General features: G+C 60.7%; 53 protein-coding genes and 2 tRNA genes (1 of these 55 running past the window's edge). 38 read left to right on the forward strand and 17 right to left on the reverse strand.

From position 1 onward, the window contains the following. Positions 1-8: 8 nt before the first annotated feature. Positions 9-2,492 (reverse strand): ABC transporter permease, encoded by a 2,484-nt coding sequence (locus tag ISN74_RS03955; RefSeq protein WP_188797594.1) that lies wholly within the window; start codon positions 2,490-2,492, stop codon positions 9-11. A gap of 106 nt (positions 2,493-2,598) precedes the next feature. Further along, complete coding sequence (locus ISN74_RS03960; protein ID WP_188797596.1) at positions 2,599-3,285, reverse strand: ABC transporter ATP-binding protein; 687 nt, start codon at positions 3,283-3,285, stop codon at positions 2,599-2,601. Between ISN74_RS03960 and ISN74_RS03965 the strand changes: the two genes are divergently transcribed. The 3 genes from ISN74_RS03965 (at position 3,284) to ISN74_RS03975 (ending at position 5,746) form a co-directional block, all read left to right on the forward strand. Next, positions 3,284-3,895, forward strand: a complete 612-nt coding sequence (locus ISN74_RS03965; protein WP_188797598.1) for an arylesterase — start codon at positions 3,284-3,286, stop codon at positions 3,893-3,895. The two genes, ISN74_RS03960 and ISN74_RS03965, sit on opposite strands and share 2 nt — an antisense overlap. Positions 3,896-3,998: 103 nt before the next feature. After that, on the forward strand, positions 3,999-4,730 hold the full coding sequence (locus ISN74_RS03970) for a response regulator transcription factor (RefSeq protein ID WP_188797600.1): 732 nt from the start codon (positions 3,999-4,001) through the stop codon (positions 4,728-4,730). 29 nt (positions 4,731-4,759) lie between these two features. Next, the gene (locus ISN74_RS03975; protein WP_188797602.1) at positions 4,760-5,746 is read left to right on the forward strand and encodes a sensor histidine kinase; all 987 of its coding nucleotides are present in this window, start codon (positions 4,760-4,762) and stop codon (positions 5,744-5,746) included. Positions 5,747-5,792: 46 nt separating this feature from the next. On the opposite strand, the gene ISN74_RS21215 is transcribed toward ISN74_RS03975, so the two are convergent. Next, a complete protein-coding gene (locus ISN74_RS21215; RefSeq protein WP_188797604.1) occupies positions 5,793-7,148 on the reverse strand; it encodes a 3-oxoacid CoA-transferase in 1,356 nt (451 codons plus the stop codon). A gap of 191 nt (positions 7,149-7,339) precedes the next feature. Here ISN74_RS21215 and ISN74_RS03985 point away from each other — a divergent pair, with 191 nt between their 5' ends. Then, positions 7,340-8,383, forward strand: a complete 1,044-nt coding sequence (locus ISN74_RS03985; RefSeq protein WP_425488829.1) for an isoaspartyl peptidase/L-asparaginase family protein — start codon at positions 7,340-7,342, stop codon at positions 8,381-8,383. Positions 8,384-8,441: 58 nt separating this feature from the next. On the opposite strand, the gene ISN74_RS03990 is transcribed toward ISN74_RS03985, so the two are convergent. The 3 genes from ISN74_RS03990 to ISN74_RS04000 form a co-directional block, all read right to left on the reverse strand. After that, positions 8,442-9,029, reverse strand: a complete 588-nt coding sequence (locus ISN74_RS03990) for a response regulator transcription factor (protein WP_188797606.1) — start codon at positions 9,027-9,029, stop codon at positions 8,442-8,444. Positions 9,030-9,309: 280 nt separating this feature from the next. Continuing rightward, entirely contained in the window at positions 9,310-10,587 is a 1,278-nt protein-coding gene (locus tag ISN74_RS03995; protein ID WP_188797608.1) for an ATP-binding protein, read from the reverse strand. Between the two features lie 314 nt (positions 10,588-10,901). Continuing rightward, entirely contained in the window at positions 10,902-12,449 is a 1,548-nt protein-coding gene (locus tag ISN74_RS04000; protein WP_188797610.1) for a peptide MFS transporter, read from the reverse strand. A gap of 250 nt (positions 12,450-12,699) precedes the next feature. On the opposite strand from ISN74_RS04000, the gene ISN74_RS04005 reads away from it, so the two are divergent. The 4 genes from ISN74_RS04005 to ISN74_RS04020 all read left to right on the forward strand — a co-directional run bounded on the left by ISN74_RS04005 (position 12,700) and on the right by ISN74_RS04020 (position 15,346). Continuing rightward, on the forward strand, positions 12,700-13,074 hold the full coding sequence (locus ISN74_RS04005) for a diacylglycerol kinase (RefSeq protein ID WP_188797612.1): 375 nt from the start codon (positions 12,700-12,702) through the stop codon (positions 13,072-13,074). Between the two features lie 215 nt (positions 13,075-13,289). Then, positions 13,290-13,910 (forward strand): LemA family protein, encoded by a 621-nt coding sequence (locus ISN74_RS04010; RefSeq protein WP_188797613.1) that lies wholly within the window; start codon positions 13,290-13,292, stop codon positions 13,908-13,910. Between the two features lie 13 nt (positions 13,911-13,923). Next, the gene (locus ISN74_RS04015; protein WP_188797615.1) at positions 13,924-14,841 is read left to right on the forward strand and encodes a TPM domain-containing protein; all 918 of its coding nucleotides are present in this window, start codon (positions 13,924-13,926) and stop codon (positions 14,839-14,841) included. Between the two features lies 1 nt (position 14,842). Continuing rightward, complete coding sequence (locus ISN74_RS04020; RefSeq protein ID WP_188797617.1) at positions 14,843-15,346, forward strand: TPM domain-containing protein; 504 nt, start codon at positions 14,843-14,845, stop codon at positions 15,344-15,346. A 138-nt stretch (positions 15,347-15,484) separates the two neighbouring features. On the opposite strand, the gene ISN74_RS04025 is transcribed toward ISN74_RS04020, so the two are convergent. Next, on the reverse strand, positions 15,485-16,111 hold the full coding sequence (locus ISN74_RS04025) for a GspH/FimT family protein (protein ID WP_308420744.1): 627 nt from the start codon (positions 16,109-16,111) through the stop codon (positions 15,485-15,487). A 120-nt stretch (positions 16,112-16,231) separates the two neighbouring features. Between ISN74_RS04025 and uvrB the strand changes: the two genes are divergently transcribed. The 3 genes from uvrB to ISN74_RS04040 all read left to right on the forward strand — a co-directional run bounded on the left by uvrB (position 16,232) and on the right by ISN74_RS04040 (position 19,509). Next, complete coding sequence (gene uvrB / locus ISN74_RS04030; RefSeq protein ID WP_188797621.1) at positions 16,232-18,268, forward strand: excinuclease ABC subunit UvrB; 2,037 nt, start codon at positions 16,232-16,234, stop codon at positions 18,266-18,268. Between the two features lie 125 nt (positions 18,269-18,393). After that, positions 18,394-18,468: transfer RNA gene (locus ISN74_RS04035), tRNA-Val, on the forward strand. Between the two features lie 594 nt (positions 18,469-19,062). After that, entirely contained in the window at positions 19,063-19,509 is a 447-nt protein-coding gene (locus ISN74_RS04040; RefSeq protein WP_188797623.1) for a CopD family protein, read from the forward strand. A gap of 79 nt (positions 19,510-19,588) precedes the next feature. Here the strand turns inward: ISN74_RS04040 and ISN74_RS04045 are convergent, their stop codons facing one another. After that, positions 19,589-20,599 carry an NAD-dependent epimerase gene (locus ISN74_RS04045; protein ID WP_188797625.1) on the reverse strand — a complete coding sequence of 337 codons (1,011 nt, stop codon included), beginning with the start codon at positions 20,597-20,599 and terminating at the stop codon, positions 19,589-19,591. Positions 20,600-20,947: 348 nt separating this feature from the next. Here ISN74_RS04045 and thrS point away from each other — a divergent pair, with 348 nt between their 5' ends. From thrS to ISN74_RS04095, 10 genes are all read left to right on the forward strand, one after another. Next, positions 20,948-22,849, forward strand: a complete 1,902-nt coding sequence (gene thrS, locus ISN74_RS04050; protein WP_188797627.1) for a threonine--tRNA ligase — start codon at positions 20,948-20,950, stop codon at positions 22,847-22,849. A 42-nt stretch (positions 22,850-22,891) separates the two neighbouring features. After that, positions 22,892-23,416: a translation initiation factor IF-3 gene (gene infC / locus ISN74_RS04055; RefSeq protein ID WP_308420763.1), complete on the forward strand. Its 525-nt coding sequence runs from the start codon at positions 22,892-22,894 to the stop codon at positions 23,414-23,416. Positions 23,417-23,653: 237 nt separating this feature from the next. Then, positions 23,654-23,851 (forward strand): 50S ribosomal protein L35, encoded by a 198-nt coding sequence (gene rpmI / locus ISN74_RS04060; protein WP_019467379.1) that lies wholly within the window; start codon positions 23,654-23,656, stop codon positions 23,849-23,851. Between the two features lie 16 nt (positions 23,852-23,867). Further along, the gene (gene rplT / locus ISN74_RS04065; RefSeq protein WP_128898432.1) at positions 23,868-24,227 is read left to right on the forward strand and encodes a 50S ribosomal protein L20; all 360 of its coding nucleotides are present in this window, start codon (positions 23,868-23,870) and stop codon (positions 24,225-24,227) included. 280 nt (positions 24,228-24,507) lie between these two features. Further along, entirely contained in the window at positions 24,508-25,503 is a 996-nt protein-coding gene (pheS, locus tag ISN74_RS04070; RefSeq protein WP_203546753.1) for a phenylalanine--tRNA ligase subunit alpha, read from the forward strand. A 21-nt stretch (positions 25,504-25,524) separates the two neighbouring features. Beyond that, positions 25,525-27,903: a phenylalanine--tRNA ligase subunit beta gene (pheT, locus tag ISN74_RS04075; RefSeq protein ID WP_188797629.1), complete on the forward strand. Its 2,379-nt coding sequence runs from the start codon at positions 25,525-25,527 to the stop codon at positions 27,901-27,903. Position 27,904: 1 nt separating this feature from the next. After that, the gene (gene ihfA / locus ISN74_RS04080) at positions 27,905-28,207 is read left to right on the forward strand and encodes an integration host factor subunit alpha (protein ID WP_115477488.1); all 303 of its coding nucleotides are present in this window, start codon (positions 27,905-27,907) and stop codon (positions 28,205-28,207) included. Next, positions 28,188-28,544, forward strand: coding sequence for a MerR family transcriptional regulator (locus ISN74_RS04085; RefSeq protein ID WP_115477489.1), 357 nt, complete (start codon positions 28,188-28,190; stop codon positions 28,542-28,544). The genes ihfA and ISN74_RS04085 overlap by 20 nt, the downstream gene beginning before the upstream one ends. Before the next feature lie 61 nt (positions 28,545-28,605). Beyond that, a tRNA-Pro gene (locus ISN74_RS04090) sits at positions 28,606-28,682 on the forward strand. Between the two features lie 127 nt (positions 28,683-28,809). Beyond that, the gene (locus tag ISN74_RS04095; RefSeq protein ID WP_188797630.1) at positions 28,810-29,547 is read left to right on the forward strand and encodes a hypothetical protein; all 738 of its coding nucleotides are present in this window, start codon (positions 28,810-28,812) and stop codon (positions 29,545-29,547) included. Positions 29,548-29,607: 60 nt separating this feature from the next. On the opposite strand, the gene ISN74_RS04100 is transcribed toward ISN74_RS04095, so the two are convergent. Both ISN74_RS04100 and serA read right to left on the reverse strand, forming a co-directional pair. Continuing rightward, positions 29,608-31,275: a methyl-accepting chemotaxis protein gene (locus ISN74_RS04100; RefSeq protein ID WP_188797633.1), complete on the reverse strand. Its 1,668-nt coding sequence runs from the start codon at positions 31,273-31,275 to the stop codon at positions 29,608-29,610. Positions 31,276-31,443: 168 nt separating this feature from the next. After that, on the reverse strand, positions 31,444-32,676 hold the full coding sequence (gene serA / locus ISN74_RS04105; protein WP_188797634.1) for a phosphoglycerate dehydrogenase: 1,233 nt from the start codon (positions 32,674-32,676) through the stop codon (positions 31,444-31,446). Positions 32,677-32,824: 148 nt separating this feature from the next. Between serA and ISN74_RS04110 the strand changes: the two genes are divergently transcribed. Both ISN74_RS04110 and pip read left to right on the forward strand, forming a co-directional pair. Then, a complete protein-coding gene (locus tag ISN74_RS04110; protein ID WP_188797637.1) occupies positions 32,825-34,210 on the forward strand; it encodes an FAD-binding oxidoreductase in 1,386 nt (461 codons plus the stop codon). A 92-nt stretch (positions 34,211-34,302) separates the two neighbouring features. After that, positions 34,303-35,259 carry a prolyl aminopeptidase gene (pip, locus tag ISN74_RS04115; RefSeq protein ID WP_188797639.1) on the forward strand — a complete coding sequence of 319 codons (957 nt, stop codon included), beginning with the start codon at positions 34,303-34,305 and terminating at the stop codon, positions 35,257-35,259. Positions 35,260-35,434: 175 nt separating this feature from the next. On the opposite strand, the gene upp is transcribed toward pip, so the two are convergent. From upp to ISN74_RS04130, 3 genes are all read right to left on the reverse strand, one after another. After that, entirely contained in the window at positions 35,435-36,079 is a 645-nt protein-coding gene (gene upp / locus ISN74_RS04120) for a uracil phosphoribosyltransferase (RefSeq protein ID WP_188797641.1), read from the reverse strand. Positions 36,080-36,188: 109 nt separating this feature from the next. Beyond that, on the reverse strand, positions 36,189-36,518 hold the full coding sequence (locus ISN74_RS04125) for a PsiF family protein (protein ID WP_188797643.1): 330 nt from the start codon (positions 36,516-36,518) through the stop codon (positions 36,189-36,191). Between the two features lie 148 nt (positions 36,519-36,666). Then, positions 36,667-38,163 (reverse strand): aminotransferase class III-fold pyridoxal phosphate-dependent enzyme, encoded by a 1,497-nt coding sequence (locus tag ISN74_RS04130; RefSeq protein WP_188797645.1) that lies wholly within the window; start codon positions 38,161-38,163, stop codon positions 36,667-36,669. 275 nt (positions 38,164-38,438) lie between these two features. Between ISN74_RS04130 and ISN74_RS04135 the strand changes: the two genes are divergently transcribed. From ISN74_RS04135 to motB, 11 genes are all read left to right on the forward strand, one after another. Then, positions 38,439-39,356, forward strand: a complete 918-nt coding sequence (locus ISN74_RS04135) for an ABC transporter ATP-binding protein (protein ID WP_188797647.1) — start codon at positions 38,439-38,441, stop codon at positions 39,354-39,356. Then, positions 39,356-40,153, forward strand: coding sequence for an ABC transporter permease (locus ISN74_RS04140; RefSeq protein ID WP_229678989.1), 798 nt, complete (start codon positions 39,356-39,358; stop codon positions 40,151-40,153). Before ISN74_RS04135 ends, ISN74_RS04140 begins: the two co-directional genes overlap by 1 nt. 38 nt (positions 40,154-40,191) lie before the next feature. Further along, positions 40,192-41,400, forward strand: a complete 1,209-nt coding sequence (locus ISN74_RS04145; protein ID WP_188797649.1) for a sensor histidine kinase — start codon at positions 40,192-40,194, stop codon at positions 41,398-41,400. Continuing rightward, a complete protein-coding gene (locus ISN74_RS04150; RefSeq protein WP_188797651.1) occupies positions 41,397-41,999 on the forward strand; it encodes a response regulator transcription factor in 603 nt (200 codons plus the stop codon). Before ISN74_RS04145 ends, ISN74_RS04150 begins: the two co-directional genes overlap by 4 nt. A 122-nt stretch (positions 42,000-42,121) precedes the next feature. Then, a complete protein-coding gene (queA, locus tag ISN74_RS04155; protein WP_188799505.1) occupies positions 42,122-43,153 on the forward strand; it encodes a tRNA preQ1(34) S-adenosylmethionine ribosyltransferase-isomerase QueA in 1,032 nt (343 codons plus the stop codon). A 186-nt stretch (positions 43,154-43,339) separates the two neighbouring features. Next, positions 43,340-44,464 (forward strand): tRNA guanosine(34) transglycosylase Tgt, encoded by a 1,125-nt coding sequence (tgt, locus tag ISN74_RS04160; RefSeq protein WP_188797653.1) that lies wholly within the window; start codon positions 43,340-43,342, stop codon positions 44,462-44,464. A 162-nt stretch (positions 44,465-44,626) separates the two neighbouring features. Further along, the gene (gene yajC / locus ISN74_RS04165; RefSeq protein ID WP_188797654.1) at positions 44,627-44,956 is read left to right on the forward strand and encodes a preprotein translocase subunit YajC; all 330 of its coding nucleotides are present in this window, start codon (positions 44,627-44,629) and stop codon (positions 44,954-44,956) included. Positions 44,957-45,040: 84 nt separating this feature from the next. Beyond that, positions 45,041-46,933, forward strand: a complete 1,893-nt coding sequence (secD, locus tag ISN74_RS04170; RefSeq protein WP_188797656.1) for a protein translocase subunit SecD — start codon at positions 45,041-45,043, stop codon at positions 46,931-46,933. 12 nt (positions 46,934-46,945) lie between these two features. Further along, positions 46,946-47,911, forward strand: a complete 966-nt coding sequence (gene secF / locus ISN74_RS04175; protein ID WP_188797658.1) for a protein translocase subunit SecF — start codon at positions 46,946-46,948, stop codon at positions 47,909-47,911. 199 nt (positions 47,912-48,110) lie between these two features. Next, positions 48,111-48,980: a flagellar motor stator protein MotA gene (gene motA, locus ISN74_RS04180; RefSeq protein WP_188797660.1), complete on the forward strand. Its 870-nt coding sequence runs from the start codon at positions 48,111-48,113 to the stop codon at positions 48,978-48,980. Next, positions 48,977-49,936, forward strand: coding sequence for a flagellar motor protein MotB (motB, locus tag ISN74_RS04185; RefSeq protein ID WP_188797662.1), 960 nt, complete (start codon positions 48,977-48,979; stop codon positions 49,934-49,936). The genes motA and motB overlap by 4 nt, the downstream gene beginning before the upstream one ends. Before the next feature lie 13 nt (positions 49,937-49,949). Here motB and murU read toward each other — a convergent pair whose 3' ends face one another. From murU to ISN74_RS04205, 4 genes are all read right to left on the reverse strand, one after another. After that, entirely contained in the window at positions 49,950-50,654 is a 705-nt protein-coding gene (gene murU, locus ISN74_RS04190; RefSeq protein ID WP_188797664.1) for an N-acetylmuramate alpha-1-phosphate uridylyltransferase MurU, read from the reverse strand. Continuing rightward, positions 50,651-51,664 (reverse strand): aminoglycoside phosphotransferase family protein, encoded by a 1,014-nt coding sequence (locus tag ISN74_RS04195; protein WP_188797666.1) that lies wholly within the window; start codon positions 51,662-51,664, stop codon positions 50,651-50,653. The genes murU and ISN74_RS04195 overlap by 4 nt, the downstream gene beginning before the upstream one ends. Before the next feature lie 120 nt (positions 51,665-51,784). Continuing rightward, positions 51,785-53,095, reverse strand: a complete 1,311-nt coding sequence (locus ISN74_RS04200) for an ammonium transporter (RefSeq protein ID WP_188797668.1) — start codon at positions 53,093-53,095, stop codon at positions 51,785-51,787. A 148-nt stretch (positions 53,096-53,243) separates the two neighbouring features. Further along, positions 53,244-53,582: a P-II family nitrogen regulator gene (locus ISN74_RS04205; protein ID WP_188797670.1), complete on the reverse strand. Its 339-nt coding sequence runs from the start codon at positions 53,580-53,582 to the stop codon at positions 53,244-53,246. A gap of 253 nt (positions 53,583-53,835) precedes the next feature. Between ISN74_RS04205 and ISN74_RS04210 the strand changes: the two genes are divergently transcribed. The 4 genes in view from ISN74_RS04210 to sufC are tightly spaced (at most 52 nt apart) and all read left to right on the forward strand, a layout consistent with a single transcriptional unit that may run on beyond the window. Next, positions 53,836-54,297 (forward strand): SUF system Fe-S cluster assembly regulator, encoded by a 462-nt coding sequence (locus ISN74_RS04210; RefSeq protein ID WP_188797671.1) that lies wholly within the window; start codon positions 53,836-53,838, stop codon positions 54,295-54,297. Further along, positions 54,294-55,775 carry a Fe-S cluster assembly protein SufB gene (sufB, locus tag ISN74_RS04215; RefSeq protein WP_203546699.1) on the forward strand — a complete coding sequence of 494 codons (1,482 nt, stop codon included), beginning with the start codon at positions 54,294-54,296 and terminating at the stop codon, positions 55,773-55,775. The genes ISN74_RS04210 and sufB overlap by 4 nt, the downstream gene beginning before the upstream one ends. Next, complete coding sequence (locus ISN74_RS04220) at positions 55,772-56,248, forward strand: lysozyme inhibitor LprI family protein (RefSeq protein ID WP_203546700.1); 477 nt, start codon at positions 55,772-55,774, stop codon at positions 56,246-56,248. The genes sufB and ISN74_RS04220 overlap by 4 nt, the downstream gene beginning before the upstream one ends. Before the next feature lie 52 nt (positions 56,249-56,300). Further along, positions 56,301-56,605: the 5' portion of a Fe-S cluster assembly ATPase SufC gene (gene sufC, locus ISN74_RS04225; RefSeq protein WP_188797673.1), read on the forward strand. Its footprint extends 445 nt past the window's final position; 305 of the gene's 750 nt are visible here — the first part of the coding sequence; the start codon lies at positions 56,301-56,303; the stop codon falls past the right edge of the window.

Genomic DNA, 56,605 nt, shown 5'->3' on the forward strand with positions numbered 1-56,605 from the left:
CGCCTCCCTTATTCCGCCCGCAGTAGCCGCATGGGCGGTGTATGCGTCACCTTGCGCGTACCGGCCAGCCCCAGCAGCATCACCACGATCGCGGCCAGCAGTGCGGCAACCGTCAGCGGCCAGGGATGCGGTATGAAGCCCTTGACGTGAAACACGCTGCGCCCCAACCACCATCCGCCCACCATCGCACCCAGTGCCGCGGTGATGCCTGCGATTAATCCCAGCAACGCAAATTCACAAGCGGCTGCAACACGCAGCAAACCGCGGCGTGCACCCAGCGTGCGCAGCAAAGCGGCTTCATGACGGCGTTCCTGTCCACTGGTCGCAAGCGCTGCCGCCAGCACCAATGCACCGGCCAGCAGACTGAAGCCGAGCACCCAACGCACTGCGCCGGTTACGCGCTGCACGATCTCACGCACGCGATCGAGCAAGGCATCGACATCAACCATGCTCAGGTTCGGATACGTGCGCGAAAGTTTTGCCAGGGCTTCGGTATTGCCGCGCGGCAGATAGAAACTGGCAATCCACGTATGCGGGAGTACGTTCGCGTGCGGCGGATCCATCAGCAGGAAGAAGTTGACCTTGAACGAGGTCCAGTCCACGTGCCGGAAGCTGGTCACCTTGGCATCAAGCTGGCCTTCGCCGACATCGAAACGCATTGTGTCACCAAGCTTCAGCGCGTACATGTCGCGCCACATCGTATCCACCGACACTTCGGCTTCCGGCGGATTGGGCCCAAACCATTGGCCGGCGATCACGGTATTGGCGGGTGGAAGCTGGTCGGACCAGGACAGGCGCAGTTGGCGATCGTTCCAGTCTTTGGTGCGTTCGTCCTTGAAGTGGATGGTGTCGATCGGCTGGCCGTTGATCGCGGTGAGTTTGCCGACCGCCAACGGCATCATGTTGAGTTGATTGCCGCCGATGTCCGCGAGGGCCTTGCTGAAATCGCCACGCTGATCGTCCTGCAGGTTGAGTACAAACCAGTTGGGCGTGTCCGAAGGCAGCTCCTGCCGCCAACCATCGAGTAAGGCGGGCGCCACGATGGCGAGCAGCAGCAAGGCGGTAAGCCCCAGGCTGAGTGCGGTCGCCTGCACAATGCTCAAGCCGCGTCGGCGAGCCAGCGCAGCCATGCCCAGGCGCAGAGCAGGGTGACCACCCGGCGTGATCCGTCGCGCGATCCACAACAGCAAGGCAGCCAGCAGCGCGGCGACCACCGCGACACCCAGCAGACTCGCGGCGAGAATGCCGGCCAGGTTGGCCGAGCCGCTGAGCTGCCAGATCAACGCCAGCGCCACCACGGCGGGAAGCAGGTACAGCGCATCGAAACGCCGCACCCGGCGCGCCAGGCTCGCGCGGAACACCGCAACAGGCGGCACATCGGCCAGCCGCACCAGCGGCGGCAGCGCGAAACCTGCCAATACCGCGATACCCATACCGGCTGCGGCCAGCGACGGCAGGATGGGCAAAACTGTGGGCACGCCCGCAAATAACTGGCTGGCGAACATCCACGCGCCCTGTGACAGCGCCAGCGCCAGCAGCACGCCGATCAGCGCCGCTGGCAGTGCAAGACCGCCAAGCGTTCCCAGCAACAAGCCGAACACCCGCCTGCGCGACGTACCCAGTGCGCGCAATAGGGATACCTCACTGGTCTTGCGCCGTGCATAGCGTTGTGCAGCAAGCGCAATCGCCACGCCGGAGAGCAGTGCAGAAAGCAGTGCAGTGAGGCGCAGGAACGCACCCGCCCGATCGAACGCACTGCGCATCCGTTCCTGCGTCTGCTCGGGCGTGATCAGCTCGCCGCCTTGTGGCAACGCCGTGCCCTGCGCCCACTGCCGCCATCTCTGCACGGCAGCGGGTTCGCCGGCCAATAACAAACTATGCCGTGCACGGCTGCCGACACCCAGCAATCCTGCTTGCTGCGCGTCATCCAGATTCATCAGCGCACGCGGTGCCATCGCGACCAGTTCGCCGCCATCGGGCTGTTGGATCAGCTCACCTGCAATACGCAGATCGCGACCGCCCAGTTGCACGGTGTCGCCGACTTGCCGATGCAACGCGACCAATGCGCGATGGTCGAGCAACACGCTGCCGCTCGCCGGACCGTGACTGACGTGTTGCGTCCCGCTGGCGTCGCCGATCAGCAGCGTGCCGCGCAAGGGATAGGCATCATCCGTCGCCAAAACTTCCAGTAACTGGCTTTGCTGTTGCGCGAAGGCAACGCTTGGGAAACTTGCTGTACGGGTAATGGCCAAGCCGCGTTCGCTGCCGGCGGCAGCAAATTTTTCGGGAATATCCTGCGGCACAGAGACACCCACGTCACCGCCGATCAATTCAGCAGCACTGGCGAGCACACCTCGCTCCATGCGTGCAGTGAGTGTGGCGACCACGCCTAGCGCGACCACTGCGAGCACCAGCGAAGCGGCGAGGGTGCGCATTTCCGGCAAGTGCCATTCGCGGCGCAGGCTGCGTAATGCGAGCAGCAGGATTTTCATGCGTGCCTCGCGTTGTCGTGCCGCTTCATCCGTCGTCCCGGCCTACGCCGGGACGACGGATGAAGTATTTCGCGAGCATTGAGAGGCCGGACGGTGGTGCGCATGTTCATACCAACGGCTCCAACTTCCCTTCCTGCAACTCCACCCGTCGCACGCAACGTTCCGCCAGTTGCAGATCATGCGTTACCAAGATCAGCGTGGTGCCATGATCCCGATTCAATGCAAACAACAAATCACACACATGCCGCCCAGTGCGGCGATCCAGATTGCCCGTAGGCTCGTCGGCAAACAGCACGCGCGGACCGTGCACGAATGCACGCGCAATCGCCACGCGCTGTTGTTCACCACCGGAAAGCTGTGCCGGGTAGTGCTTGCGTCGCGCACTGAGTTCCACGGCTTCCAGCGCTTCGCGCGCGCGCTCGCGTGCAGCGGGGTTGCCTTCCAGCTCCAGTGGCAGCATCACGTTCTGTTCGGCGGTCAGGGCAGGCAGCAAGTGGAATGACTGGAATACGAAACCCACCAGCCTTCGGCGCAGATCTGCACGCGCTTCTTCATCGAGCTGCTCCAGCGCATGGCCATCCAGCGAAATGCTGCCTTGCGTGGGCGTGTCCAGCCCGGCCAGCAGGCCGAGCAGGGTGGTCTTGCCAGAGCCGGAAGCGCCGACGATGGCGAAGCTCTCGCCGTCGTGCACTTGCATCGCGACGTTGCTGAGGATATCCAGCCGTCCCTCGGGTCCGTTGACCGACTTGCTAACATCCCGGACATCCAGCACCGGACGAGAACCACCACTCATGCGTCGTTTCCTTTGTTTGCTTGTTCTGCTTTGCGGTATCGGTGTGTTGCAGGCTGCACCGGCGAAAAACGTGCTGGTGCTGGGCGATTCCTTGTCCGCCGCGCACAACATTCCTGTGGAATCCGGTTGGGCGCATCTGCTGGAAGTACGTTTGAACGACATGGAGCCGGGCTGGGCCGTCATCAATGCCAGCATCAGCGGTGAAACTTCGCTGAGCGGCCGCAATCGCCTGCCGGGTCTGCTGGCGCAGTATCACCCGCGCATTGTGGTGATCGAACTGGGGGCGAACGATGGCTTGCAAGGCCTGCCGCTGCCCAACCTGCGCGACAACCTTGCCACCATGATCGACGCCGCACAGCACACAGGCGCCAAGGTGCTGCTGCTGGGTATCGAGCTGCCGGTGAACTACGGTCCGCAATACCGCGACGGCCTGCGTGCGATCTACGCCGGCCTGGCGCATGACAAGCACGTCGCCCTGGTGCCCTTTTTGCTGGACGGGGTGGCTCTGAACCCGGCGCTGATGCAGGAAGATGGCCTGCACCCGGTGGCTGCCGGTGAGCCGATTGTGCTCAACACCGTGTGGCAACAGCTCAAGTCCTTGCTGGATTGAGCTTTTCACCACAGTTTCATGGCCAAAAATTCACGTTCCGCTTACACGGCAGACCGTTAGCCTTCACAAATGTGAAGATTACGCGGTGTCCAACGAGGCGAACATGAGTTCACGTGACGAGCATGCCGGTCTGATCCTGTTGGTGGAAGACAACCGCCAGATCGCGGAAATGGTAGGGGAGTTTCTGGAGCGTCGCGGCTATTCCGTTGATTTTGCTCAGGATGGAGTGAGTGGCCTACACCTCGCGGTATCGAACAGTTACGACGTGGTCGTGCTGGACCTGATGCTGCCAGGCATCGATGGCCTGGATGTCTGCCGCAAGCTGCGTTCGGAAGCCAAGAAGTCCACGCCGGTGCTGATGCTGACGGCGCGGGATACTCTGGAGGACAAGCTGGTCGGCCTGGAAGCCGGTGCCGACGACTATCTCGTGAAACCCTTCGAGGTGCGCGAACTGGAGGCTCGCCTGCGAGCCCTGATCCGTCGCGACCGGCGACAGGTTTCCAGCGAAGTGCTCAACGTGGGGGATATGACCCTGGACACGGCCACTTTGCGACTGACCCGTGGCGGGCACGAACTTACCGTGTCACCGATCGGTCTCAAATTGCTGGCCATACTGATGCGCGAATCGCCGCGTGTGGTAAGCCGGCGCGATATCGAACGAGAGATCTGGGGGGATACCTTGCCCGATTCGGATACTTTGCGCTCGCATCTGTATAACCTGCGCCGGATTATCGACAAGCCGTTCCAGCGCCCGCTGCTGCACACGATTCATTCTGCTGGTTACCGCTTGGCCGACCTGGATTCCGAAACAACCGCAACAAGCCATTTCGCCTGACCGCTCAATACGCCTAACCGCCCAATCACATGACACAACAGGGTGCGCCAACCCAACGCGCTGCGCACGCACGCGGTGGTCTTCATCGCCAGTTGCTGCTGATCTTCGGCTTGCAACTGGTAGCGATCGTTTTGGCCTGTTTAATGGGTTATTACGACGTGGCACCGGTGGGCGCGGTATTGGCGTTGATCGTGATTGTTGGCGCGCTCGCCTGGCTGGCTGCACAGCGCGCCCTTCGTCCATTCAGTACGCTGGCGCGGATGGTGGGCAATTGGCATGAAGGGCAGACCGAGCTGCAATCGCTGCAACCGGATCACCTGTTGCATCGTGTCGATGCGGATGTGGCTACGCTGGCACGCAGCTTCCAAAGCTTCGCCAGTCGCATCGCCGGTTACAACGAGCGCGAGCGCAATTTCACGCGCGATGCCAGCCACGAGCTGCGTAGCCCGTTGACGGTGATCAAGATGTCCACCGATATGCTGGCGGATGAGTCAGGTCTCAGTGATTTCGGCAAGCGTTCACTGGAACGTATTCGCCGCGCCACGCGTGAAATGGAGGCGCTGGTGGAAGCGATGCTGATCCTGGCGCGCGAAACCGATAACGGGCAGGGCGAGCAGGATTTCGTGGTGAACGATGTCCTGCGTGATGAGCTGGTCGACGCACGCGAGATGCTGCACGGCCATCCGATCGAATTGCAGTTCGAAGAACCCGCCACGTTTGCATTGCATGGTTCACCGCGTGTGTTTGCGGTGTTGTGCTGGCAACTGATTCGTCATGCCAGCCAATACACCGGACAGGGCACGGTGTTGGTCACCGTGCTGCCTGGCGCGGTAAGCGTATGCGCCACCGCTGGCACCGATCACGATCCGCATCTACCGGGCCAGCAGGGATTCGAATACGCCATCGCGCGGCGCATCAGCGAGCGTTTTGCGTGGCCGCTGGATCTGCGTGTGCAGGGCGGCAACAGTTATGTGGCGGAAATTCGCTTTCCGCAGCCGTTGCCGGTGCCTGGCTGATACGTCAACTCCTTCTCCCCAAAGGGGAGAAGGAGTTGCACGGCATTTACCGCAACGACGGATGCACCTCAAACGGGCACCCCGTCTTTGCCTTCACTTCATCGACCGTCACGCCTTCCTGCAGCTCGATCAGCGTCAGGCCCTTGCCCTTGGCCACTTCGAATACGCACAGGTCGGTGATGATCAGATCCACCACCTGCTGACCGGTGAGCGGCAGGTCGCACTGTTCTTTGATCTTTGGCGAACCATCCTTCGCGGTGTGCTCCATCAGCACCACCACGCGCTGCACGCCGCTGACCAGATCCATCGCGCCACCCGGGCCCTTCACCATCTTGCCCGGCACCATCCAGTTGGCGAGATCGCCGGTGCAGGACACTTCCAGGCCACCAAGGATCGACAGGTTGATGTGGCCGCCACGAATCATCGCGAACGATTCGGCGCTGGAGAAATAACTCGAGCCGGGCAGTGCAGTGATCGTCTGCTTGCCCGCGTTGATCAGGTCGGGATCGACGTGTGCGTCATCCGGGAACGGCCCGATGCCAAGCAAGCCGTTCTCTGACTGCAAGGTCACGTCCATGCCTTCGGGAATGAAGTTCGCTACCAGCGTGGGAATGCCGATGCCGAGATTGACATAGAAACCGTCGCGCAGTTCTTTCGCGGCGCGATGCGCCATCGCCATGCGGATCGGGCTTTCCTTGCCGGTGTTGGCGCCGGCAATGGTGCGGAATTCGATGCGCTTTTCGTACTTCTCACCCTGGATGATGCGGTCGACGTAGATGCCGGGCACATGAATCTGGTTCGGATCCAGCTCGCCCACTTCGACCAGCTCTTCCACCTCGGCCACGCAAATCTTGCCGCAGGTGGCGATCATCGGATTGAAGTTGCGCGCCGTCTTGCGGAAGACGAGGTTGCCGAACTTGTCGCCCTTCCACGCTTTGACGATGGAAAGGTCGGCATGAATGGCTTCTTCCAGCACGTATTCTTTCTCGCCAAACTTCTTCGTTTCCTTGCCTTCGGCCAGCTTGGTGCCGTACGCCGTGCGCGTATAGAAGCCGGGAATGCCCGCGCCGCCGGCGCGCAGCTTCTCCGCCAGCGTACCCTGCGGCACCAGATGCAGTTCCAGTTCGCCGGACAGCACCTGGCGTTCAAACTCCTTGTTCTCGCCCACGTACGAGGCGTACACGCGCTTGACCTGGTGTGTCTTCAGCAGCGGCCCCATGCCGAAATCGTCCACGCCAGCGTTGTTGCCGACGATGGTCAGGCTCTTGGTACCGGCGGCCAGCAGCGCGCCAATCAGGTTTTCCGGGATGCCGCACAGGCCAAAACCGCCTGCCGCAATGGTCATGTCATCAAACAGCAGGCCATCCAGAGCCTTTGCCGCGTTTGCATAAACCTTATCCATGTGGGTGCCTTCTAGCCGGGGAGATATAGCTCCCTAGGATACGACGGATTGATGTCCGTGCATGCTGTACGAAGGTCGCAGCGGCGGGTTATCCGGCTGTCTAAGCCATTGACACGGCACTGTTATGCCGTACGGCTGAGCATGTCAAACAGGGTGGCTATACTCGGGTGGAAAGTCTGGAGACGTACCACGTGAAGCTGTCCCACCTATTCGTTGCACTGGCCGCCCTGGGAGTTGCCGCGATGACTCACGCCACTACCCCGGTCCTGGTCATTCACGGTGGTTCCGGCGTGATCAAGCGCGATATGACGCCCGCCAAGGAAAAGGCGGTACGTGCCGCCATGACCAAGGCGCTGGTGGACGGCTACGCCCAGCTCAAGGCCGGCAAGCCGGCTCTGGATGCTGTCACCACAGCGATCACGGTGCTGGAGGATGACTCCAACTTCAACGCCGGCAAGGGCTCGGTGTTCAACCACGATGGCAAGAACGAAATGGATGCTGCCGTCATGGACGGCGACACCTTGCGTGCCGGCTCTATCGCCGGCGTGCATCGCGTAAAGAATCCGATCCTGCTGGCGCGCGCGGTGATGGAGCACTCATCGCACGTGATGTTGATCGGCGATGGGGCCGAAGCGTTTGCGAAGGAGCAGGGCATTACCCTGGTCGATCCTTCCTATTTCCATACCGATGAACGCTGGCAGCAATTGCAGAAGGCGCTCAAGGAAGATGCAGCCAAACAGCCGCATGTCGATGTCGAAACGGCCAAACATTTCGGCACGGTGGGCGCCGTCGCGCTCGATGGCGAGGGCCATCTTGCTGCCGGCACCTCCACCGGAGGTATGGCCGACAAACGCTGGGGACGCGTTGGCGATTCACCCATCATCGGTGCCGGCACCTATGCCAATGCGCAGTGCGCCGTATCAGGCACGGGTTGGGGCGAGTTCTACATCCGCACTGTCGCTGCACACGAAATCTGCATGAAGGTGTCGATGTTGAACGAGCCGATCCAGCGTGCGGCTGCCGAGGTGATCAATCAGGAAATTCCGTCGATGGGCGGTAGCGGCGGGGCGATCGCGCTGGACAGCGACGGCAATATCGCCATGCCGTTCAATACCGACGGCATGTATCGCGGATGGATCGGTGCGGACGGTGTGCCGCATGTGGCGATCTATGACGACGAGCCGGATCCGTCGAATCGGACACCTGCGCCTGCTGCTTCCGCATCGACGGATTGAAAGCGCTATCGCACTTTGCGCAATGGCTACGTAGCGCAGCAGCAAACGGCCGCTGAAATCAGTGGGCTTGTTCCGGCCGTTCCCGCACCGGATGCTTGCTCAATTTGCGCTGCAAGGTGCGGCGATGCATGCCGAGACGACGCGCGGTTTCGGAGATATTCCCGTCGCATTCGGTGAGCACGCGCTGGATGTGTTCCCATTCCAGACGGCGCAGTGCCAGTGGCGCTTCGGGCGCGTCGATAACTTCATCGTCGGCCTGCGGTGCGCTATCACCTTCGAGCAGAGCGCGAACTACGGCGTCGGCGTCGACAGGCTTGGACAGGTAATCATGTGCGCCGCGCTTGATTGCTTCGACAGCGGTGGCGATCGATGCGTAGCCGGTCAGCAGCAGGATGCGCATGTCCGGCACCAGTTCGTGCAGCTCGGGAATCAGTCGCAGCCCGTTTTCTTCGCCGAGCTTGAGATCGAGCACGCAGTGGCGGGGTTGATGGCGGCGCGAGAGTGCGCGGGCTTCGTCGGCGCGACTGGCGGTGATGACTTCGAAACCGCGTGAGGTCAGGGCCCGGCTAAGTACACGTACAAAGGTGGCGTCGTCGTCCACGATCAACAGTGGGCGGGTGCTGCTTGCCTGATTCAGGTGGATCATTTGCTGCTACCAGTCGTATTCGCCCGCCTATTTTGCCGCATTCACCGATTCCATGCTCGTTTGGCGTCGAAGCTTGGGTTGGCGTGACGTGGCCAAGCCAACAAACCGGCAACTCTGGGCACGTAGAGACTGTTGTTCGAATTACGCCCCAAGATACAACCATGCCTCACCGTCATTCCGGCGAAGGCCGGAATGACGGTGAGGCGTTATAAGACGTCTCGAAAAGATATCAAGCCGTATAGGACAAACGACGAGCTGAACGCTACTTGGGCCCTGTGTATCAGCGCTCGGTGATGGCTGATAACGGCAGGCGCAGGCGCATTTCCGCGCCGTTATCGGTATTGGTGGCAATCAACTCACCGTTCAGACGCTCCGCGGTGGCTTCTGCCAGCGCCAGGCCAATGCCGAGACCGCTTTGCTTGCCACTTTCCCCAATCGACGCTGTGGCACTAGCGGGATGAAACCCGGGGCCACGATCGCGCACAGCCCATTCGAGCCCATCGCCATCGCGATGAACTTCCAATGTCACCTGATTGGAATCACGCATGGCCGAGGCATCGGCCGCATTGTTGAGCAGGTTGATCAGGGCGTGACGCAAGCCCGGCGGCGTGCGCAGTACCAGCGGTTCAAGATTCGCGGGCACCAGCAGTTCAAGTTCCGCTTCTGGACGCAGCAGCTTGAAACGTTCGACAAAACCATGGATGAAAGCCTGCAATGTCGTGCGCTCAGGTTCCTGCGACAACTGCGTTTTGCCGAAAGCCACCATTTCGCGCAGGATGACGCGACAGCGGTCGACTTGCCCTTCCAGCAGCTCAAGATCCTCATCCAGCACCGTATCGTCGGCATGTTCACGCCGCAGTTCCGGGAGCAGTGTACGCATCGTCGATAGCGGCGTATTCAGCTCGTGCGCCGCGCCGGCTGCCTGGGTGGCGATGGCCAGAATGCCTTCGTCGCGCAGCGCGCGTTCGCGCACGCGTTGCACTTCCAATTGTTGCAGGCGTACTGCCATAGCGAGCCGGTTGATGAAGAAGCCGAGCAACAACGCGCTGATGGCGAAGTTGACGCCCATGCCGGCGACATGCAGCGAAAATCCCTGATCCGTGCCCATCAGTTCGTTCATCGGCAGCGGCACATACCAGCGCAGCAGCACGAGATAGGCAGCGCCGGCGATGGCCGCTACCGAAAGCACCGCGGGCACCGACAACGCGGCTGCACTCAACGCAATCGGCACCAGCAGCAGCGTCACGAAGGGATTGCTGGCCCCGCCGGTGAAGTGCAACAGATAACCCAGCACCAGCGTATCTGCGGCAACATGACACACCGTCTCCCACTCCCGCACCGGCCAGGGTTGGCTGATGCGCCAGGCTGCAAATACCGCGAACACAGCCAGCAGATCGATGCCGAGCAGCAAGGGCAGGGTGGGAATATCGATCCGCATCCACCAGGAACAAATCATCACGGCCATGCTTTGGCCGGCGATGGCGCATAGGCGCAGCCAGACGAGGGTGCGCGTCAGCGCAAAGGGGCCGATGGGTTGCTTGAGTTGATGCGGAGGCATAAGCGAGGGTGGATTATCTCTTTCCCCGCCATGCGGGATGAAAGAGAGGGTGTTGCATGCGCGGGCTTCGGCGCAAGAGTGAATAACCCCCAAGGCTCCTAAGGCATCCCTCGTTTTTTGCTCATCATTGAGGCGTAATGCTTCAATTTAAGCAAATTTCCACTCTGCCTCACCGTCATCCCAGCCTTCGCTGGGATGACGGCGAGGGGCCATGGGGTTTACTTAGATTCGGAACATGGCGGCACGCCAGGCAAAAACGCGGAAATCCCTCAGCTCCAGCCCTCCCCTGCCAGCAGGGGAGGGAGTTTGAAACATCAAGGCGCGTTGAACTCTTCGCTGCGCACGGCGGGCAGTGGTTCGTTATTCGCGGTATCGGCGTGGTTGGTCGAAAGACGCTTCATCATCGGCAACACGGCCATAGCGACCAGCGTGCAGGCCACGCCGACGAAACCCAGCTTGTTGAACAGGCTGGTGTAGATGGTCAGCGACTGCACCGGATCGGTGAGACCTTCGGGAATATGCGCGTAGTTGGCGACCACGCTGCCCAGGTATTGCGAGATACCGGATGCCACGAAGTACGTGCCCATCATCAGACCGCCCATGCGCTCAGGCACGTAGCGGGCAATCATCGCCAGTCCCAGTCCGCTCACCAGCAGCTCACCCAGCGAATACAGGCCGTAGCCCCAAACCATGATCCAGGAGGACACCCGGCCGTCCACTGCAAACTTGGCGCCAACGCCATAGATAAAGAAGCCGGCAGCGACGGCAGCGAAGCCCCAGGCAAACTTCGCAGCAACGGAAGGATCCTTGCCCAGACGTCCCAGCGAGTTGTAGATCCAAACCAGCACCGGACTGAGCAGCACGATCCAGATTGAGTTGAGGTTCTGATATTGCTCGGGAATCCAGGTGAACAGGTGGACGCCGAACAATCCGAAGTTGAGATCCACATTGCGTTGCGCGAACAAGTTCAGCGACGTGGACATCTGTTGGTAGAAGATAAAGAAGAAAATCGTCTGCACCACCAGCACCAACGCGGCGATCAAACCGGAGCGCTCGCTGCGGTGGCTCACTGCAATCATGTAGATGAACACGATGAACATCGCGATGCCCGCCACCACCACGCCCCACTTGGCGACGGTTTCGCTTTGCAGAATCAGGATCGAGGCAAACACGGTGGCGACGGCCGCGACCATCACGGCCAACAGGCGCTTCTTGTTGACCGGTTCGTTGTCCGCAGGCGAGCCAACGTGGGCGAGCGTGCGGCTCATGATCGAATAGTTGATCAAGCCGATGATCAGGCCGATCGCGCAGACGCCAAAGGCGGTATGCCAGCCCATCGAATCGCCGTACTTGGCGGCGACTACATCGCGGATCCATGGTGTCAGCGTCATCGAGATCATCGAGCCGATGTTCACCGCCATGTAGTAGATGGTGAAGGCGCTGTCGATCTTCGAATCCTCGCCGTCATAGATCTTGCGCACGAGGTTGCCGGAGTTGGCTTTGAACAAGCCGTTGCCGACGATGATCACGCCCAGTGCCGCGTAAGTGAAATTGGCGTGGTCGGAAGGAATCCAGAGCAGCGCGTAGCCCAGCGACAGGATGATGGCGCCGATCAACATGGTGCGGCGGGTGCCGAGGAGCTTGTCGCCGATCCAGCCGCCGATCGCCGGTGTGGCGTAGATCAAGGCGGTGGCGGCACCCCAGACCAGGTTGGCCTTAGTGTCGACGAAGCCGAGCCTCTTCATCATGAAGGTGACCATCAGCACCTGCATGCCGTAGAAGCCGAAGCGCTCCCACATTTCGATCAGGAAGACCGTGCTGAATGAGCGGGTTTGTGAAACGGGGCGAGTCTGGATTGCCATGAAGTATTCCGTGTACGTGTACTGCGAGGCCGAAATCGGCCTGTAATTAAGTGCTCTGGGAAAGGCACAATCGCCGAAGGGTAACCCATTCGTCATTTGCTTGAAGTTGCAATGCGGCATGCAAAATCCTGCGGGCCGGGAGCGGGCGACCTTGCTTGTGGCATCATGGCGCGCTTGTTACCGCCCCCGGGGAGTCCGCTCGCCATGCCGAAAAACGCCGTAACTTCCTCTGTGGCTTACCGTTCCTGCCATGCCCGGTAGTGGATTCCGGGGCGACCCGCGTCAGCTCTGGCGCGCTTTCCGGTGGTCGATGAATGGGCTCCGCGCCGGCTGGCGCCATGAGGCCTCGTTCCGGCTGGAAGCCATGCTTACCGTCGTCCTGTTGCCCATCGGGCTGTGGGTGGGGCATGGCGCGCTGGAGAAGATTGCGCTGGTCTCGCCGGTGATCCTGGTGCTGTCGGTGGAGCTGCTCAACTCCGCCATCGAGGCGGTGGTCGACAAGGTCAGCCCGGAATTCCACGAACTGGCCGGCCGGGCCAAGGACATGGGCTCGGCAGCGGTATTCCTGCTGCTGGTGCTGGTGGTGCTGTGCTGGGGGCTGATCCTGGGGCCACGCTGGTTCTAGCCGTTCGAAAGGTGGCCCGACAGGCGGCAAGCAAGCGAAGCGAGCCCCGGTGCGGCCCACCCCAAGTTGGGCGCCGGGACCCGCTTCGCTCACCGTTAGCTTATGGGCTTGGATGTAGTCTGGGTTGTAGGTAGGTGCTTGTTTGTCGTGCGCAAAAGATTGCATCCATGTAATCCAGATGCTGCAATGCCATCTCACTGGAAGGGAGCACTCCGATGAAAACCGTCCGCATACTTCTTCTGATGCTGTTGGTCGTGATGCTTTCCGGTTGCGGTTACAACGCCATCCAGCAGCAGGACGAAGCCGTGAAGGCGCAATGGTCCGAAGTACTGAACCAGTACCAGCGGCGTGCCGATCTGGTGCCTAACCTGGTCAATACGGTCAAGGGCTACGCCGCGCATGAAGAGAAGGTCTTCACTGAAGTGACCGACGCCCGTTCGCGGGTCGGCAACATCCAGATCAACGCTGACGATCCCGATTCGCTGGCGAAATTCCAGGCCGCACAAGGCCAGTTGACCGGCGCGCTGTCGCGCTTGATGGCGGTCAGCGAGAACTACCCGAATCTGAAGGCAGACGGTCTGTTCCAGAACCTGCAGGCGCAGCTGGAAGGCACCGAGAACCGCATCACCGTGGCACGCAACCGCTATATCCAGGCGGTGCAGCAGTACAACACGCTGATCCGCACCTTCCCCAACAACCTCACCGCGAAGATGTTTGGCTATCAACCTAAGCCCAGCTTCACGGTAGAAAACGAGAAAGCCATTTCCACGGCGCCGACCGTCGATTTCGGCAATAGCGCGCCGGCCAATCCGGCACCGGCCGCATCGGCGCACTGAGAGGCATGTCATCATGATGCGGCGCTGGCTGCGCCTGTGGACCGTACTGGCGATAGCGCTGCTATCGCCGTCGCTTCCGCTGCACGCCGATGATTTGCCAGCGGTGCCGACGCTCACGCGGCACGTGACCGATCTGACCGGCACGCTGACGTCGCAGCAGATCGACCAGCTCGATGCGCAGCTCACCCATCTGGAGAAACAGAAGGGCGCGCAGCTGGTGGTGCTGATGGTCGGCACCACGCAACCGGATGACTTCGATGACTACTCTTTGCGCGTGGCTGAGCAGAACAAGCTCGGGCGCAAGGGTGTGGATGATGGTGTGTTATTGCTGATTGCCAAGAATGATCGGCAGGTACGCATCGAGGTGGGTTACGGACTGGAAGGCGCGATCCCTGACGCCGCCAGTGCACGCATCATCCGCGAATACATCGCGCCAAAGTTTCGGGTCAACGATTACGCAGGCGGTATCAACGATGCCGTTGGCGCCCTGACCCAACTGATCAACGGCGAACCGTTGCCACCGCCTGTGCGCGGCAATGAGACCGTGCGGCATGGTGGAGATTTCCAGGGTATTTTCTTCCTCGCCATCTTCGCCGTGCTTTTCCTGCGTGGCATTTTCGGCCGTGCGCCGGCCTTGGTGCGCGCACCGATCGGTGGTTTTGTGGTGGGCGGTTTGCTGTGGATGCTGGCGTCGGCCGGCATCGGCATTTTTGGCGGCATCATCGGCGGCGCGCTGATGCTGTTGCCAGCCGGCGCGGGTCGTTCCATCGGCGGAGGCGGATGGGGTGGCGGCGGCTTCGGAGGCTGGGGCGGCGGCGGTTTCGGTGGAGGCGGCGGGTTTGGCGGCGGTGGCGGTGGCGGATTCAGCGGTGGCGGATTCAGCGGTGGCGGCGGCAGCTTCGGCGGCGGCGGTGCATCGGGGAGCTGGTGACATGACGCTCGCGCAACGGTTGTTCGCCAATCTCTTCCAGGGCTGGTTCCAGATTCATCGGCGCTTTCCCTCCGACTTGCTCGACGACATGACCGCCGCGATTGCAGACGGCGAACATACACACCTGGGCGAAGTGCGTTTTGCCATCGAATCCCGACTTTCCTTGCACGCCGTGCTTACGGGGCTGGATGCGCAGACGCGCGCCCGCCAAGTCTTCGGTCAGCTAGGCGTGTGGGATACCGAGCACAACTGCGGCGTACTGCTGTATCTGCTGCTGGCCGAACATCGCATTGAGATCGTCGCCGATCGCGGTATCGCAAAGCGGGTGAAGCCGGAAGAGTGGGCGGCCATCTGCGCGGGGATGCAGCAGGGTTTCGCAGCAGGGCAATGGCGTGCCGGCGCGCTGCATGGCATTACCGAAGTGCATGCCTTGCTGGCGAGACATTTTCCCAGTCATGGCAAGGCGCGTCCGGATGAATTGCCGGATCGGCCTGTGTTGCTCTGAGCAGCAATCCCCTTGCCTCAAATTGCATCCTGTCGCCCCGGCGTAGGCCGGGGCCCAGTGACTTAATCGCGATCAAAGGCGCTAGGTCCCGGCCTGCGCCGGGACGACGGGATGAGGGTTTACGCTTGATCGGTGCCCTCAATCCGTCCCAGCACATCTTGCCGCATCCGCAGCTTTCGCCACCTCACCACGCACACGTCCGCGCCGCGCAATCACCACACTCAATGCACGCGACGCGTCATTGCGTAGACAGATCGTCAGTGTCTGATTGCTATTGCCTACGGTGCCATCTGGCTGAAAGCGCACACTTCGCCTGCTGCCACTGCCAACAATATTGAGCCGTCTGGAATATTTGCCGCCCACATACAACGGCACGCCATCCGGCTGTCCTTTGTTGCTCGGATCGCGTCCGATCAACCAGCCGTCGCTCCACGCGTTGTTGCTATTGCACGTCAGTCCATCGCTGCTGGGACAGAACACGATGCGTACTTGATCGTTCACGGCCAGATAACGGGCATGCAGAACGGCGGTGATGTAATCGTTCTGGGCAGCGTTCAGTTCCTGCCGATCCAGCATGTTCGCGAACGATGGCACGGCAGCGGCGGCAAGCACGGCCAGGATGATGAGTGCCACGATCTGCTCGATCAGCCCGAAACCGTCGATCTTGCGCGGATAACCCCCTCTCTTGCTCGTCCCACGGGGACTACCTTCGGGTCGTAGGGAGGGGTGGGATGTATTTACACAGCCTTGCCTCATATCTCCCATGCTAGACCGCGCTTTGGGCGGTCTCAGCAGCCCCAACGCCTTTCGCCGGTCAGGTGCTGCTGACAGGCCCTGTCAGCATCCAGCATTTAAAATGCGCCTCCGAGCCCGCAGACTAAGCCCATGACCGACCGCGACCGCTTCGAACTCGTATCCCACTACAAACCGGCCGGCGATCAGCCCGAGGCGATTCGTCGCCTGGTGGAAGGCTTCGAAGCCGGCCTAGCGGCGCAGACCCTGCTCGGCGTGACGGGCTCGGGCAAGACCTTCACCATCGCCAACATGATCGAGCAGGTTCAGCGCCCGACCATTGTGCTGGCGCCGAACAAGACGCTTGCGGCGCAGCTGTACGGCGAGTTCAAGGAGTTTTTCCCGCACAACGCGGTGGAGTACTTCGTCAGCTATTACGACTACTACCAGCCGGAAGCCTACGTCGTCGCGTCGGATACCTTCATCGAGAAAGACGCGTCGATCAACGAGCATATCGAGCAGATGCGATTGGCCGCGACCAAGGCGCTGCTTTCGCGCAAAGACGCGATCATTGTCGCGACCGTCTCGGCGATCTACGGCCTGGGCGATCCGGAAGACTATCTTTCGCTGCGATTGATCCTCGCCCGCGGCGAGCGTATCGACCAGCGCGCCTTGATTCGCCAACTTACCGAACTGCAATACACCCGCAACGAAATGGAACTGCGTCGTGGCACCTATCGCGTGCGCGGCGAGATCATCGATGTATTTCCGGCCGAATCGGAAACCGAGGCGCTGCGTATCGAGCTATTCGACGGCGAAGTGGAAAATCTGTCGTTGTTCGATCCACTCACCGGTGAAGCGATCCGCAAGGTTCCACGCTATACCGTCTACCCACGCACGCATTACGCCAGTACGCGCGAAAGTGTGTTGAACGCGATCGAAACCATCAAGGAGGAGTTGAAGGACCGACTCGAATATCTCTACAAGGAAAATCGTCTGGTGGAGGCGCAGCGACTCGATCAACGCACCCGCTTCGACATCGAGATGATGACCGAGGTGGGCTATTGTCAGGGCATCGAGAACTACTCGCGGCATCTGACCCGCCGCGCGCCCGGTGAACCGCCGCCGACGCTGTTCGACTATCTGCCACCCGATGCATTGCTGGTCGTAGACGAATCGCACGTAACGATTCCGCAGCTGGGTGCCATGTATAAAGGCGACCGTTCGCGCAAGGAAACCCTGGTGGAATTCGGGTTCCGGCTACCGTCGGCAATGGATAACCGTCCGTTGCGTTTCGAGGAGTTTGAACGTCGTGCGCCGCGTTCGATCTATGTCTCTGCAACGCCGCGTGCTTATGAGCTGGAAAAGTCTGGTGATGCGGTAGTGGAGCTGGTCGTGCGCCCCACCGGCTTGATTGATCCGGAAGTGGAAGTGCGCCCGGTGCGCACTCAGGTGGACGATCTGTTGGGCGAGGCAAAGAAGCGCATTGCCATGGGCGACCGCGTACTGGTCACCACGCTCACCAAGCGCATGGCGGAAAACCTCACCGAATACCTCAGCGAACACGATGTGAAAGTGCGTTATCTGCACTCGGACATCGAAACCGTGGAGCGCGTGGAAATCATCCGCGACTTGCGCCTGGGCGAATTCGATGTGCTGGTCGGCATCAACCTGTTACGCGAAGGTCTGGATATGCCCGAGGTCTCGCTGGTGGCGATCCTCGATGCAGACAAGGAAGGCTTCCTGCGTTCCACCGGCTCGCTGATCCAGACCATCGGCCGTGCGGCGCGCAACGAGCGTGGCAAAGCCATCCTGTACGGCGACGAGATCACCCGCTCGATGCGAGCAGCGATGGATGAAACCAGCCGTCGCCGTGAAAAGCAGGTGGCCTGGAATACTGCACATGGCATCACCCCGAAGTCGGTGGTGCGCCGGATCGCCGACATCATGGAAGGTGCCCGCAGCGAGGTGCCAGGCCGGAGCCGCAGCAAGTCCACCCGCGGCCGGGGCGCTGCCGCCCTGGTTGCCGAGGAGGCCGCCGATTACGCCGGTCTCAGCGCCGACCAGGCTTCCGCCATGATCAAGCGGCTGGAGGCGGATATGCGCAAACATGCAGAAAATCTGGAGTTCGAGGAAGCTGCCCGTCTGCGCGACCGGATCCATCAGCTTCGCGAACAGGCTGCGCGCTAAGCGCTGTTTTGCGTGTTAGGGACGGGGCGGATGGGATCGATGGAAACTTCATCGTCTCCAACGGCTTCAATTCCACCGACAAGCCTTTTCAGCCCTATCTCATTCCCGTATACTGCGCGGCTCTCGGGCGGTTAGCTCAGCGGTAGAGCACTTCCTTGACATGGAAGGGGTCACAAGTTCGATCCTTGTACCGCCCACCAATTAAATCAGTGACTTAGCCGATTCTGGTCTGTCTCGGAAAAGCTAAGTACGGAAATACAAAAAAGCCGCTCTCCAAAGAGCGGCTTTTTTATTGGCTCATCGTATGGGCGCTATAGAGCCCATCTGGAGTCGCAATAGAAGGTTGTCTGTAGTCCTAATCTGACACCTCGTCGGGTCGCCGCCTGATTTTGCGAAATGGCGCACAGATGCATGCTGTGGTTGCCGGCCGACGCATCCTCTGTGCGACCGGTGTTAGCGACCCTTGGCTTCATCGACCCCCTAGGATGAAGCTTCTGGCCCCCGAAAGGGGGCCCTTCTATTTCTGGCGAATGGACTTCATGAGTGATGCGCTCGCATGAGGCAGCTTGCCCCCGGTGCGTACCGCCAAAGGGTCGAGCTTCAGCTACGTCAGTTTGTCATTGCTGATCGCACTCGCTACGGATCGCGGCCTTCGCCGGAGTGACATCGAGGCAGCATCGGCGTACTCAGTAAAGCGAGATCTTCACACCGCTGCGCCGATTAGCCGCAACCGCAGACGCAAGTCATCATTCGACGTACCATCACGCGAATTCTCGTCGTCGCGTGGAGCACCCATGACCTACCTGTGGATCAAGAGCCTGCATGTCCTGTTCGTGATGGCTTGGGTCGCTGCGGTGTTCTATTTGCCCAGAATCCTGGTGAACATCGCCGAAGCGGGTGACGAACCGGCCGTCAAGGCGCGCCTGGAGTTGATGGGGCTGCGGCTATATCGATTCGGTCACATGATGTTCGGTATCGCCTTTCTGTTCGGCCTTACGCTTTGGCTCGGTTCGCACGTCTTCCCGAACAGCTTGCCGAATTGGGGCGAGATGGGCTGGTTGCACGCCAAGCTGGGTCTGGTCGTGGTGTTGTTCGTCTATTACATATGGAATGGCCGACTGGTGAAGCGCAGTGCGAAGGGTGGCGTGTTGCCTCCAGCGCGTACGTTGCGCTTGCTCAATGAACTGCCGGTGTTCCTGCTGCTTGGCGTGATTTTCCTGGCCATTGCCAAGCCGTTCTGAAATGCAATATCTGCAACGCAATCATCATGCCGTCATTCCCGCGTAAGCGGGAATGACGGCTGTAAGGATTAAACAAACTTTACGCAATGCGGCGGTATTCGCGGTACCACGCGACAAAACGCTTCACACCTTCCTCGATGCTGGTATTTGGCGCATAGCCCACATCGCGCCTCAGCGCGGACACATCCGCCCAGGTGTCGGGCACATCACCCGGCTGCATGGGGAGCAAGCGCTTTTCGACGGTGCGTCCCAGGTTCTGCTCCATCAGTTCGATAAAGCGCATCAGCTGCACGGGTTGATCGTTGCCGATGTTGTACACGCGGTAAGGCGCGTTCGAGGTGCCAGGATTGGGTTGCAGCGGATCGTAGGTTGGATCGGGCTTGGCGACATGATCCAGTGTGCGGATCACGCCTTCGACAATATCGTCGATATAGGTGAAGTCGCGGCTGTGGTTGCCGTAATTGAATACGTCGATCGGTTCACCACGTACGATGCGTTCGGCGAACAAAATGGGTGACATATCCGGACGGCCCCATGGTCCATACACGGTGAAGAAGCGCAGGCCGGTGGTGGGCAGATCGTAGAGGTGGCTGTACGTATGCGCCATCAATTCGTTGGCCTTCTTGCTGGCCGCATACAGGCTGACCGGGTGATCAACCGCATCCTCTACCGCAAACGGCATCTTGCGGTTGGCGCCGTAGACGGAACTGGATGACGCATACACCAAATGTTCTACCTTGCCGTGGCGACAGGCTTCCAGCACGTTCACGAATCCGACCAGGTTGCTTTGCACGTAGGCTTGCGGATTTTTCAGCGAGTAACGCACGCCGGCTTGCGCGGCGAGATTGGCGACGCGTTGTGGCGTGAAGTCGCGGAATGCGCGGTTGATGGCGTCAGCGTCGGCCAAGTCTGCACGCAGGTGGGTATAGCGGGGGTGTTCGGCGAATCGCGCCAGCCGCGCTTCTTTCAGGCTCGGATCGTAGTAATCGTTGTGATTGTCGATGCCGAGCACTTCATCGCCACGGGCCAGCAACCGTTCCGTGAGAGCGGCGCCGACAAAGCCTGCCGAACCGGTGACGAGAATGCGCATCGAGGTGTCCTGAACCGTTGATTCTTGTGGCGGCGTCCCTGCTTGAGCCCGGACCCGGTGTCTTTCTTACATATATATATGTAAGAAAGACACCGGGTTCCGACCGGTCTCGGGACGACGGGTATTGGCCGCTCATTGTAATGGTTAAGCGTTGCCGCGGAATTGACACCGTGGATGCGCTAAACTAGCTTTTATTTCCTGTTCTTCGGAGACAAGGTGGCCCGCGCCGAAGGCGCCGGTCGAGTGTGTGACATGGCAACTACCCGCTTCCAACGCTGATCTCACCACGCCTTGTGTCCAAGAAAAAAAGGCGCGTGGCGCCTTTTTTGTTTTCCGAGAAACTATCCCATGATCGAAATTACGCTCCCCGACGGCAGCAAGCGCCCCTTCGACCATCCCGTTACGGTGCAGGATGTGGCTGCCTCCATTGGCGCCGGCCTCGCCAAAGCCACCCTCGCCGGCAAGGTGGATGGCAAGCTGGTGGATGCCAGCTTCCCGATCGACCATAACGCCAGCCTCGAAATCGTCACAGAGAAGAGCCCCGAGGCGCTGGAAATTCTGCGTCATTCCACCGCGCACTTGCTGGCGCAGGCTGTGCAGCGCCTGTATCCCGGTGCGCAGGTGACGATCGGCCCGGTGATCGACAACGGTTTCTTTTACGACTTCGCTTACGAGCGCCCCTTCACGCCCGACGATCTGGTGAAGATCGAGGCCGAGATGGAAAAAATCGTGAAGGAACAGCTGCCGCTCACGCGCAGTGTGAAGTCACGCGACGACGCGGTGACGTTCTTCCGCGGCATCGGCGAGGAATACAAGGCCGAGATCATCGAAAGCATCCCGGCCAACGAAGAGCTGTCGCTGTATACGCAGGGCGAATTCACGGATCTGTGTCGCGGCCCACACGTGCCGAATACGGGCAAGCTGCGCGCGTTCAAATTGATGAAGGTGGCCGGCGCTTATTGGCGCGGCGATTCCAACAACGCGATGCTCACGCGCATCTATGGTACGGCATGGCTTAACGATAAGGATCTCAAGGCCTACCTGCAGCAGTTGGAAGAGGCTGAAAAGCGCGATCACCGCAAGATCGGCAAGGCGCTGGACCTGTTCCATCAGCAGGAAGAAGCGCCGGGCATGGTGTTCTGGCATCCGAACGGCTGGGCCATCTGGCAAGTGGTGGAGCAGTACGTGCGCGGTGTGTACCGCAGCAGTGGTTACCAGGAAGTGCGCGGTCCGCAGATCATGGACGTGAGCCTATGGAAGAAGTCCGGGCACTGGGACAACTACCAGGAAAACATGTTCTTCACGGAATCGGAAAAGCGCACGTATGCGCTCAAACCGATGAACTGCCCGGGCCATGTGCAGATCTACAACACCGGCCTGCACAGCTATCGAGATTTGCCGATCCGCTATGGCGAATTCGGCGGCTGCCATCGCAATGAGCCTTCGGGCGCGCTGCACGGCATCATGCGCGTGCGTGCCTTCACGCAGGACGACGGTCACATCTTCTGCACGGAACAGCAGGTCGAGTCTGAAGTGACGGCGTTCCACCAGCAGGCGATGAAGGTTTATTCGGATTTCGGCTTCGACAGCATCGCGGTGAAGATCGCATTGCGCCCCGATAAGCGCATCGGCAGTGAAGAGCTGTGGGATCGCTCCGAGGAGGCATTGCGCAACGCTTTGCGCAGCGTTGGCGTGCCGTGGGAAGAGCTGCCGGGCGAGGGCGCATTCTACGGTCCCAAGATCGAGTACCACATGACCGACTCCATCGGCCGTTCCTGGCAGGTGGGTACCATGCAGGTGGATCCGATGATGCCCGAGCGTCTTGGCGCCGAATACGTGGACGAGCACAGCCAGCGCCGACGTCCTATCATGCTGCACCGGGCCATTGTCGGCTCGATGGAGCGTTTCATCGGCATCCTGATCGAGCATCACGCCGGCAATCTGCCCGCATGGCTGGCGCCGGTGCAGGCGCAGGTGTTCAGCATTACGGATGCCCAGGCCGACTATGTCCGGCAGGTGACGCAAACCCTTGTCGATAAAGGCTTCCGCATACAGGCCGATTTGCGCAACGAGAAGGTCGGCTATAAAATCCGCGAACATACGCTCCAGAAAGTGCCCTACCTGCTAGTGGTCGGTGATCGCGAAAAGGAATCGGGGTCAGTTTCTGTGCGTACCCGTTCGGGCGAAGATCTCGGCAGCATGCCGCTTGCCAGCTTCATCGAGCGCCTGGAGACCGAGACGCGGCACTGATGCCGCCCGGCCAATCAAAAACATCTTCTGGAGGATAGTGGTATCGCCACCACAGAAACTAAGGGCAACCGTCGTAATAGCGAAATCCGCGTACCGCGCGTGCGTGTAATTGGTCCGGATTCCGAACAGCTCGGCATCCTGACCCGTGACGAGGCGCTGCGTGCAGCCGAGGAAGCGGGGCTCGACCTGGTCGAGATCCAGCCGAACGGCGACCCACCGGTCTGCCGCATCATGGATTACGGCAAGTTCAAGTTCGAAGCCCAGAAGAAGGCCCAGGCCGCCAAGAAGAAGCAAAAGCAGGTCGAAATCAAGGAAGTGAAGTTCCGTCCGGTTACGGACGTGGGCGACTACCAGATCAAGCTGCGCAACATGCTTCGCTTCCTTGAGGAAGGCGACAAGGTCAAGGTCACCATCCGCTTCCGCGGCCGCGAAATGTCCCATCAGGACCTCGGCCAGGATCTGGCCAAGCGGATCCAGGAAGATGTGGGTGAGAACGGCGTCATCGAATCCTTCCCGCGCCTGGAAGGGCGCCAGATGGTCATGATGATCGGGCCCAAGAAGAAGTAAGCGGCGCGGGATTTTCGCCTGTGCCGCCATCCCCTCTCCCCTTCGGGGAGAGGGTGTCACGACATCTATGGGTTTTGAGGCTGGATAGCTGGCATTGCCCACCCTTTCTCCGTATAATCGCCGGTTCGACCCGCCAGGATGGGTCGTGAACCGATCGTGGCAGGACGGAAAGCGTGGCTCAGACCACCGCCAGATCAGTCAGAAACCGGGGGCCAAGCCCCATCAAGGAGCATTCCCATGCCCAAGATCAAGACCAACCGCGCGGCGGCGAAGCGTTTTCGCAAGACCGCGTCCGGCAAGTTCAAGGCCGGTCACGCCTTCAAGTCGCACATCTTGACCAAGAAGTCGACCAAGCGTAAGCGCAATCTGCGCGCCACCAACCACGTCAAAGCTTGCGACACCAAGGGTGTAGCACGCATGTTGCCGTATCTCTAAGGCGGAGGACTGAACCATGGCTCGTGTAAAGCGTGGCGTTACCGCCCGTCGTCGTCACAAGAAAATCATCGGTCGTGCCAAGGGCTACTACAACGCCCGCCGCAAGGTCTTCCGCGTTGCTAACCAGGCCGTTATCAAGGCCGGTCAGTACGCCTATATCGGCCGCAAGCAGAAGAAGCGTCAGTTCCGCGCCCTGTGGATCGTGCGTATCAATGCTGCCGCCCGTCAGTTCGGCCTGTCCTACAGCCGCCTGATCAATGGTCTGGCCAAGGCCGGTATCACCGTTGACCGCAAGGTGCTGGCTGATATCGCCGTGCACGACATCAAGGCGTTTGGGGCCATCGCAGAAAAGGCGAAGGCCAGTCTGGCCGCTTGATCGTCGAACGCTGACGATATGATGTAAATCAAGCGGGGAGAAGGCCAAACGCCTTCTCCCCGTTTTTGTTTTTGCTCTCTTCGATGGTACGTGGGCGTCTGCATATTTTGTGATCTCCCTTCGTGCCGTCATTCCCGCGAAAGCGGGAATCCATCTGCCCGGGTGCGGTATCGAAGATGGATTCCCGCTTTCGCGGGAATGACGGTCACGCAAAATGAAGTTTCATGAAGAGCACAGGCAACGCGGCCAAATCAACATGAATCAAACCGGGACTGCACCGATGGAAGACCTGGACACCCGCGCCACCCAGGCGCTGGCGGAAATCGACAAGACCGACACGCTCGACGCGCTCGATGCGCTGCGCGTGGGCCTGCTGGGCAAGAGCGGCATCGTCACCGCTGCGCTTAAAGCGCTGGGCGCGCTTTCACCGGAAGAGCGCAAGACGCGCGGCGCCGAAGTGAACCGCCTGAAAGAGCGCCTCAATGACGCACTGGCCGCGCGCAAGCAGATGCTGGAGCAGGCCGAACTCGATCGCCGCCTCGCTTCCGAAAAGCTCGACATCAGCATGCCGGGCCGCAATGGCGAACGGGGTGGGATTCACCCGATCACCCGAACGTTGGAACGCATTGCCGCCATCTTCTCGCGCCTGGGCTACCAGCGCGCCGATGGTCCGGAAATCGAGGACGACTGGCACAATTTCGAGGCGCTGAATTTTCCGCCGCACCATCCGGCGCGCGCCATGCACGACACCTTCTACTTTGGTGACGGACGCCTGCTGCGCACGCACACCTCGCCGGTGCAGATCCGTGCGATGAAAGGTCGGCAGCCGCCGATCCGCGTGATCGCGCCGGGCAAGGTGTACCGCAGCGACTCGGATCAGACGCACTCGCCGATGTTTCATCAGATCGAAGGTCTGCTGGTGGACGAAACTTCCAGCTTTGCTGATCTGAAAGGCACGCTGGCCGAATTCATTCGTGCCTTCTTCGAGCGCGATTTCGAAATGCGCTTCCGCCCCAGCTACTTCCCCTTTACCGAACCGTCGGCCGAAGTGGATATTCGTTGGGATGCTGAAGATGGCAGCACGCGTTGGCTGGAAGTGCTTGGCTGCGGCATGGTGCATCCGAACGTGCTGCAGAACTGCGGTATCGATCCGGAGCGCTACACCGGCTTTGCGTTTGGCCTGGGCGTGGAACGCTTCGCCATGCTGCGCTACGGCGTCTCCGACCTGCGCGCGTTCTTCGAGAACGATCTGCGCTTCCTCAAGCAATTCGCGTAACCGCTGGCAGGGAACAACACGATGAAATTCTCCGAAAACTGGCTGCGCGAGCTGGTCGAGATCAAGGCCGACCGTGCCGCCCTGGCGCATGCGTTGACCATGGCCGGGCTGGAAGTGGAAGAACTCACGCCGCTGGGCGAAAACCTCAGCGGCGTGGTGGTGGCCGAAATCATTGGTGCGCAAAAGCATCCGGAAGCCGATCGCCTGCAGGTGTGCAAGGTCGACGCCGGGTCGGGCGAGCCGCTGCAGATCGTATGCGGCGCACCGAATGCGCGCATCGGTATCAAGGTGCCGCTTGCCACCGTGGGCGCGAATTTGCCTGGCGGGATCGCCATCAAGGCCGCCAAGCTGCGCGGCGTCGAATCGTTCGGCATGCTGTGCTCGGCCAAAGAGCTGGGTATCGATAACGATGCGTCCGGCTTGCTGGAGTTGTCTTCCGATGCACCGGTCGGTCGGCCGTTGGCCGATTACCTTGGTCTGCCTGACGCCAGTATCGAGCTGAAGCTCACGCCCAATCGCCCCGATTGTCTTGGGTTGGTGGGTCTTGCACACGATGTTGCTGCCCTGTTCGGCAGTCATGTGAAAGTGCCTGCGCAAGCTGAAGCGGCTGTCACGGGCGCTGCGTGCCGCGGTATTCGCCTCGACGCTGGCGCGGATGCGCCGCGTTATCTCGGCCGCATCATCGAAGGCTTCGACCCCACGGCACGCACACCGCTATGGCTGGCTGAACGTCTGCGACGTGCAGGGTTGCGCCCGATCAGCGCGGTGGTGGACGTCACCAACTACGTCATGCTGGAACTGGGCCAACCGCTGCACGCGTTCGACAACGACACGCTGCAAGGCGACATCGTCGTTCGCCACGCACACGACGGCGAAACGCTGAAGCTGCTCGATGGCTCCGAGGTCAAGCTCGATACCGGCTTCCTGCTGATTGCCGACGAGAAGAAGGCGTTGGCGGTGGCGGGCGTGATGGGTGGCTACGATTCCCGCGTCACCGACGCGACACACAACATCTTCCTGGAGTCGGCACACTTTGCTCCGGCCGCGATCATGGGCCGCGCACGCAAGCTGGGCATGCATACCGACGCGTCCCATCGTTTCGAGCGCGGCGTCGATCCGGAATTGCCGCGCCGCGCGCTGGAGCGCGCTACCGAGTTGCTGTTGGCGATCGCCGGCGGCAAGGCCGGTCCGGTCCTGGTGGCGGAAAATCCGTCCGATCTGCCGAAGCCGGCCGCCGTGGGCCTGCGCCGTGCGCGCCTCAAGCGCGTGCTGGGCGTGGAAGTGGCCGATGCCGAAGTCGCGCGTATCTTCACCGCACTCGGCATGCAGGTGGAAACCACGGCCGAAGGCTGGCGCATTACCGCCCCGAGCAGCCGTTTCGATATCGAGCGCGAGGAAGATCTGGTCGAGGAAGTGGCCCGCATCTACGGCTACGACCGCATTCCCACCCACATCCCGGCGGGCGAGCTGGCGCTGGCTATCGATCCGGAAGCTCGGCTCAACGAACTCGCCGTGCGCGAACAGCTGGCGGCACGCGAGTACTACGAGGCGGTCAATCTCGCCTTCGTCAGCCATGCTTTGCTTGCGAAATGGGGTATCGGCGAAAAGTTGGTGCCATTGGCCAATCCGCTGTCCGCCGATCTGGCGGTGATGAGGCCATCGCTGTTGCCCGGCCTGATCGAAGCCCTGTCCCATAACCGGGCGCGCCAGCAGGAGCGCGTGCGCCTGTTCGAGATCGGCCGTGTGTTTGGGGCGGGTGACCCACCTGTCGAGACGCCCAGCCTCGCCATCGTGGCCAGTGGCCACGCCCGGGCGGAGCAATGGGGCGAAGCGGCGCGGCCTTTGGATTTCTTCGACCTCAAGGGCGACCTGGACGCCCTGATCGCCTGGGGCGGTGAGCCGCAACGCTGGTCGGTGCACGCCGACGGCCTGCCGGGCTGGCTGCATCCGGGGCGGGGCGCGCGCGTGGCTCGCGACGGCCAGACGGCCGGCTACCTCGGTGCCTTGCACCCGCAGCTGGCCAAGACTCTCGACCTGGGACCGGACGTGCACGTGCTGGAGCTGGCGCTGGAGCCCTTGCTGGGCCGACGCCTCCCCAAGGCCCAGCCAGTGCCACGTTTTCCTGCGGTGCGCCGCGATATCGCCGTCGATGTACCTGAACAGATGGCCTGGTCACAGATTGAGCAGGCGGTCCGTAGCAGCCTTGGGGCAGCCCTGGTGGAGCTGCGCCTGTTCGACCGCTACAGCGGCAAAGGGGTCGAAGCGGGCCGAAAGAGTCTCGCTATGGGCTTGATTTTGCAGGACGCTTCACGCACCCTTACCGACGACGACGCGGATCACTGCGTACGAAATGCGGTGGCTGCGTTGGAGATGTCATGCGAGGCAAAGTTGCGAGGGTAAGATGGCGGCGCTGACAAAGGCGGAGATGGCCGAGCGCCTCTTCCTCGAGGTAGGCCTTAACAAGCGGGAAGCCAAGGAGTTCGTGGACGCCTATTTCGAGGTGGTCCGCGAAGCCTTGGAACGTGGTGAACAGGTGAAGTTGTCAGGATTCGGCAACTTCGATTTGCGGCAGAAGAACCAGCGACCGGGTCGTAATCCGAAGACCGGCGAGGAGATTCCCATCTCCGCCCGTCGAGTGGTGACGTTCCGGCCAGGGCAGAAACTCAAGGTGAGAGTCGAGGGCTATGCTGGATCAGGGGAATAACACCGAACTGCCTGCCATCCCGGCCAAGCGCTACTTCACCATCGGTGAAGTCAGCGACCTCTGCGGGGTGAAGCCACACGTGCTGCGCTATTGGGAGCAGGAATTCCCGGCGCTGAACCCGGTCAAGCGCCGGGGCAATCGCCGCTACTACCAGCGGCATGACGTGCTGATGATCCGCCAGATCCGCTCCCTGCTGTACGACGAAGGCTTTACCATCACCGGCGCCCGCGCCCGGCTGGAAGGTCCGCAGGCACGCATGGAGGCCAGCATGTCGCACCAGATCGTGCGTCAGGTGCGTATGGAGCTGGAAGAAGTGCTGGCGCTGCTGCGTCGCTGAGCTGTTACCTCTACCGGCAGCATTGCCGGAACTGGTACACTTTCCTTTCTTTGTGAATCGTCGGGGCGTAGCGCAGCCTGGTAGCGCATTTGCCTGGGGGGCAAAGGGTCGTGGGTTCGAATCCCGCCGCCCCGACCAATTCGCGAAATCCGTAAAACGGCGCCTCGGCGCCGTTTTTTGTTTTCAGGAGCGGACATGTGTCCGTGACGATGACGCGCTAGTCTCCGAGGCAGTGAACCCACTGCATAGTCAGGAGATATCGCCGATGCCGTCCAATACCTGTCATCCGAATGCTCCACACGTAAAGCTGAACACCCCCGACTGGTACATCTCGTCGCTGATGCTGGATCGCGCGTTGGATGCCATCCTGCGCCGGGTCAAAAAGCTCGACCGCAAACACGATATTCCTTACCTGGCCGGCTACAGCCAGGACGGCAAGACGATCTATATCGACCGCCACTTACCCGAATCCTTCACCTTCCGCGGGCGCACCGTCGAAGTGGATCGCTTCCTCATCCTGCACGAGGAAGTCGAAAAGACCTTGATCGACCAGTTGGATCTGCATTACCTGCATGCGCACCAGATCGCCACGCGTGCTGAAGAAGCGGCGGTGCATGCACACGGCGTCACTTGGAAGGCTTATGACCGCTTCATGCAGAAATACGTCAAGAGCATTGGCGACGAGCGTCTAAGCAAGGTGCCGGTCGATCTGGACCTTAAGCCGTATCGCGATTACCACGATTACGACTTGCTGCGGCAGATGGAAGCACACATGGAGCGTGGAACAGGAATGAGCGCCAAGCAGAAAACCGAGCTCAAGAGTTACGCGGATGCATTTCGCGAAGAACTGCGTGTGCAACATCGCCACGAATTACACAGCAATGGTGTCGAGAACAAGCGGAGTAAACCCGCCGTGAAAAAGACATCATCAGCGAAGGCAAAGCCGGCCAAGGCCGCCAAGACAGCGCCAAAGCGAAAGGTCGCGGCAAAACGAGGCAAGTAAGCCACACGCATGCCTTATGGTTGCGCAGCCTCGCCATTAAAGGCGAGGTTTGCGCGAAGCTCAGGCGGCTACGAGTTGTTGCGGGGCAGCGGGCTGGTAGACGCTGGCGTGGGTCGTTTTCTTGAACTCGATCTTGGCGGCTTCCTTGAGGCCATCGCCCAGCTTGAAGAATGCCACGCTCTCCACGAGTGAGCGGGCACGCATCTGCACCGTATCCGCGGCGGCGGCGGCTTCTTCGACCAGGGCAGCGTTGCTCTGCGTGACCTCGTCCATCTGCTGCACCGCGCGATTGACCTGCTGGATGCCGGAGGCCTGCTCGGTGCTCTGCGAAGCAATGGCATTCACTGTACTGGCGACGTTATCCACGCTATCGAGTAACTTGCCGACCATTGATTCCGCGTGGGCAATCATCTGCGTGCCGCTTGCGATGATCGTCACTGATTCTTCGATCAGCGAACGAATCTCCCGGGACGCCGTGCGCGAATTGCGCGCCAACGATTGCACTTCACCCGCGACAACATGGAAACCCTTGCCGGCTTCACCGGCGCGTGCCGCTTCCACTGAGGCGTTCAAGGCGAGGATGTGTGTTTGGGTGGCGATGCGGTCCATCGTTTCCGTGATTTCGGTAATCCGGCTGGCGACGGCCTGCACCTGGTTCATCGCGCCGACAGCCTCGGACATGGCTGTGCCGCTTTGCTTGGCGATACCTGCAGCCGATTCGGCCAGGCGGCTTGCTTCATGCGCACGCACGGCATTGGCATTCACGCTGTGGGTGAACTCTTGCATGGAGGACGACGTTTCTTCCAGCGCCGCTGCTTGTTCGCTGGTACGCGCGGAAAGATCCTGGTTGCCGCTGGCGATCTGTCGTGTAGAAGTGGAAATCTCTGTGCTGCCCGCGCGAATGGTGTTGACCACACGGCGCAGCTGGCCATTCATCGCGTCGAGCGCTGCAAGCAGCTTGCCGGTTTCGTCATGGCTGGTAACGGTAACCTGCGTGGACAGATCCCCTTCTGCCACGGCCTGAGCCATTTTCACGGCGCGACCGATCGGCGCCGTGATGCTGTACGCAAGCAGCCAGGTCAGCATGGCACCGGCGAGCATGGCACAAAGCACCACGGCGATCAGAAACACACAGGCATCACGGAAAGCGTCGCGGCTTTGCTGATCAATCTGCGTGGACGCGGTTTGTGCACCCTGCTTCATATTTGCCACCAGACTATCAATGGCGGCAGTGGGTGCGCGATCGATGCCCGCGACCAGACTATCCACGACATGCACGCTTTGGGGATCATTGGGATCGTAGTGCTGGATGGCAGCGAGGTATTTCGTGCCCAGATCTGCATGCGTGGCGACCGCTGCACTCACGCCGTCAGTCTTTAGGCCAAGCTCGGCCATCTGCTGCTTCAGCGAAGCGAGATCCTTGTCGACGGCGCTGGACTGCGCGACAAAGCCATCGTGATGCTTCTTGAACGCATCCGCATCACTGCCGCGCAAGAGCAGATCTTTCCACTCCTGAACCTGTTTCTTGAAATCGACCTGCGTCACGCGCGCCATGTCCACCGCCGCGGCGAATTTTCCGGCTGTTTCGGCGGAATGCACCTGGAGATCATGGGTACGGGAGAGGCCGCGCCAGCCGCCAAGCCCCACAATGACTGCAGCCGCCAGCATCACTGCGCCGAGCAGGCCAAGTCGGATGGCGATACGCAGATTGCGAAATCGTAAATTCATAAGCTGTGCCGCAATAAAAAACGTTGCCGAGTTAAGTAGTTATCGGCATATGGCGGTCAAGCTTGAATAAGCGAGGCATTCACCAGTGTCAAACGTTGGGGTGGCGCGGCCACCGCAGGTTGGGTGAGCGCACCGCTACCCAACCTGCGAAACGACAGCATGGCGTGATCAATAAAGTACGCGTGTCCGCAACGTTCCCGGTATCGCTGCGAGCTTGTCTTTCAGCAATGCGGCCTGCTGTTCTTCCGCCGACACATCGATCACGACGTAACCCACGTCCGCTGTGGTCTGCAGGAACTGCGCATCGATGTTGATGTTGCCGGCGGAGAACAGTTCATTGATGCGCGAGAGCACGCCTGGCACGTTGCGATGAATGTGCAACAGGCGACGACTGCGCGGATGTTCCGGCAAGGTCACTTCCGGGAAGTTCACGGCAGACAGCGTGGAGCCGTTGTCGCTATAGCGCACCAGTTTGCTGGCCACTTCGATGCCGATGTTGTCCTGTGCTTCCAGTGTGCTACCGCCGATATGCGGGGTGAGGATCACGTTATCCATGCCGATCAACGGTGAGACAAAGGGATCGTCGTTGCCCTTCGGTTCCACCGGGAATACGTCGATGGCAGCGCCACCGACGTGCTCCTTGCGCAGCGCATCCGCGAGCGCGTCGATATCGACCACCGTGCCGCGCGATGCATTGATCAGCAGCGCGCCCTTCTTCATCTTGTCCAGCTCAGTCTTGCCCATCATCAGCTTGGTCGAGGGCGTTTCCGGCACGTGCAGCGTGACGACGTCGGAACGTTCAAGCAGATCATCCAGGCTGGCCGCGGCGCGTGCATTGCCCAGCGACAGCTTGGATTCGATGTCGTGGAAGATCACGCGCATGCCCAGGCTTTCCGCCAGCACGCCCACCTGCGTGCCGATATGGCCGTAGCCGACGATGCCGAGCACCTTGTCGCGCACTTCAAAGCTGCCCGCAGCGGATTTGGTCCAGCCGCCACGGTGGCAGAGTGCGCTCTTTTGCGGAATGCCACGCAGCAGCATGATCGTCTCGGCAATCACCAGCTCTGCCACGCTGCGCGTGTTGGAGTAGGGCGCGTTGAAAACGGGAATACCAAGCTTCCCCGCGGCGCTCAGATCAACCTGGTTGGTGCCGATGCAATAGCAGCCTACGGCGATCAAGCGCTTGGCATGGTCCAGCACGTCATCGGTGAGATGCGTGCGGGATCGGATACCGATGATATGCGCGTCGGCGATACGCGCTTTCAACTCGTCCTCCGGCAGCGATTTGGCGTGGTACTCGATCTGGCTGTAGCCGGCGCGCTGGAAGGTTTCCACCGCTGTGCGGCTGAGGCCTTCGAGCAACAGCACCTTGATGTCTTGCTTGGGATACGAGGTCTTCATGGCAGCCCGGGTTTGGATGTAAAGAGCGTGTCTGCGATCTCTGCATAGTCCACAGACAGGCTCTTCACTATGCCAGATTTTGCCGCGACGCAGCACTGGACGCGTCGCGCAGGCGCTGGCACGCTGGATGCCTCGCCACGGAGTTGCCATGACAGCTGATGCCCTCGCCGAATTGTCCCGCCGTCTGCCCGATCTGCGCCTGCTGACCGAGGCCGGCGACCTGGAGCATTACGGCCGCGATTGGACTCGACGCTGGACGCCTGCGCCGCTGGCCATCGCGCTGCCAGCCTCGATCGAGGAAGTGCAGGGCATCATGCGTTGGGCCAACGAGAACAAGGTCGCTATCGTGCCCTCAGGCGGCCGCACCGGCTTGTCGGGCGGCGCGGTGGCGGCGCATGGCGAACTGGTGCTGAGTCTGGCCCGCATGAACCGTGTGCTGGGTTTCGACGCCGTAGACCGCACACTGACGGTGCAGCCTGGCATCGCGCTGGAAGCCGTGCATGGGGCTGCGCGGGAGCACGGGCTGATCTATCCCGTGGATTTTGCTGCGCGGGGGTCCTGCTCCATCGGCGGCAATATCGCCACTAACGCAGGTGGCATCCGCGTCATCCGTTATGGCAATACACGTGAGTGGATAGCGGGTCTTAAAGTCGTCGCCGGGAACGGCGAATTGCTGGATCTCAATCGCGGTCTGATCAAGAACTCCAGCGGCTACGATTTCCGCCAGCTGGTAATCGGCTCGGAAGGAACGCTCGGCATTGTGGTGGAGGCGACTTTGCGCCTCGCCGATCCGCCGCAGCCTTCGCAAGTGATGCTGCTTGCGTTACCTGATATGGATGCGTTGATGCAGGTGTTTGCCCTGTTCCGTGCACGCTTGTCGCTGCAGGCCTTCGAGTTCTTTACCGACATGGCCTTGAAGCATGTGCTGGCGCACGGCGCGCAGCGTGCCATCGATGGTGAACATCCTTACTACGTGGTAACCGAATTTGATGCGCCTGACGAACGCGCACAAGAAGCGGCGCTGACGGCGTTTGAACAAGGTGTGGAGCAGGGCTTGATCAGCGATGGTGTGATCGCACAGAGCGACGCCCAGGCGGCAGCACTATGGCGTCTGCGTGAAGGCATTACCGAAAGCCTGGCGCCGCACAAACCCTACAAGAATGATATTTCCGTACGCATCAGCGCTGTGCCGGCGTTCTTGCAAGAGATCCAGTCGCTGCTGACGCGCGAGTATCCAGATATCGAAGTGGTGTGGTTCGGACACATCGGTGACGGCAACTTGCATATCAATGTGCTCAAGCCGGATACGCTTTCTGATGCGGATTTCATCGCGCAGTGTGAGCATGTGACCAAGCTTCTGGCGCAAACGCTGCAACGCCACGGCGGCAGCATTTCCGCTGAGCACGGCATCGGCCTGGTCAAGCGCGCTTATCTGGAAAGCACTCGCAGCGCGGCTGAGATTGCGCTGATGCGCGGTGTGAAAAGTGTGTTCGATCCGAATGGGATTCTTAATCCAGGCAAGTTATTTGCCTGAATCCCGGGAGCGCCAAGCCCCAGGGCCATCGGCTTGGGTTGCATGGCACTCCCTCGTACCATGTGACTCTCACCCTGTCAGGCCGCCACACCATGTCTCAAGACCGCCGCACCTTGTATCCCGAAATCGAACCTTACGACGTCGGCCAGCTCAAGGTCTCCGAGTTGCACACGCTTTACTACGAGCAGAGCGGCAACCCGAACGGCAAGCCGGTGGTGTTCCTGCACGGCGGCCCGGGCGGCGGAACCAACCCGAAGTGCCGGCGTTTCTTCGACCCTGCGGTGTACCGCATCGTGCTGTTCGACCAGCGTGGCTGCGGCAGATCCACGCCGCACGCGGAGCTGACTGACAACACTACATGGCATCTGGTCGCCGACATCGAGCGTCTGCGCGAACATCTGCGTATCGATCGCTGGCAGGTGTTCGGCGGCTCTTGGGGATCGACGCTCGCGCTTTCGTACGCGCAGACGCATCCGGACAAAGTGACTGAGCTGGTGCTGCGCGGCATCTTCATGCTGCGCCGGTGGGAGTTGGAGTGGTTCTATCAAAAAGGCTGCGACGCGCTGTATCCCGATGCCTGGGAAACGTATCTCGCCGCAATTCCCGAGGTGGAGCGCGGTGACTTGATGAGTGCCTATCATCGCCGCCTGACCAGTTCCGATCCGAACGTGCGCCTGGCTGCAGCGCGCGCATGGTCCGTGTGGGAAGGTGCGACCAGCTTCCTGTTCCAGGATGAGGCATACATCAGCAGCAGCGGTGAAGATGAATTCGCGCTCGCCTTCGCGCGCATCGAATGCCATTACTTCGTCAATGGCGGTTTCTTCGAGCATGACGATCAGCTGTTGCGCCATGTCGACCGCATCAAAAAGATTCCTGCAGTGATCGTGCAGGGACGCTACGACGTGGTGTGCCCGATGCGCAGTGCGTGGGATTTGCATCGCGCGTGGCCGGAGGCGGATCTGCGCATCGTGCAGGATGCGGGGCACTCTGCATTTGAGCCGGGAATTACGCATGAGCTGTTGGAGGCGACGGATCGATTCAGAAACTGAGCGCCTGTAGCGCTCAGCATATTCCCCTCTCCCCTCTGGGGAGAGGGCAGGGTGAGGGGCCGGTGCTTGCGTTGATATTTATCAAAGTTCGCTCCGAATGTTTCGCTTTGCGAGGTTGGCCCCTCATCCGACCCTGCGGGCCACCTTCTCCCCCAAAGGGAGAAGGAAAGGCACGCTATTCCGCCACCGGTAACTGCTTCGTTCCAAAAATCTTGTCCCCCGCATCGCCAAGCCCCGGCAAGATATAGCCATGCTCATTGAGCCGTTCGTCAATCGACGCGGTGTAGATTTCGATATCCGGATGACTGGCCTCGATGCGTTTGAGCCCTTCCGGCGCAGCGACCAAAAACAGTCCCTTGATGCGCTTGCACCCGGCAGCCTTAAGCATGTCGACGGTGGCGATCAGCGTTCCTGCCGTGGCCAGCATGGGATCGACGATCAGCGCGATACGCTCATCCATTCGGCCGGTGAGCTTTTCGTAATAGGTAGTGGGCTTGAGCGTTTGCTCGTCGCGCTGCAGGCCAACCACGCTGACTTTTGCTGCCGGAATCAATTCCAATACGCCCGGCAGCATGCCTAGTCCTGCACGCAAGATCGGCACGATGGTGATCTTCTTGCCCTTGATCTGCTGCACGCGTACGGGACCGGCCCAGCCTTCGATCTGTGCTTCGACCGTTTCCAGATCCTTGGTGGCTTCATAGGTAAGGAGCGAACCCACTTCCGAAGCCAGCTCGCGGAATTCCTTGGTACTGATACCCGCCCGGCGCATCAGGCCGAGCTTATGTTGGATCAGGGGATGGCTGACTTCGACGATCTTCATGCGGCGGGTGTTTTCAAGAGAGATGCTGCAAGCATAGCGGCAAACGAAAAGGGCGCCGCCAGCTGGCGACGCCCTTGATTCAAACAGGCTCCGGCGGGCTTGAGTGGTCTCAGGAACCCTTCAGGCAAGTGCTCATGGCGGTCTTGTAGTCGGCACCTTTCTTGCCGGCATTGGCTTTGCTGCACGAAGCCATCTTCTGCTGCTGGGTCTGTTTGGCGTCCGAAGCAGCAGGCGTGGTCGCGGTGTTGTCGCCCTTCATGCAGGCGGCGACGGCGCTCTTGTAGTCCGCCCCGGTCTTGCCGGCATTGGCATGGCTGCACTGGCCCAACTTGGTGGAATGCCCCGCCGTGCTGGACGAGCTCTGCGGTGCGGCGAAGGCGGTAGTGGTCGCGAGGGCCAGGACTGCACTGGCGACGAGCAGGCTGAAACGCATGGACATGATGCTTCCTCCTGAAGTTATGACCGGCGGCTTTGCCGGCTGGGGCAGTCTATGCCTGAAAGAGGGGTAGGGGAATCTTGAATGCAAAAGGCGGAGCACGAGCCCCGCCTTTCACGATGTCTCATTGACGATGGCCGATCTACGGTACTTAAGCCGCCCGCGCCTCGCTCTTGCGCGGCCCTTCCAGCAACGCGTGCCGCACGTGGGCAATCACCATGTCCACTTCCGCGCTGGTGATTTTGAAGTGCGGCGTGAAGCGCAGGGAGTTGGCGCCGCCGTGGATCACGCCCATGCCGCGCTCGCGCAGGTATTCCTCGGTGGAGCCGGCGCCGTAGCACTTGAACTGCGGAGCCAGTTCGCAGGAGAACAGCAAGCCGGTGCCCTGCACCTTGGTGATCAGGCCGCCCAGTTCATCCTTCAGCGTGTTGAGCTTGTCGACGAATTCCTTGCCGCGCACGCGGATGTTATTGCGCACGTCATCGCTGAGCTGATCGAGCGTGGCCAACGCGACATCCAAAGCACGCGGGTTGGCGGTCATGGTGTTGCCGTAGATGCCTTTGCGATACAGGCCGGCGGTGTGTTGCGTCACGGCGAGCACCGACAACGGATACTGGCCGGCATTGAGCGCTTTGGAGAACGTTTCCATATCCGGCGGCGCCAGCTTTTCGAAGCCGGGGTAGTCGATGATTGACAGTACGCCATGCGCACGCAGGCCGGCCTGGATCGAGTCGACCAGCAACAGCGAGCCATGTGCTTCGGTGAGTTCGCGAGCTGCCTGGTAGAACGCAGGCGTGACCGCGCGGCCAGGATCGCCTTCGCCCATCACCGGCTCCAGGAACAGCGCTTCGATAAACCAGCCGTGACGGTCGGCATCAGCGAAGACAGCTTCCAGTTGGGCGACGTCATACGGTGCAACCGTAAGCAGCGTGTCTTCATGGCGATAGCTCGCCAGATGCTGCTGATAGGTGCGGCGCGAAGAATCGGAATACAGCGCCGGTTTGTCGGTGCGGCCGTGGAACGCGCCTTTCACTGCGACGCGCTTGATCGTGCGGCCTGCGTAGCGGCCACCGGCATCGGTCATCAGCTTGGCGTTCACGTCGACGATACGGCAGGCCAGGCCTACCGATTCCGAACCGGAATTCAGGCACAGGTACTGCGTATAAGGATTAGCGCCGCGGTTGCGGCCCAGTTCGCGATGCATCGCCTGGGTGAAGCGCATCTGCGACACGCTCGGCGTCATCACGTTGGCCATCACTTGCGGACGCGCCAGCGCGGCATCGATCGCTTCGTTGTTGTGACCGAAGCCGAGCATGCCGTAGCCACCGTTGTCGTGCACCACGGCGCCCTTCAGCGTGACGACCCACGGACCGCGCGCAGTGGCAGGCAGATACGGGTTAATCGCATCATCGGGATAGAAGTTCACGAAACCGGTTTGCGTCTGCGTCAACTGCTCCGCTTCGTCCAGTTTCAGGAAATCGCCGAGTTCGGTACGCAGTTCGCGATGACGCGTCACGGCTTCCGCCACAGCCTTGCCGAGTTGCGGATCAAGCGCAGCCATGCGCTCGATGGTGGCGTCGTCCAGGCCAATGGTTCGCGGCTTGCCGCCAAATTCGCGCAGTTCGCGCAGCTGTTCGATCACACCCATGACTACTCTCCTCGAATCTTGCCAGCGCCTCGCGCACCCAGCGCAAAGCAGGCCAGCATCGATATTTTGTGCGGGAAGGGCGCTTGAAGCCCGTGGGCAAGGCGCCCATTCGCACACGCCGCGTGTGGGGAAACCGCCAGCGTACGCCCATCAGGATAACCCGCGGGCAGGGTGCGCCGGTACCCCCGGATGACGCTTGTCATCTGCGACGGCTGACGCTGGCAACTGGGTTCAATCCCTTGCGCCACCTACGCTGCAGTGCAAGGAGGAACGCCATGAATCCCACGTCCGATGTTGTCGCCCGTCTGTCCGGCGCCGTCAAACGCTACGGCCAGCTCACTGCCCTTGGCGGTGTCGATCTTGTGTTGCACCGCGGCGAACTGCTTGCGGTGCTAGGCCCTAACGGGGCCGGCAAAAGCACCAGCATCAGCTTGTTGCTGGGCCTGATTCGCCCCGATGGGGGCCGGGCTGAGCTGTTCGGTCGCGATCCGCAGGAGATCGAGGCACGCCGCCGCATCGGCGTGATGTTGCAATCGGCCATGCTGCCGATGACCTTGCGTGTGGGTGAGTTGTTGCGCCTGACTGCCAGTTATTACCCCAATCCGCGTCCTCTGGAAGAAAGCGCCGCATTGGCGGGTGTCAGCGATTTGCTGCGCCGGCCTTACGGCAAGCTCTCGGGTGGGCAGCAGCGCAGCGTGCAATTCGCGTTGGCTTTGTGCGGCAGGCCGGAACTGGTGTTCCTGGATGAGCCCACGGTCGGCATGGATATCGACGCGCGCCGAAAACTTTGGGATGCCATGCGCGCCCTGGTGACCGAAGGGTGTTCTGTCGTGCTCACAACGCACTATCTGGAAGAAGCCGAGGCGTTGGCGCAACGCGTGGTCGTGATGGGCAGGGGCCGCGTGCTGAGCGAAGGCACGGTCGATGCACTGCGTGCGCAGGTGCCGCTGACCCGTATCCGTTGTGTGAGCGATCTTGATGCCGCCACGGTGGCCAGTTGGCCGCAGGTCGCCAGTGCCGAACGCGACGGTGCACGCCTGCGCATCGGCACTAACGATGCGGAAAACGTGCTGCGCTGCCTGCTCTACGCCGATGCTTCGCTGCGAGAACTGGAAGTGCAGCGTGCCGGTCTGGCCGATGTCTTTACCGAACTCACCCGCGACGAACGCACGCTGGAACAGGAGGCTGCGTAATGAACGCTGTATCGATTACTGCAACATCGCCTGCATCGCGAGCAGAGCGCATGGGTTTTCGCCGCGTGCTCGGCGCCTATCTGGCAGAAGCGCGCAGCGAATGCTTGCGCTATATGCGCAATCCCGGCTTCATGCTGCCGATCACCTTCCTCCCCACACTGCTGTATATGCTGTTCGGCGTCGTGATGAATCGCTCTGCAGGTGCCGACGTAGCGCGCTACCTTTTGGTCAGCTACAGCGTATTCGGCGTGATGAGCCCAGGACTGTTCGGCTTCGGTGTATCGCTGGCGCTGGAACGTGATGGCGGCTTGCTGACCTACAAGCGTGCCGTGCCGATGCCACCAGGTGCTTACCTGTTAGGCAAGATGCTGATGGCGATGCTTGCCGCGCCTATGGTGGTTTTGCTGTTGCTGGCGATGGGTATCAGTATGGTCCATGTGCCGATAACGGTTGGACAAGCCGGCTTGCTGCTGATGATGAGCGTTTTGGGTGTGCTGCCCTTCTGCGCGCTCGGCATGCTGATCGGCACGCTGATCAAGGGGCAGGGTGCGCCGGGCATGCTCAATGTGGTCTATTTGCCGATGGCCTTTCTTTCGGGGCTATGGGTGCCGATGAACGAACTGCCCAAGGCGCTGCAGCAGATTGCGCCACTGTGGCCGAGTTATCACCTGCATGAACTGGGATTGGTGGCATTGGGGCTGAAACAGGGCGGCGTAGTCGGGCATGTGCTGGTGCTGGCGGGGTTTACCCTGGTCTTCGTGGTGATCGCGGCACATCGCCTGCGCCGTTACGGTTGACGTACGATGGTCGACGCCGCGCTTCGGAACCGCTGATCATGTCTTTTTCACTGCCTGTACCCGCATGGCTCAAGCCGACGCAGGATTCGGAGGCGGCCGAGAACATCCGCAAAGGTCATAACCCCTGGGTCGATGCCGTTCACCTGCTGTGGTCGGTCTGGATCTTTTTCGGTCCGTTGATGGACAAGGGGTTCACGTCCAAGTGGCTGGTTATCGTCGTGGCGAGCTATCCGATTTTTCTACTGCTTTATGCGCTGTGCCTTGTTCGCCCGCAGCGCTCGTTGTATCGCTACACATGGGCTATCGCGTTGCTCGGCTATATCACCACGGCATTCGATTCCAGTACGGGGGCGTGCTATTTCATTTATGGCTGCGTGATGTTTCGCGCCTGTGAATACGGCTGGGGCAAATACCTGCTGAATCTTTTCGCCATGTGCGCGATTTTTGCGCTGGTTGCTTCGCAGAGGGGATTGCCATGGCAAGTCATTGCGTATCTGATCATGATGGTGGCTGTGATCAGCACGGTGATCAACGTTGGGATCAGTACATCGAAGAAGAATGCTGCGCTGAAATTATCGCAGGACGAAGTACGGCGATTGGCGGCGACGGCCGAGCGCGAACGTATCGGACGTGACTTGCATGATCTGCTCGGTCATACCTTGTCACTGATTACGCTAAAGCTGGAGCTATCACGCAAGCTGTTCGATCGCGATCCAGTTGCTTCACGCCGCGAACTGGAAGAAGCGGAAAATGTGGCTCGCCATGCACTGGGAGAAGTGCGTGCGGCGGTGACCGGCATTCGCGCGACCGATCTCGCCGCTGAACTGGCCTCGGCGCGCTTGTTGCTCGAATCCTCTGCTGTGCATCTGGATTACGGTAACTTGCCACCCTCGCTGCCCGTTGACGTGGAGCGGAGCCTGGCGCTGGTGATTCGCGAAGCGGTGACCAATATCCATCGCCATGCTGGCGCGACCGAAGCTAGCGTGCGATTCGAATGTACGGCGGACAAACTCGACATGCAGATTTGCGACAACGGACGTGGTGGACAGAATGCCGAAGGCAACGGCATCAACGGCATGCGTGAGCGTGTACGTGCTTTGGGCGGCACGCTCTCGATTGATTCACCACCCAAACGCGGCACCAAAATCAGCGTCCATGTGCCACTTGGGGCCAAGCGTCGAGTCGCACAGGACTTTGCGTCGCCGGCAGATGGCGAGCCGTCGGATCTCGCACGGGGTGCCGCATGATTCGCGTCCTTTTGGCCGAAGATCAGGCCATGGTCCGCGGCGCGTTGTCCGCACTGTTGAATTTGGAATCGGATATTGAAGTGCTCGGCTCGGTGGCCGATGGCGAGTCGGCGTGGCGTGAAGTGCAGCGTCTGAAGCCGGATGTACTGGTTACCGATATCGAAATGCCGGGCATCACCGGACTCGAACTGGTGCAACGCATCCAGCGCCATGCGCTGCCGGTGAAATCGATTATCGTCACCACGTTCGCGCGTCCCGGCTTTTTACGGCGTGCGCTGGATGCAGGCGTCTCAGGCTATCTGCTGAAAGACGCACCAGCCGAGCATCTTGCCGAAGCGTTGCGCATGGTGCATCGCGGTGGCCGGTCGATCGATCCGCAACTGGCGCTGGAAGCATGGTCGGAAGCCGATCCACTCAATGACCGCGAACGGCAAGTGCTTCGCTTGGCGGGTGAAGGGCAATCCGCCAGTGATATCGCCACCAAGCTCAATCTCTCGCACGGCACGGTGCGCAATTACCTTTCCGAGGCCATCGGCAAGCTGGGGGCGGCCAATCGTATTGAGGCATATCGCCTGGCGCGGCAAAAAGGGTGGCTTTAACACCCGGCATTCGAGATGCCGCCGTTCCGGCGAACATACGATGACGGTGATGCGGTGTGCTGAGCGGGGACACGTTGACGGGCTTAGGGGATAATGCCCCGTTGCCGTTCAAACTCCCTGCCGTGAAAAAGTCCGACTTCAACTTTGACCTGCCGCCTGAACTGATTGCGCAGTCGCCGCTGTCCGAACGCAGCGCCAGCCGCCTGTTGCTGCTGGATGTGCCGGTGCGTACCTGGCAGGACCGCATGTTCCGCGAGCTGCCTTCGTTCCTCCGCAAGGGCGACCTGCTCGTGTTCAACGACACGCGGGTGTTGCCGGCGCGCCTCTACGGGCATAAGCCAAGCGGCGGTGCGGTGGAGATCCTGATCGAGCGTGTGACCGGTGCGCACGAGGCGACCGTGCAGCTTGGGGTCAGCAAGAAGCCGCGCGCGGGAACGGTGATTATCCTGGCCGATGGCAGCCATGCCACGGTATTGGGGCGCGACGAAAACTTTTTCCGTCTGCGCTTCGAGTCGCCCGAGCCTTTGGAGCGCCTGTTGATGCGCTTGGGTGAAATGCCGCTGCCGCCTTATATCTCACGCGGTGCAGACGCTAGCGATCTCGAGCGCTACCAAACCGTTTATGCACGTGAGCCTGGCGCAGTCGCCGCGCCTACGGCCGGCTTGCATTTCGACGATGGTCTGCTGACGCAGCTGCACAACAAGGGCGTGGACTTTGGTTACGTGACCTTGCATGTTGGTGCGGGCACGTTCCAACCGGTACGGACCGATGATCTGACGCATCACCAGATGCATCGCGAATGGCTCAATGTCGGGGCAGGTCTGGTCGAGCAGATTCATCGCACGCGGCGCGCAGGTGGCCGCGTTATCGCCGTCGGCACCACGGTGGTGCGCGCACTGGAAAGTGCGACCGTCGAAGGCGTATTGCGGCCATTTGCCGGTGAAACGCAGATCTTCATCTTTCCCGGTTATCACATCACCAGCATCGATGGTTTGATCACTAACTTCCATCTGCCGCAGTCGACCTTGTTGATGCTGGTATCGGCATTGGCCGGGCGCGAGTACATCCTTGGCGCCTACACGCATGCGGTGAAACAGCGGTATCGGTTTTTCTCCTATGGGGATGCAATGTTGATCTTGCCGCAGGGGTTGTAACTCTTGTTGCCGTCATTTCCGAGGAAGCGGGAATCCATTTCAAGCACTTGCGCAAAAGCAACATGGATTCCCGCTTCCGCGGGAATGACGGCAAGGAACGGGTGGGATATCCGGTAGGTCGCAGCCAATCATTTGCGATCAAAGGGAGGCCAGAGGCGTCGGCACCGGAAATGCCATAATTCCCCGATGACCTCCATGCATTTCGACCTCCTCACCACCGACGGCGCCGCCCGCCGCGGCCGCCTCACCTTCGACCGCGGCACTGTGGAAACCCCGGCCTTCATGCCCGTGGGCACCTACGGCTCGGTCAAGGCCATGACCCCGCGCGACCTGCTCGAAGTGGGCGCCGAGATCATCCTCGGCAACACCTTTCATCTGTTCCTGCGTCCGGGTCTGGATATCGTGGGGGAGTTCGGTGGCCTGCATCGCTTCATTGGTTGGAACAAGCCGATCCTCACCGATTCCGGTGGTTTCCAGGTGTTCTCGTTGGCGCATAAACGCAAAATCACCGAGCAGGGCGTGACGTTTGCCTCGCCGGTGGATGGTTCCAAGGTGTTCCTGTCGCCGGAAGAGTCGATGCGGATCCAGACGGTGCTGGATTCGGATATCGCGATGATCTTCGACGAGTGCACGCCGTATCCGGCCACGGAAAAAGTGGCGTCCGAATCGATGGAGCTGAGCCTGCGCTGGGCCGAACGCTCACGCCGTGGCTTTGATGAGCTGAAGAATCCGAATGCGCTGTTCGGCATTGTGCAGGGCAGTGTCTATGAAAACCTGCGCCGCCGTTCCGCGGAAGGGTTGGTACAGATTGGCTTTGACGGCTACGCGGTGGGCGGTTTGGCGGTGGGTGAGCCCGAAGCCGAGCGCAATCACACCCTGGATTTCACCGTGCCGTTGCTGCCCCAGGATCGCCCTCGCTACCTGATGGGTGTGGGCCGGCCGGAAGATATTGTCGAAGCCGTGCGGCGCGGCATCGACATGTTCGACTGCGTCATGCCCACCCGCAACGCGCGTAACGGGTTCCTGTTCACTTCCGAAGGCACGCTGCGCATCCGCAACGCCAAGTTCGCCAATGACACCCGGGTGATCGAGGAGGGCTGCGAGTGCTACGCCTGCCGTAATGGCTTCAGCCGCGCCTACTTGCGGCATCTGGACCGCTGCAACGAGATCCTCGGCAGCCAGCTGGCCACCATCCATAACCTGCACCACTACCAGCGCCTGATGGCCGGCCTGCGCGAAGCCATCGCGGCCGGGAAGCTGGACGATTTCGTGACCGAGTTCTACGCCCGCAGGCAGGGTGCCGGGGTTTAGGGGAAACCCTGGCTTGCAAACGCTGTCCCAAGGCCACATGGACTGGCCCTGGGGCGGAATGGTGTGCCGTGCATAGCTCCGGGGGGCATGGCATAATCCAAGGTCTTTTATTGGGCGCGCGGCAAAAACTCTTGCTGCGGCCATAACTTGCGGGACAAGATGATGAGCCTTTCGACGAATTTCGTACTGGCGCAGGCAGCGCCGGGTGCTGCCGGTGGCGGCCTCTCCATGCTGATCATGATGATCGTGCTGTTCGGCCTGATGTACTTCATGATGATCCGCCCGCAGACGAAGCGACAGAAGGAGCACCGACAGATGGTGTCCAGTCTGGCCAAAGGCGATGAAGTGGTCAGCAACGGCGGTATCGCCGGCCGCGTCGAGGACGTGGGTGAAACCTTCATCACTGTCGAGATCGCGCCGAACGTGAAGATCAAGCTGCAGAAGAGCGCGGTACAGCAGGTGTTGCCGAAGGGCACGCTGAAGTCGTCCTGATCGTTCCGCGACGCGGACCGGTTTTCTTTATCACATTGACGCTAATCCCGCGGCCTTGAGCCGTGGATTTTATGGATGCAAGGCATGAGCGATTTTCCACGCTGGAGATACTTTCTGGTTGCCGTGGTACTGGTGCTGGGCACCTTGTACGCGCTGCCGAACTTGTATCTGCCCAAGCCCGCGGTGCAGGTCTCGGCCACCCATAGCGCCGTGGTCGACGAGGCCTTGCAGCAGAAGGTCACGGCGGCGCTGCAGGCTGCCAAGATTTCCTACCTCGACGCCAACCTCAAGCACGATCCCAGCCGCGGCGATTTCATCCTGATCGGCTTCGCCAACGGGGATCAGCAGAAGGCTGCGGCCGATGCGCTCAAGCCGGTGTTGGGTGATGACTACACCGCTGCGTTCAACCTGCAATCGACCGTGCCGAGCTGGCTCAGTGCGATCGGTGGCCGTCCGATGCCGCTGGGTCTGGACTTGCAAGGTGGCGTGCGCTTCCTGATGGCGGTCGACCAGAACGATGTGATCGACAAGCAGGAAATCCGCTACACCCAGGACATCACCTCGCTGCTCAAGGACAAGAAGATTCCGTTTGTCTCCGTTGCGCGTGATCCCACTCGCGGTCAGGGCGTAAACGTGGTGCTGGGTTCCGCCGCCGATCGCTCCGCGGCCAGCGATGCGATTGCCACCGAATACACCGATCTGAATGTCACGGATGGTGCCAGCACCGGCAACCGCTTCGTGCTCAACGCGGTGATCAAGCCAATCAAGCTGCGTGACCTCGCCACCAGCGCGATTCGCCAGAACCTCGCCACCTTGAGCAACCGTATCAACGCGCTGGGCGTGTCCGAGCCGGTGATCCAGGCACAGGGCGAAGATCACATCTCGGTCGAACTGGCCGGCGTGCAGGATCCGGCCGAGGCCAAGAAGGTCATCGGCGCCACCGCAACGCTGGAATACGTGGCAGGCCTTGGCGATGCACGCGATCCCGCCGTGCAGGATGCCGTGAAGACCGGCAACGTCCCGCCGGATGCTCACTTGTATTACGGCCGTCACGGCGAGCCCTACCTGGTCAGCAAGAACATCATCGCTACTGGTGACGAACTGGTCGATGCATCGTCCGGCAACGACTCGCAAACCGGCTCACCCAGCGTGAACGTGACGCTGAATTCGGCGGGCGCGGCCAAGATGCTCGATTTCACACGCGACAACGTCGGCAAGCCGATGGCCGTGGTGTATGTGGAGCGCACCACCGACACCCAGGTCGTCGATGGCAAGGAAGTGCGTACGCCTAAGACGACCTACCAGGTCATCAACTACGCCACCATCAACGGTGTGTTCGGCAATAAATTCCAGACCACCGGCTTGGGCAGTACCAAGGAAGCATCGGAACTGGCTCTGTTGCTCAAGGGCGGTTCGCTCGCCGCTTCCATGGACATCGTGCAGGAAGGCGTGATTGGTCCCAGCCTTGGCCAGGACAACATCGAAAAGGGCTTGAAGGCGGTGCTGCTGGGCCTTGGCCTGGTGCTGCTGGCCGCTGCGATCTACTACAAGCTGTTCGGCTTGGTGGCGGATGTGGCGCTGTTCTTCAATCTGGTGATTCTGGTGGCGGTGATGTCGGCCATTGGCGTGACCCTGACCATGCCAGGCATCGCTGGTATCGTGCTGACCCTGGGTATGGCGATCGACGCCAACGTGCTGATCTGCGAACGCGTGCGCGAAGAATTGCGTAACGGTTCAACGCCGCTGGCCGCGATCCGCGCCGGTTATGAGAAAGCCTGGGCGACGATTCTCGACGCCAACGTCACTCACCTTATCGCCGCGCTCGCTCTGACCACGATGGGATCCGGTCCGATCAAGGGCTTCGGCGTCACGCTGTTGATCGGTATCCTGACTTCGATGTTCACCTCGGTCACGGTGACTCACGCGATCACCGCGCTCATCCATCACGGGCGCAAGCTCAAGACGCTGTCGGTGTAATCGGGGAACGACATGGAAATTTTCAGCCACAACAGCAATGTTCACTTCCTCGGCTTGCGCAAGGTCAGCATCGGCATCGCCGTCCTGCTGATGGTTGCCTCGATCGCGCTGCTCGCCACGCGCGGTCTGAACTATGGCCTGGATTTCACCGGCGGTGTCAGCATCGAGGCCACCTACGACAATCCGGTCTCGGTTGAAGACGTCCGCAGCGCGTTGGACAAGGGCGGCATCGAGAATGCGACCGTGCAGAGCGTCGGCGGCACCCGTCAGGTGTCGATCCGCTTTCAGCCAAAAGATGACGCGCACTTTGTGCTGCAGGAAGGCAAATCGCCGAACCTCGACCTGATTGCGAACGACGTCGCCAAGGCGCTGCAGGCCGGCCGTCCGGACGCTAAGATCGCCGGCAAGGACTATGTCGGCCCGCAGGTCGGCGAACAGCTGCGCAGCGATGGTGTCACCGCGGCGATCTTCGTGATCATCGGTATCGGCATCTATCTGTGGATTCGCTTCGAACGCCGCTTCGCGATTGCCGCGCTGGCGACCGAAGTGCATGACGTGCTAGTCACGCTGGGCGTGATCTCGCTGGTGCAGCGCGAGTTCGATATGACGGTACTGGCCTCCGTGCTGGCGGTGATCGGTTACTCGATCAACGACAAGGTGGTGGTGTTCGATCGTATCCGTGAACTGTTCCGCTCCTCGCGCAAGGCCGATCCGGAAGAGATCCTCAACCGTTCGATCAACAGCACGCTGTCGCGAACCATCATCACCTCGTTGTTCACCAGCATCGCGATGGCCGCGCTGTATTTCTTCGGCGGTCCTACGGTGCATGGTTTTGCGATCACCATGTTGATCGGCATCCTGGTGGGTACGCTTTCCTCCATCTTTGTGGCCAGCCCGATCCTGCTGTGGCTGGGTGTGTCGAAGAAGGATCTGATGCCGGTGACCAAGGAGAATCCGGAACTGGCGCGCCGTCCGTAATTCGTCTTCACATATGTGTAGGTAAAACGGCCCGGATCTCCGGGCCGTTTTCGTTGGTGATGTGACGCAGGACGTCACTTCGCAAATAGAAATCCGAACGCGTCAGCTGTTCCAGCGCGTTATCACTTTTCAGTCTCAACTTCAGCGTGCTCCGGTCGATAAGCCTGTCTAGGACATCGTGTCCTGGCCTGGAGTCTCCATGCTTGTCGTGATCGGTTCCCTTGTGGTGCTTGGCTGCGTTTTTGGCGGCTATCTGCTGGCGCACGGCCATATGCTTGCGCTGTGGCAGCCCTGTGAGCTGATGATCATCGGTGGCGGTTCGGTGGGCGCGTTCCTGTCGGCTAATCCGGCCAAGATCGTGAAGGAAGCGTTTCGCAATATCGTCGCGTTGTTCAAAGGTCCCAAATACCGCAAGCAGGATTACGTGGACCTGCTCGCTTTGCTCTACGACATTTTCGGTGTGATGCGTAAACAGGGTTTGCTCGGACTGGAATCGCATATCGAGGATCCACAAGCCAGCCCGGTGTTCAGCGCCTATCCGCGGTTGGTGAAAGAGCACAACCTGATCGAATTCATCACTGACTGCTTGCGCCTGATGGTCGGCGGCAACATGAATCCGCATGAGTTGGAGCAGTTGCTGGAAGTGGAACTGGAAACACATCAGCAAGAAGCAGAGGCGCCTGCGCTGGCAGTGTTGAAGATGGCCGATGCACTGCCTGGATTCGGGATTGTTGCAGCCGTGCTTGGTATCGTTACCACCATGTCGCAACTAGGTGGCGACACCTCGCAGATCGGCGAACACATTGCTGGCGCGCTGGTCGGCACTTTTCTTGGCATCTTGCTTTGCTATGGCTTCGTCGGGCCGCTCGGTGCGGCGATGGAAAGCCGCGTGAGCGAAGATGGCAGGGCGTTCGAATGCGTAAAAGTGGCCTTGCTGGCGTGTTTGCGCGGCTATAACCCCAAGGTGGCGGTCGAGTTTGCACGCAAGACACTGTCGCCACAGACCCGTCCCAGCTTTCAGGATTTCGAAGAACACCTCAAAGGCGCGCGGGCTGGAGCTGCGGCGTGAGCGAATACGACGGCGATTCGCTGGTAGTCGTCGTACGCCGTGCACGTCGCCGCAAGCATGGCCACCATGGCGGTGCGTGGAAGGTGGCTTACGCCGACTTCGTGACAGCGATGATGGCGTTTTTTTTGGTGATGTGGCTGATTGGCGTCGGCACGAAACAGCAGCGTGCCGCTATCGCCGAATATTTCAAGAATCCCAGCATGGTGGCGGGCAATGCGACCATGGCACCGCCCGGCAAGGTCGGGCCAGGCGGCGCCAGCGACAGTGCTATCAAACTGGGTGGGGCCATGGATATGCCGCATGGTCCGGGCAAGGATCGACGTGCGTCGCGGACCGCCGCACCAGATGTGGAAAAGCTGGCGCAGGAACAGGAGAAGGCGCGCCTGGAAAATCTTATGCAGCAATTGCACGCGGCCATTGAAAAAAGCCAGGCACTCGAGCCGTTCAAGGATCAATTGCTGCTGGATATCACGCCAGAAGGTTTGCGCATCCAGATCGTCGACAAGCAGAACCGGCCAATGTTCGACACCGGTAGCGCCACACTCAAGCCTTACACGGTGGCGATTCTTCGCGAGCTGGCAAGTTTCATCGGCCAGGCGCCGAACAAGATCAGCCTGTCGGGCCACACCGACGACGCACCCTATAGCAGCAATCACAACTACAGCAATTGGGAGCTGTCCGCAGATCGTGCGAACGCGGCGCGCCGCGCGTTGCTGGATGGTGGACTGAACGAAGAAAAGATTGCACGCGTAGTGGGTCTGGCAGCATCCGTACCGTTCGACAAGGTCAATCCAAGCGATCCGATCAACCGGCGCATCAGCATCATCCTGATGACCAAGCAGGCACAGGATGCAGCGTTATCGCAGGAGCAGGCCGATAGTGCGCAAGCGGCGACACCGGCGATCACCAATGTCTCGGCATCCGTCGTTACGCCTGTTGCGCCCGGTGCCCCGTAACGCCGTAACCAATCTACGGTTCACGCTCAGCGTGATTGAGCGATGCAAGACGCTCTGGCGTGCCCACATCTGTCCAGGCACCACGATGATGACTGCCAGTCACGGCGTTTTGTTTCATCGCAGCCTCCAGCAACGGCCTGATCTTGAAGCGTGCGGGCTTGTTTGCAGCAACGTCGTATCCAATCACCGAGTGCCACGGATCCAGAAACTCGCGACGATAGACACCAATCCCGCTGTAGGTGAGTCGTTTGTCGCCATCGCTGTGCAATAGCCCATTAGCGTCCAACGCAAAATCACCTTCCGGATGATGCGATTGGTTGTCGACCATCAATAGATGCGCAACACCTGCGGGTTTGGTGGGTAACGCAGCGAAATCGGCATCCGTCCACACATCACCACTCACGACGATAAACGGTTCCGGCCCGAGTAAGGGCAGGGCGTTGAGCATGCCGCCGCCGGTTTCCAGTGGTGTGGTGCCTTCATAGGCGTAGCGAATGCGCAGACCCCAGCGCGAACCGTCGCCCAGTGTTTCGGGAAACTGATCGGCCAGATGCGAAGTGTTGATCACCACGTAATGCACGCCGATGGCGGCCAACTTCTCCAGGTGCCACGCGATCAACGGCTTGCCTTGCACGGTCAGTAGCGGCTTGGGCGTGTGATCTGTCAGGGGCCGCATGCGCTCGCCCAGACCTGCGGCGAAGATCAGTGCGTGTCTCATGCGTTAGCGACCTTGGTCAGATCGCGGCCTTGTACGTGCCGTTCGATCAAAGCGGCGAATTCCGCCAGCTCTGGATAGCTGCGTGCGACGGAGATAACGTAGTGGTAGACACGCGGCACATCAGCGAGATAACCGGGTTTGCCGTCGCGGTACCACAAGCGATAGAACTGCCCCAAGACACGCACATGGCGATGCAGGCCGGTCAGGTCGAACCAGCGCAGGAATTGTTTTTGATCGACATCGGCGGCAATACGTTGCGTATCGATCAACTTGCACCGATACGATTCGGCCCATGCTTCGACGCGTTCGCGCGGCCAGGCGATATAGCCATCGCGCAACAGCGACGCGAGATCGTAGGTGATGGGACCTGCGAGTGCACCTTGGAAATCGATGATGCCCGGTGAGTTGTGTTCGACGATCAGCAGGTTGCGGCTGTGGAAATCGCGATGCACGAAGCAGCGTGGCTGCTCCAGTGCATTGCGCACGATCACGCCGAAAGCTGCTTCCAGCACATCCGCTTCACTGGAATCAGGCTTGTGCCCAAGATGCCGGCCAAGGAACCATTCCGGCATGATTTCCAGGCCGCGGATCAACACATCGCTATCGAACGGCGGCAGGTCGCGGTAATCCATCCGGCTCTGCATGCGCAGCAGTGCATCCATCGCCTCGCCATACAAAGCGTCGACAGTGCTTTCGTTCAAGGCGGGCAGATACAGTTGTGTGCCGAGATCCTCGATCAGCAGGAAGCCTTGTTCGAGGTCTTTGTCGTACACCGCCGGCACATGCAAGCCCGCGGCGGCCAGTTGCTGCCCGATCTTCAGCCAGGGGCGCGGATCTTCCTGCGCCGGCGGCGAATCCATCACGATCCAGCTGCGGCCGTCATGGTGGGTGCGCCAGTAGCTGCGAAAGCTCGCGTCGGCAGAGGCAGGTTCCAGGGTGAGCGTGGGATTGCCGAGGCTGGTTCGCGTCCAGGCGAGGCGGGTGGTGGCGCGGTCGTTGAGGCTTTGCATGCAGGAGTTCGAGGCGGACACGCGAATAGCTTAGTGCCAGTTCGCATTGTTCATCCAATTCCGGCCTCAGCGTCGCCCGGCCTTCGCCGGGGTGACGCCGAGGCTGTCTTGCACTATTCATCAGGACAGGTTGTATGCCCGCTCCTCATGCTCGGCGATATCCAGGCCAATCTGCTCTTGCTCGGCCGTCACGCGCAGCCCGATGGTCAGGTCGACCAGTTTCAGGATCACCCAGCTCAACAACCCGCTCCACACGATGGTGAAGCCCACGCCCTTGCACTGAATCCACAGCTGCGCCAGCGGCGACGTCACGGCGGTGTCGAATCCGCCCAGCTTGGGCGCGGCAAACACGCCGGTCAGCAGGGCGCCGATGATGCCGGCGATGGCGTGCACACCGAACACGTCCAGCGTGTCGTCATAGCCGAGCTTGTGCTTCAGGCGCGTAGCGGTGAAGAAGCAGGCCGCACCGGCCACGAAGCCCAGAATCAAAGCGCCGCCCGGTCCCGCCGTGCCGGCGGCGGGGGTGACTGCCACCAGTCCGGCCACCGCACCTGAGGCAATACCCAGCACGCTGGCGCGCTTGTGCACGATCCATTCCACCGCGACCCAGCCGATGGCTGCAGCAGCGGTCGCAATCTGCGTGACCAGCATCGCCATGCCGGCGCTGCCATTCGCGGCCACGGCCGAGCCCGCATTGAAACCGAACCAGCCCAGCCACAGCATGCTGGCGCCGATCACCGTGTAGCCAAGATTGTGCGGTGGCATGTGCGTGTGCGGATAGCCGCGACGCTTGCCCAGCACCAGGCAGGCAACCAGGCCGGCGATGCCTGCGTTGATATGCACCACGGTGCCACCCGCGAAGTCGAGCACGCCCAGGTCACCCAGCAGCGAGCCCGGACCGCTCCACACCATGTGCGCAATCGGCAGATAGACAAAGGTGAGCCATAGTCCGGAGAACACCAGCATCGCGCTGAATTTCATGCGCTCGGCAAAGGCGCCGATGATCAGCGCAGGCGTGATGATCGCAAAGGTAAGCTGGAACATTACGAACACGCTTTCCGGCACAGTCTGGTAGAGCGTCGTCGGTGTCAGTCCCGCCAGCATCACGCGATCTAGCGCGCCGATGAACGAATGCCAGTTGGTCACGCCGGCATGCATGCCATCCGTGCTGAAGGCCATCGAATAGCCGTACACCATCCACAACACCGTCACCAGCGAGGTGATCGCCAGACACTGCATCATCACCGACAGCAGGTTCTTGGCGCGCACCATGCCGCCATAGAACAGCGCGACGCCGGGAATCGTCATCATCAGCACAAACGCACTGGCGACGATCATCCAGGCGGTGTCCCCGCTGTTGAGCGTGGGGGCTGGTGCTGCCTGCGCAAAAGCGGCAGGAGCGAAAAATAGCATCGGGGCCAACAGCATCATCGTGCGAAGACGCGCTCCCTCTCCCCTGCGGGGAGAGGGTTGGGGTGAGGGGGCAAGGCTTGCCTTGGGATTCATTGAAACTTCGGTGCAAGAGTGGCCCCTCACCCCAGCCCTCTCCCCGCAGGGGAGAGGGAGTAATGGCTGCATATCAAAGCGCATCAGCGTCCACCTCCTGCGTCCGAATACGAATCACCTGTTCCAGTTCGCTCACGAAAATCTTGCCGTCGCCGACCTTGCCGGTACGCGCGGCCTTGGTGATGGCTTCGATGGCCAGTTCGACTTGTTCATCACTGACAGCCAGTTCGATCTTCAGCTTGGGGAGGAAGTCCACGACGTACTCCGCACCGCGGTACAGCTCGGTGTGCCCGCGCTGGCGGCCGAAGCCTTTGACCTCGGTCACGGTCATGCCCTGCACCCCGGCCTCGCCGAGTGCTTCGCGCACATCGTCCAGGGTGAAGGGTTTGATGATCGCGGTGATCCATTTCATGCGCGGCGATTCCCCATAAGAACGGTTTTGTTGCAACACAGCAGATTGCGTGCCAGCGCGAGCGTGCGGGAAGGAAGCCGCGTTTTAAGCCATTTTTGCGAGGATGTTCGGCGGGAGCTGAGTGAGGTTATGGCCAGATTGGTGCATTGAAATGTCTAAAATGGTGCAAACGTTCGGTGCCCGAAGGGCCTTGCGTTGACCCCAAAGCGCTTAATCTGTACCATTTTAGTCTGGATTAACGCGGTGCCTCCCCATGTTCCGTGTCAGCCGACTGACCGATTACGCCACCGTGGTGATGACTTGCATCGCCGCGCACCCTGACGACGTCCTCAGCACAGCGCAGATTGCCGAAGAAACTCACCTGGAGTTGCCCACCGTCAGCAAACTGCTGAAATCGCTGGGGCATGCTGGGTTGGTGGATTCCTTCCGTGGCGTCAACGGCGGTTATCGCCTGGCGCGCCCGGCGCAGGACATCAGCGTCGCCGACATCGTCGAAGCGATGGAAGGGCCGCTGGGAATGACCGAATGCAGCATGAGCGAAGGCCATTGCGAACGCGAGTCGCAATGTGGCGTGCGCGGCAGCTGGCAACGCATCAACAACGTACTGGATAACGCGCTGCGCACGATGAGCCTGGCCGACATGCTGCGCCCCGCCGTGCACACCACCGCCGCCACCGTGGCGTTTACCGATTTGAAAAGCAGGACCGCACCATGACCATTGAGAGCACGACTGTCGATACCAATGGCTCCGCCGCACTGCGCGACAACACCGAAGTCGCTGCTGCGCTCGGTCGCCGTTATGAAGCCGGTTTCATCACCGACATCGAAACCGACAGCCTGCCGGCAGGCCTGTCCGAAGACATCGTGCGCCAGCTTTCCGCCCTGAAGGGCGAGCCGGAGTGGATGACCGAGTGGCGTCTGAAGGCCTATCGCCATTGGCTGACCATGCCGACGCCACACTGGGCCAAGCTCAATATCGGCCCGATCGATTTTCAGGCGATCAGCTACTACGCCTCGCCCAAGAATCGACCGAAGTCACTGGACGACGTCGATCCCAAACTGTTGGAAGCCTACGACAAACTCGGTGTTCCACTGCACGAGCGCGCCAAGCTGGCCGGCGTGGCGGTGGATGCGGTGTTTGATTCGGTTTCCGTCGGCACCACGTTCCGCAAAGAACTGGCCGAAGTCGGTGTGATCTTCTGCTCGATGAGCGAAGCCATCAAGGAACACCCGGAGCTGGTGCAGAAATACCTCGGCAGCGTGGTGCCCGTCGGCGACAACTACTTCGCCGCGTTGAACTCGGCGGTGTTCTCTGACGGCTCGTTCGTGTTCATTCCCAAGGGCGTACGTTGCCCGATGGAACTGTCCACTTACTTCCGCATCAACGCGGGCCACACCGGCCAGTTCGAGCGCACTCTGATCATCGCGGAAGAGGGCGCTTCGGTGTCCTATCTCGAAGGTTGTACGGCGCCGATGCGCGACGAGAATCAGCTGCATGCGGCCGTGGTGGAACTGGTCGTGCTGGAAAAGGCGAATATCAAGTATTCGACCGTGCAGAACTGGTATCCGGGCGACGAAAACGGCGTCGGCGGTATCTACAACTTCGTCACCAAGCGCGGCGATTGTCGCGGCGACGACTCCAAGATTTCCTGGACCCAGGTGGAAACCGGTTCGGCCATCACCTGGAAGTACCCAAGCTGCGTGCTGCGTGGCGATCGCTCGGTGGGCGAGTTCTACTCCGTCGCGCTCACTCATCATCGTCAGCAGGCCGATACCGGCACCAAGATGATCCACATCGGCAAGGGCACCAAGTCCAAGATCGTATCCAAGGGCATCAGCGCTGGCCGTAGTTCCAACAGCTATCGCGGCCTGGTGAAGGTGGAGAAAGGCGCGGAAGGCGCGCGCAATTACACCCAGTGCGATTCGCTGCTGATCGGCAAGCAATGCGGCGCACACACCTTCCCGTACATGGAAGTGAAAAATCCTAGCGCGATCGTTGAGCACGAAGCGACCACCTCGAAGATTTCCGACGACCAGCTCTTCTACTGCCTGTCGCGTGGCATCGGCGAGGAAGACGCGGTGTCGATGATCGTCGATGGCTTCTGCAAGCAAGTCTTCCGCGAGCTGCCGATGGAGTTCGCTGTTGAAGCGAAGAAGTTGCTGGAAATCTCGCTGGAAGGAGCGGTCGGATGAAATCTTCGACGAAGGCGTGGATGGTGGTGGTTGCACTGGCGCTCAGTGGCAGCGCCATCGCCGGGACGGCGCTCGCCGCGGCTTCGACGACGGCGTCGGCATCGAGCGGCGACAAGTGCATGGACAATGCACAGTCGCAAGGGGCCATGAACGAGTGCGCCTCCAATAGCTATGGCGCCGCGGACAAAGAGCTCAACCAGGTCTACCAGCAGGTACTGCGCAAGTACGCGAAGGACACAGTGTTCGTGGCCAAGCTCAAAGCCGCACAGAAAGCCTGGCTGACCTTTCGCGATGCGGAACTTGCCGCGCGCTTCCCCGATAGCGACATCACCAACTACGGCAGCGTCTACCCGATGTGCGTCAACAACGAGCTTGAGGCGATGACGCGTAAGCGCACCGAAGAGCTGCGTGCGTGGCTGAAGGGCACCGAAGAAGGTGATGTTTGCGCCGGTTCCTACAGCCCCAACAGCTGATAACGATCAACGAAATATCGCGGTGTCGTCGGACACCGCTTCAGGAAACGACATGCTGAAGATCGAAAACCTGCACGCCCGCGTCGAGGGCAAGGACATCCTCAAGGGGCTCAGCCTCACCGTGAACCCGGGCGAGGTGCATGCCATCATGGGGCCGAACGGTGCCGGCAAGTCCACGCTGGGCAATGTGCTGTCCGGTCGCGAAGGTTATGAGGTGACCGAAGGCTCGGTGATTTTCGAGGGACGCGATTTGCTCGCGTTGGAACCGGAAGAGCGCGCTGCGGCGGGTGTATTCCTGGCGTTCCAGTACCCGGTGGAAATTCCCGGGGTGAACAACACTTATTTCCTGCGTGCCGC

Source organism: Dyella caseinilytica (assembly GCF_016865235.1).
In the GTDB taxonomy this organism is placed as follows: domain Bacteria; phylum Pseudomonadota; class Gammaproteobacteria; order Xanthomonadales; family Rhodanobacteraceae; genus Dyella_B; species Dyella_B caseinilytica.

Excerpts from the sequence above, each read along its gene's own strand:
- ISN74_RS04000 (WP_188797610.1), bottom strand. The coding sequence starts at position 12,449 with ATGGCAATCCAGACTCGCCCCGTTTCACAAACCCGCTCATTCAGCACG.
- sufB (WP_203546699.1), top strand. The coding sequence starts at position 54,294 with ATGACCATTGAGAGCACGACTGTCGATACCAATGGCTCCGCCGCACTG.
- ISN74_RS04145 (WP_188797649.1), top strand. The coding sequence starts at position 40,192 with ATGTCTTTTTCACTGCCTGTACCCGCATGGCTCAAGCCGACGCAGGAT.
- ISN74_RS03970 (WP_188797600.1), top strand. The coding sequence starts at position 3,999 with ATGAGTTCACGTGACGAGCATGCCGGTCTGATCCTGTTGGTGGAAGAC.
- motA (WP_188797660.1), top strand. The coding sequence starts at position 48,111 with ATGCTTGTCGTGATCGGTTCCCTTGTGGTGCTTGGCTGCGTTTTTGGC.
- uvrB (WP_188797621.1), top strand. The coding sequence starts at position 16,232 with ATGACCGACCGCGACCGCTTCGAACTCGTATCCCACTACAAACCGGCC.
- ISN74_RS04020 (WP_188797617.1), top strand. The coding sequence starts at position 14,843 with ATGACGCTCGCGCAACGGTTGTTCGCCAATCTCTTCCAGGGCTGGTTC.
- pheT (WP_188797629.1), top strand. The coding sequence starts at position 25,525 with ATGAAATTCTCCGAAAACTGGCTGCGCGAGCTGGTCGAGATCAAGGCC.
- pheS (WP_203546753.1), top strand. The coding sequence starts at position 24,508 with ATGGAAGACCTGGACACCCGCGCCACCCAGGCGCTGGCGGAAATCGAC.
- ISN74_RS04195 (WP_188797666.1), bottom strand. The coding sequence starts at position 51,664 with ATGCAAAGCCTCAACGACCGCGCCACCACCCGCCTCGCCTGGACGCGA.
- ISN74_RS04045 (WP_188797625.1), bottom strand. The coding sequence starts at position 20,599 with ATGCGCATTCTCGTCACCGGTTCGGCAGGCTTTGTCGGCGCCGCTCTC.
- ISN74_RS03965 (WP_188797598.1), top strand. The coding sequence starts at position 3,284 with ATGCGTCGTTTCCTTTGTTTGCTTGTTCTGCTTTGCGGTATCGGTGTG.
- ISN74_RS04135 (WP_188797647.1), top strand. The coding sequence starts at position 38,439 with ATGAATCCCACGTCCGATGTTGTCGCCCGTCTGTCCGGCGCCGTCAAA.
- ISN74_RS03975 (WP_188797602.1), top strand. The coding sequence starts at position 4,760 with ATGACACAACAGGGTGCGCCAACCCAACGCGCTGCGCACGCACGCGGT.
- rplT (WP_128898432.1), top strand. The coding sequence starts at position 23,868 with ATGGCTCGTGTAAAGCGTGGCGTTACCGCCCGTCGTCGTCACAAGAAA.
- serA (WP_188797634.1), bottom strand. The coding sequence starts at position 32,676 with ATGAAGACCTCGTATCCCAAGCAAGACATCAAGGTGCTGTTGCTCGAA.
- ISN74_RS04095 (WP_188797630.1), top strand. The coding sequence starts at position 28,810 with ATGCCGTCCAATACCTGTCATCCGAATGCTCCACACGTAAAGCTGAAC.
- ISN74_RS04210 (WP_188797671.1), top strand. The coding sequence starts at position 53,836 with ATGTTCCGTGTCAGCCGACTGACCGATTACGCCACCGTGGTGATGACT.
- ISN74_RS04010 (WP_188797613.1), top strand. The coding sequence starts at position 13,290 with ATGAAAACCGTCCGCATACTTCTTCTGATGCTGTTGGTCGTGATGCTT.
- ISN74_RS03955 (WP_188797594.1), bottom strand. The coding sequence starts at position 2,492 with ATGAAAATCCTGCTGCTCGCATTACGCAGCCTGCGCCGCGAATGGCAC.
- ihfA (WP_115477488.1), top strand. The coding sequence starts at position 27,905 with ATGGCGGCGCTGACAAAGGCGGAGATGGCCGAGCGCCTCTTCCTCGAG.
- secF (WP_188797658.1), top strand. The coding sequence starts at position 46,946 with ATGGAAATTTTCAGCCACAACAGCAATGTTCACTTCCTCGGCTTGCGC.
- secD (WP_188797656.1), top strand. The coding sequence starts at position 45,041 with ATGAGCGATTTTCCACGCTGGAGATACTTTCTGGTTGCCGTGGTACTG.
- upp (WP_188797641.1), bottom strand. The coding sequence starts at position 36,079 with ATGAAGATCGTCGAAGTCAGCCATCCCCTGATCCAACATAAGCTCGGC.
- ISN74_RS04130 (WP_188797645.1), bottom strand. The coding sequence starts at position 38,163 with ATGGGTGTGATCGAACAGCTGCGCGAACTGCGCGAATTTGGCGGCAAG.
- ISN74_RS04200 (WP_188797668.1), bottom strand. The coding sequence starts at position 53,095 with ATGATGCTGTTGGCCCCGATGCTATTTTTCGCTCCTGCCGCTTTTGCG.
- ISN74_RS04150 (WP_188797651.1), top strand. The coding sequence starts at position 41,397 with ATGATTCGCGTCCTTTTGGCCGAAGATCAGGCCATGGTCCGCGGCGCG.
- ISN74_RS04040 (WP_188797623.1), top strand. The coding sequence starts at position 19,063 with ATGACCTACCTGTGGATCAAGAGCCTGCATGTCCTGTTCGTGATGGCT.
- ISN74_RS04205 (WP_188797670.1), bottom strand. The coding sequence starts at position 53,582 with ATGAAATGGATCACCGCGATCATCAAACCCTTCACCCTGGACGATGTG.
- rpmI (WP_019467379.1), top strand. The coding sequence starts at position 23,654 with ATGCCCAAGATCAAGACCAACCGCGCGGCGGCGAAGCGTTTTCGCAAG.
- ISN74_RS21215 (WP_188797604.1), bottom strand. The coding sequence starts at position 7,148 with ATGGATAAGGTTTATGCAAACGCGGCAAAGGCTCTGGATGGCCTGCTG.
- ISN74_RS04220 (WP_203546700.1), top strand. The coding sequence starts at position 55,772 with ATGAAATCTTCGACGAAGGCGTGGATGGTGGTGGTTGCACTGGCGCTC.
- pip (WP_188797639.1), top strand. The coding sequence starts at position 34,303 with ATGTCTCAAGACCGCCGCACCTTGTATCCCGAAATCGAACCTTACGAC.
- ISN74_RS04025 (WP_308420744.1), bottom strand. The coding sequence starts at position 16,111 with ATGGGAGATATGAGGCAAGGCTGTGTAAATACATCCCACCCCTCCCTA.
- ISN74_RS03995 (WP_188797608.1), bottom strand. The coding sequence starts at position 10,587 with ATGCCTCCGCATCAACTCAAGCAACCCATCGGCCCCTTTGCGCTGACG.
- ISN74_RS04140 (WP_229678989.1), top strand. The coding sequence starts at position 39,356 with ATGAACGCTGTATCGATTACTGCAACATCGCCTGCATCGCGAGCAGAG.
- ISN74_RS04005 (WP_188797612.1), top strand. The coding sequence starts at position 12,700 with ATGCCCGGTAGTGGATTCCGGGGCGACCCGCGTCAGCTCTGGCGCGCT.
- murU (WP_188797664.1), bottom strand. The coding sequence starts at position 50,654 with ATGAGACACGCACTGATCTTCGCCGCAGGTCTGGGCGAGCGCATGCGG.
- ISN74_RS04110 (WP_188797637.1), top strand. The coding sequence starts at position 32,825 with ATGACAGCTGATGCCCTCGCCGAATTGTCCCGCCGTCTGCCCGATCTG.
- ISN74_RS04100 (WP_188797633.1), bottom strand. The coding sequence starts at position 31,275 with ATGAATTTACGATTTCGCAATCTGCGTATCGCCATCCGACTTGGCCTG.
- yajC (WP_188797654.1), top strand. The coding sequence starts at position 44,627 with ATGAGCCTTTCGACGAATTTCGTACTGGCGCAGGCAGCGCCGGGTGCT.
- ISN74_RS04085 (WP_115477489.1), top strand. The coding sequence starts at position 28,188 with ATGCTGGATCAGGGGAATAACACCGAACTGCCTGCCATCCCGGCCAAG.
- ISN74_RS04125 (WP_188797643.1), bottom strand. The coding sequence starts at position 36,518 with ATGTCCATGCGTTTCAGCCTGCTCGTCGCCAGTGCAGTCCTGGCCCTC.
- ISN74_RS03960 (WP_188797596.1), bottom strand. The coding sequence starts at position 3,285 with ATGAGTGGTGGTTCTCGTCCGGTGCTGGATGTCCGGGATGTTAGCAAG.
- ISN74_RS03990 (WP_188797606.1), bottom strand. The coding sequence starts at position 9,029 with ATGATCCACCTGAATCAGGCAAGCAGCACCCGCCCACTGTTGATCGTG.
- tgt (WP_188797653.1), top strand. The coding sequence starts at position 43,340 with ATGACCTCCATGCATTTCGACCTCCTCACCACCGACGGCGCCGCCCGC.
- thrS (WP_188797627.1), top strand. The coding sequence starts at position 20,948 with ATGATCGAAATTACGCTCCCCGACGGCAGCAAGCGCCCCTTCGACCAT.
- ISN74_RS04015 (WP_188797615.1), top strand. The coding sequence starts at position 13,924 with ATGATGCGGCGCTGGCTGCGCCTGTGGACCGTACTGGCGATAGCGCTG.